Origin of the sequence: Epilithonimonas sp. JDS (assembly GCF_021261315.1) — a bacterium.
Taxonomy (GTDB): domain Bacteria; phylum Bacteroidota; class Bacteroidia; order Flavobacteriales; family Weeksellaceae; genus Epilithonimonas.
In genome coordinates this window covers 1-57671 of record NZ_JAJSAX010000010.1, presented here as the reverse complement: position 1 = coordinate 57671, position 57671 = coordinate 1, and the positions used below count along the sequence as shown (strand labels likewise).

Here is a 57671-nt window from a genome sequence, read left to right as displayed (position 1 = left end):
CCAGATCTCACTTGCATATAGATTTAACTTTATTTTAATAATTGGTGCCTCAGAATATTTTTTCACTAATTATAAAATTACACCTCGCTCCGAAAAGAGTAATTGATACAACCGCCGATCATAGGATTCTGCCTGTCACTTTTAAGGCAAGTTTATGTCTAAGATCCTACTATTCTCTTTACTGATAAAATAGAAAGGCTCTTATTTCTCCTGACCATATCAAGGTAACTTTTTTACTCATACCTGTTAGATCTTTATCCAAACAAGACAAAAATCATACTTATTATTTTAAATAAGTCTAAATAAAAATTGGATTAGCTTAATCTAATCTATACTTTTGCACCCTTATTTTAAATAACTGGTGTGTTTAAATACTTCTGTCTTTGTCTATTGAGTTTTGTGTGCATCAATGTAAAAGCACAATCCGAAAGTTTTCCTATTACAATTCAAGTTCTCAATGATTTGAAAGAACCATTGGTGAATGCAACAGTAAAACAGAACCAAGAACAAGCCGTACTTACCAATAAGGATGGGATTGCCGTTCTAAATCTTTCAATAGGAAGACACATCATACTCATATCGCGCGATGGTTACGATGAAAAAGAATTTCATCTGAACGTTGAAAGTCAGCAAACGCACACGATAGAGTTAAAAAAAGTGACAAAAATTGCAGAAGTTATTATTACTGCCAAGGAAGGTAAAGGCTTGACCAGCAAATCTGTCATCAACAGACAGGCAATGCAACATTTGCAACCTTCGAGTTTTGCAGATCTAATGGAATTACTTCCCGGTGGATTGTCCAAGGATCCCAACTTGAGTGTAACCAATGAGGTGACTTTACGAGAAAACAGAGGACCAATCACAGCCACCAGCAATACAGCATACAACACTACATCGCTTGGTGTCCAGTTTATGATAGATGACAATGTCTGGAATACCAATGCCAACTTGCAAACATCTGTTGACAATGCGCAAATGGGATATGCTGTCCGCAACAGAGCAACGTCATCCACTGGTGTCGATATGCGGACGATATCCACCAATGATATTGAAAAAGTAGAGGTTATAAGGGGAATCCCTTCTGCTGCTTACGGAGATTTGACTTCAGGGGTCATCAAAATCGAGAGAAAAATTGGGTATTCGCCTTTGGAAGCAAGATTTAAGGCAGATGGTTTCAGCAAACAATATTATGTCGGGAAAGGTTTTCTTATTAATAAAAACTGGAGTATCAATGCCAATATAGACTATTTGGATTTCAAGCAAAATCCAACTGATGAATTTGAAAACTATCAGCGGATTACGGCATCATTACGCTCCAAATTAAAAACAAATCTTTGGCAAAGACCGCTAGAATGGCGTTCGAATATCGATTTCTCCAACAACATCGATAAAAAGAAGTATGACCCTGATACAGGTTATGCCTTGACAGATTCTTATACAAACTCCAACCAGCGTGTCAGCTTTACCAATAACTTCATCTACAAACTTAATGCTAACGCGATTTTCGACAAACTGGTTTTGAATACGGCGATCCGACAAGGGTTCGAGCGCATAGAACAAGTTAAATTGGTACAGCTATCCGGACCGAGATCTCTTTCTTTGACGAGTACGGCCGGAGAAAATATTGGGATTTACCCTAGTACCCGTTACATCGCAGAATCATCTACGGACGGAAAACCTTTGGATCTTTCCATTTTTTCCCAGGCTACAGGCTCCCATAAAATTGGTCAACTTAATAATGACTATGAAATAGGGATTGATTGGAAGTATTCCAAGAACTTCGGGAAAGGGCAACAATGGGATTTGTCCACTCCTCCGTCAGCAGTTATTGGAGCAAGACCGAGGGCATTTGATGACATTCCTGCGTGGCAGAATCTGGCTGTCTTTGCAGGTAACCAAATGTCTTACAAGCTCAATCAGCACAAGTTTTCTTTGTATACAGGTCTTCGGGTTTCCAAACTTCTGGGAATCGATAATTCCTATGCTATCAGCAATAAGATATTCGCAGAGCCCAGAGCTAACTTCCAATACAACCTACCACATATTTTCATTAATGACAATCCCTTGAAAATAGATGTAACACTAGGCTACGGAATCCTGTACAAGCAACCGACTTTGTTAATGTTATATCCCAATCAGAAATTTTCGGATTATGCTCAGGTGAATTATTACCATAATGACGAAAACTATCGATACGTCAACTTTATGACTTATGTCCAGAACCGTGAAAATAAAAACTTAACTGCTGCAAAGAACATCAAGAAAGAGATGCGTTTGGATCTAAGTTACAAAGGTCACGACTTCTTCATCACCTATTACAAAGAAGACCTTAAAAACGGATTCCGAAGCACAGCACAAAACCCAGTTCATTCTTATAAGAAATACAACACAGCTTATATCGACCTGTCACAATGGGGAGAAAACGGACCTGATTTGAGTAATGTCCCATATGAAACCATCCGAGAATTTGGTGATTACAGTATCACAGAAAACGGAAGTGCCACGCTTAAAGATGGGATCGAATTTGGCTACGCTTCCCCGAGGATCAAAGGCATCAATACCAAATTTAATTTATCTGGAGCCTGGTTCAAAACACAATACAGAAATACGGTTCCTGTTTTGGAGCGCCCTGATATTTCATTAGCAGGAAGCTCTTACCCATATTACGGAATTTACAAAAATGCTACTGGATATGTGAATGAAAACCTCAACTATAATTTAATAGTTGATACTTACCTTCCAAATTTAGGATTAATAGTTTCCACTTCAATACAAGGTTCTCTGTACAATTATCAGAAATATGATCAAAGAATACCAGAACCAATTTCTTATATTGATCTGGACGGAATGACACATCCTTTTACAGACGCAGACAGGACTGACACTTATAAACAATGGCTTGTGAGAAATGTTTCTACCACTGATAATCTTGCGAGGAGATATACCTATACAATCCGGGCGAATTTCAAAGTAACAAAGATTATTTACAAAGGTCTTAAAACGTCAATGTTTGTAAACAGACTATTCAGTTACGAACATCCATACTATTTCCTGGGAACAAAAATCATCAGAAAGGATGGGAACGAACCGTACTTCGGAATGGAACTTAATTATAACTTTTAAAATTTAATATATTATGAAAAAAAGATTTTTAGCAATCGGTTTTATGGCCGTCCTAGCTTCTACTACATTAATAGTTTCTTGCTCTGGCGACGATGATGACTTTGGGACAGAAGTTTCTAACAAAAGTGTTCTTACTGTAACTTTGGCAGGCGACAATATTGCCACTTTCAAAACAATTGAACTTGAAATCCTTGAAACCAATTCCGGAGCCATCACAAAAAAAACATTGGAAAATGCAAGTGCCTATTCGTTTGAACTACCTTATGGGTCTTATAAAATCGTAGCTAATGGAACTGTTGTAACCAAAGACAACGAGGAAGTACAAGTAGGTGCAACTGCTCAAAAAGATGTTAATACGGGTGTGGTGAATTTATCTTTGCCTTTGATCATCAAACAATTCAACAAAGACTTTATTATAGAAGAAGTGTTCTTTGCAGGCGTCAAAACCAACGACGGTAAAAATTACAACAATTCCCGTTACTTCAAAATTACCAACAATACAAATGACGTGCTTTATGCAGACCGCTTGATGATTGCAACTTCAGAATTTTTCACAACTGTAGCTAGGACGGTAACACCGAACATTGTTGATCAGGCTTTCCCTATCAGTGCGGTAATGATTGTCCCGGGAACAGGCAAAGAGCATCCGGTGCAGCCAGGAAGTTTCATCGTTGTCGCAGATAATGCGATCGACCATACTGCTTCTAATGGATTCAATTTGACAAATGCCGATTTTGAGTTTCCTTCAACAAACCCAAGCCTTGGCCAAGTCGACAACCCAAGTGTTCCCAATATGAACATCGCTTACACCCAAATGACTTTCAATATGATTTTCCTCTACACAACCAGTCAGCAAGGATACGCGTTGGCAAGACTTCCGGAAGGACAGACTTCTGAGACATTCTTGGCACAAAACAAATACGATTATTCTTACACCAATTCAGCAGGAGGCGTTACGAATAGAAGTGTTTATAAAATCCCAAATACTTGGATTGTAGATGCACTTAACACAACCCGTGAGAATGACTTCCTTCAAATAGTTACCACACCTTCTATTGATGCAGGATGGACAACTGCATCTCCTGGATACAATGGAAAAACAGTAAGAAGAAAAATACTTGGAACGATGTCAAACGGTAAAAACCTTTACAAAGACACCAACAATTCTACTTTGGATTTTGTTCGCAATTCTGAACCAAGTCTAAAAAATGGTATCGTAAAATAACATTGGAAATAATCTTTTCTAATAATGAATAGATCAAAATTTTTCTTCATTTTTTTTCTTTCTTTAGGTTACACCTTAACTTTTGGACAAGACAGCCTACGGCTATTTCCAAAGATCAGCAATCAATATAATGAGGAAAGAATACAAATGAAAAACTATTACTATAATCCGGCAAATATGTCGGATTATAGTGATTTTTCGATCTCGGAATTTAATGTAAATTATCAGTCAGATAAACTAAAAACCTACCTTAGGCAAATGGGTTCTGGTGACAACGGGATGAGTGTAAAGACCAATTCATACAAGAAATTGAAATCCAATAACGTCGTATGGGGCAATGCCAGATATAGCAATATGACGAGAAAAGACCTTCGGTACAATGAGAATCTGGATTTTGAAAGAATTGCGCCTTACGTCACATTAGATTCTGTCGGCGGCGATATAAATTTAGAAAACTACCACTTCGCGGGAGGTTTTGCAAAAAAGATGAAACGTTATTCTTTTGGCCTTTCCGGAAGTTATGATGCTCAAATGGCGTACAGATCAAGGGATCCACGCCTCAGAAACACGACATCCGACCTGCTACTTTCTGCCGGGATCAATTATAAAGTGTACAGAAATTATCAAGTAGGAATATTTGGTGAATTTAATAAGTATACACAGAATAGTGCGTTGAGCTTTGTGAATGCCGTCAGCTATCCAATTGTTTATCAATCCATTGGATTTGGTTATACTAATTATTTTTTCAACAACAGTTTCAAAACCCAGTTTGAGGAATTTGGTTACAAGATTGGTGGACAGATTTCCAGCAAAAATGGGAAAGACTTTTACATCATCGGAACGCTTTCGAGCTCAAATAATGTAAAAAGTGTATACCCCAAAAATAGCAATCGATATTATGATACCAGTGATCTAGAAAGTAAAATATCTCAAATTGAAGCGGCTAAATTCATTAATTTAAATAATAATCGGATAGGTCTGATACTTAGTTATAATTCTACTATCCGCACGGGTGAAGAATATGGCTACACCAGCAATTCTGACAACACCGAAGTGATCTTCAAAAGAAAAGCCTACAAAAAAGAACATTACACAACGAGCATTAAAGGGCTTTATCAACTCAGTCAAGAAAAATACACTGTAACGGCAATACCATTTCTTTCTTATCAGGAAGTTACAGACCGTAGAATCTATCCTTTTTCTGGTCAAAAATACGACTCTTACACTTTGGGATTGGACTTGGACTTGAAACTAGAGATCAATAAAAATCAGGTTTTGACCTTCCAACCAAATTATGCTTTTCGCAATGTGAATAAGGCCATCAACGCCTTGGACACCAATGTAAGTTCTGGCAAACTGGAATGGATCTATGATGACTTCAGAATCCTGACAAGTGATATCACTACTGTTGGAGCAATGTTGAGATATGATCTCAAAATTCAGAAACTACCCTCTTTCTTTGTAAGTGGACAATGGACCACGACAAGGATCAAAGAAAAAAACAATAATTTTGTCGGCTTTAGTTTAGGTATAACATTTTAATGATGAAGAGATTTTTTCTTGCAATTTTCAGTGCTTTAGTTTTTATATTGTTCAGTTTTACTCCAAAAGTAGGACAAGATCTGATGGACAATCCGGATCCAAGCATCGAGGAGATCGTCAAAAGCTACAAGAAAGCGATCACAGAATGGCCAAAACCAACCATCCACTATGCCGTGACATGGACGGAATTCTCTTCCATCAAAAGAGATTCCTTATATTTCAAAGAGCAGGAACGTCCTGAGGTAATCCTCGGAAAAATGTTATTCTTTGACCCAAAACTTTCAAATTCCAATCAAATCTCCTGCAGCTCTTGCCACGACCCAGAAATGGGATGGACAGACAAAAGACGTGTCGCATTGGGAAATGATCATCTTATGGGAAACAGGAACACAATGTCTCTTTACAATATTGCCGATCGTAAAGCTTTTTTCTGGGACGGGCGAGCCCAATCCTTGGAAGAGCAAGCTTCTGGTCCACTTGGCGCTCATCACGAAATGGCAATGGATGTACAAAAATTACCAAAAAAAATCCAGAAAATCAAGGGCTACTCGATTCTTTTTGAAAACGCTTATGGTGATAAAAAAGTGACCTACGACAAGATCGTAAAAGCGCTTACCGAATTTCAAAAGACCATCAAAAGCCAGCCCAGCAGATTTGACCAATTCATTGATGGAAAATACAATGCGCTTACTGACCAGGAAATCTACGGAATGCACATCTTCCGCACGAAAGCAAGATGCATGAACTGTCACAATGGAAAAAACCTGACTGATGAATCTTTCCACAATATCGGATTGACATATTACAAGAGGGAATACGAAGATCTGGGACTTTATAATGTCACGAAGAAGCCCGAAGATGTTGGGAAATTCAGAACACCACAGCTACGAGACCTTAATCTGACCAGACCTTGGATGCATAATGGTCTGTTTGACCAGTTGGAAGGCATAATAAACATCTATAACAGCGGGATGCATATGATCGACCCAAAGCCTGAGCAAAAATTAAAAGATGCCTACTATCCTGTTACTGATTCTTTGATGCAACCATTAAAACTGACAAAAGATGAAAAATCTGCCTTGATCTCTTTTTTGGAATCTCTAAATGGTACCAAATACAAAATGAGAAGGCCAGAGTTTCCAGTAAAATAAATTATTTCTCCAATTTCATTTAGAAATCTAGAAAAAAAATCTACTCGGTAGAGGTTCGGATGTTAGGTTTTTTACAAGTCATTTCCCAAAGTCAGATTTGAGTAATCAATCTTTGATAAGAATAAAGATGAACTATTGAGATATCCAGACAGTAAACTTTCCATTGCTTGAATAGTTAAGAGAGAGCTCATCAGAATATTTAATTGCTCCCCGAAGTATAAACTCTAAAAAAGCATCCGCTTCCTCACGAATTTCAGGAATGACATACACAGTTTCCGCACTGAGTGCTCCATTAGAATTAGCGATCTGATCTTTCTTATTTTGTATTGCTTCTTCGTGGTTCATAATGTAGGTTATTTAGATCAAATATAGGTATTGTATTTCTCAGATACAAATCCATAAAAACTTTCAATAAGTAAAGTCGGTGCACAAATTAATATATTTCCATATAAAGTTTCATTAAACTTTCAAATCATTTCCAAACGAATATGTGAGCTGAATTAGGCAAAGTTTTTACAGCAATCGATCTAATCACGCCGTTAAAATTGTTTGCTCTAATACCGACCAAGATGTATCATCCCACATACTCAAATAACAATATTCGCCATTGGATATATTTTACAAAAGTCCGTACAATATATACGTTAATACATCTGTAGCAATATTATTAAATGGTGTTGAAGATTTAATGTCACTAAAGGAGTCTAAGAAGTTCCGTTCGAATACCGGACATAATATTTATCGTAGAATCTTTAAATTCTCCAGTGGTATAAAGAACCAGACTTTATTAAAAACAAGAATTAGAACAAATGCTGGAAGCAGATATTCTGAATACTCTTGTTTTTAATGGCAGAAGCTTTATTGATAACATTCGTTTCTAGCAATGATTTGACTAAATTTTAAGTTAGCAAACATCTAAAAGTCGATTAACCAGTCATACACCTAACCACTCTTACTTTGTACTAGAAAAAATAAGAAGTTAATAATCAAAGCTTCAGATTAGTTTTTCGAAATGTACCGGAAGCTCATAGATTCTTTTTCCCGTAGCATGAAAAATTGCGTTTGTTATTGCAGGGGGCATTCCGACACCGCCAATCTCTCCCACGCCTTTTACTCCAAGATCATTGACAAATTCATCATTTTCCTCAACAAACACAACTTGCAGATCATGTATATCAGCATGAACTGGAATATGATACTCACCTAGGTTGGCATTCATATACCTTCCTAAATTATGATCAAGAATAGTTTCTTCGTGAAGTGCTTTGCTAATTCCCCATATCATTCCTCCCAAAATCTGGCTTTCAGCAGTTTTCGGATTAATAATTTTTCCCGCTGCAACAGCTGTTACGGCACGTACTAATTCTATAGTACCAAGTTCTTCGTCGACTTCAACCTCAACAAAAACAGCACTGTGAACAGCTCTCGCTTTTTTCCCGTAGGTTAGTGGATTTGGCATTGCAGAATTGGTTGATTTAATTGCTTTTCCATCATTAGCGTGGAAGACATCACTAATATCCAATTTTTTAGATGCCTCATCTTTTAAAATGATAAAGCCATTTTGGAAGATGGCTTCATTAAACTTAGCATCTTTCAAAAACGAACCTTCGATATCCTTCGCTTTTTTGAATAACTTCTTCTTCAGAGCCTGACAGGCATTTTGGACAGCCGGTCCGACCGTTGCCGTCGTAAAAGATCCACCTTGGATAGGCGCAAAAGGCATTTTGCTGTCAGCATGAGAAAATTTAACATTTTCTATTGGAAGACCAAGTTCATCTGCTGCAATCTGCGTCATAATAGTCAAAGTTCCTGTTCCTATATCAGTTACGGCACTTTTTATCTCTACTTTACCATCTGCTGTCATAATCGCTTCTGCTCTTCCAAAAATTCGATTGGCATCCCAGATTCCAGTGGCCATTCCGTATCCGACTAATTTGTTGCCTCGTTTCATACTTCTTGGTTCCGGATTTCTCTCGCTCCAACCAAATTTTTCAGCACCTTGCAAATAGCAGTTTCTTAATTCTTTGCTTGAATATTCTTTCTCGCTGCTTATATCGATCTCAGAATAATTAATCAACCTCAATTCTAAAGGATCAATTTTTAACTTGTACGCAATTTCGTCCATAGTTACCTCGATGGCATGCATTCCAGTGCTTCCTCCAGGTGCCCGCATATCCAGTGGACTATAAACATCCAACGGCACAATCTCGTGCTCCAGCAAAGTGTTTTCTGCGGGATAAAGCATATTTGACCAGTTGACAACGATTTCTACATAATCTTCAAAACGTGAAGTTTCACCTGTAGCTTTGTGGTAAATGGCATTAACCTTTCCATTCTCATCGGCTCCGAATTTTGTATGTTGCAAGGTTGGTGGTCTGTGCCCGATCATATACATCTGTGCCCGATCCAATGTTACGCGAACATTTCGTTTTAATGCTAACGAAGCCATTACAGCCATAAAAAGCTGATGCTGCGGGCGAAGACCCGAGCCAAAACCGCCGCCTACAAAGGGAGAAATTACCTGAACGTTTTTCATTTTCAAGCCAAAAACATTGGCAACATACATTTGGGAATTGATTGTTCCCTGGGTTTTATCGTATATTTTTAATTTATCTTTTCCTTCATAGATCACGGTCGAAGCATACATTTCCATAGGATTATGATGTTCCGTTCCGTGGGAGAATTGACTGTCGATTTTAACGAAAGAATCTTGATATTCCTTTTCGAAATCACCTGTTGGTTTGGGTGGCGGAGGTTTCAGCATAGAAGCCAGACCTTTTTTCGGCTCACGAGATTGATCCAAATTCGACTTCAGATCTGTTTCGAACATTTCTTCCTCATACACTATATTAATTTTTGTCGCTGCATAACGAGCCATCTCAAAAGTCTCTGCAACGACCAAAGCGATCGGCTGACCATTGTATTTGATCTCATTATCTTTCATCGGTTTGAAAACAGTTCCAGGTGGCGCATCCATATCAGCATACTGGAAATCGAACCAAGCTGTGGAAGGTCTGTTGTCGTGCGTAAAAACCTCGATGATACCTTCCATTTTTTTAACTTCCGATGTATCAATCGATTTTATTTTACCTTTTGTAATCGTGCTATTGACCACATATCCATACAGTAAATCATCTACTTCATATTCTCCTGCATATTTTGCGCTTCCTGTTACTTTGAGATGACCTTCCAGACGACTTACAGGTTTTCCAATTGACGGTATATTTTCCATAAATTTACATTTAATACTAATTATAAAGAAGGTTTTGCCCCTGGACGTTGAGATTTTGGGTTAAGAGACATCAAACAATTTCTGACAATGGCTTTTTTTGCGAGATTAATTTTAAAACTATTGTGTTCGTATCCGACGGCACCATTCAGAATGAGATCTGCTGCTGCTGCAAAATTGTCAGCAATTGGTTCTTTTTTCTTCAAAAATTCTTCCGCTTCCTTTACACGCCAAGGTTTATGAGAAACTCCTCCCATCGCAATTCTGGCTTCTTTGATAAGGCCGTTTTCAAGATCCAAACCTGTTGCCACTGAAACCAATGCAAAAGAATAGGAACTTCTATCTCTTAATTTTAGATATGAATAATTTTCGGAGAATCCTTTTTTTGGAAGGTCAATTCCAGTAATGATTTCACCAACTTTCAAATTATTATCAATTTGTGGTGTGTCACCAGGAAGTCTGTGAAAATCTGAAAATTCAACGTTTCGATCTCCATCTGGGCCCGAGATATTGACCACTGCATCCAATGCTGCAAGTGCTACACACATATCCGAAGGAAAAACAGCAATGCAATTTTCGCTGTGACCCAAGATGGCATGAATACGATTGTAACCATTAATCGCAGAACAACCAGAACCTGGCTCACGCTTGTTGCAAGGTGTGTGAATATCATAAAAATAATAGCATCTCGTTCTTTGCAGAAGATTGCCTCCGTTGGTTGCCATATTCCTGATCTGCGCAGATGCTCCAGCCAAAATAGCTTTTGACAACAATGGATATCTTTCTTCAATCACTGGATGGTAAGCCGTATCTGCATTGCTTTTCAATGCGCCCAAACGAACGCTTCCGTTGGGAAGTTCTTCAAGCTTATCTATATTGGGAATTTTGTTGATGTCAACGACAGTTTCAGCTTCCGTTACGAAATATTTCATCAAATCAATAAGGTTGGTGCCTCCTGCAATAATCTTGTTGTCAGCATTTTCATTAATGATCGAAATAGCATTATTCACATCTATGGCTTTTTGATAGGAAAAATTATTCATAAGATATACCTTGTTTTACCGCCATCACAGCATTAATAATTCCTCTGTTCGCTCCACAACGGCAAAGATTTCCGCTCATCAGGTCCTGAACTTCTTCACGCGTTTCTGCTTTATTTTCATTAATTAAACCTATCGCACTGCAAATTTGCCCAGGCGTACAATAGCCGCATTGGAATGCATCATGATCAATGAAAGCCTGTTGGATCGGATGAAGTTCTCCATTGTTAGCAATGCCTTCAATCGTAGTGATCTCGGTATCTTCCTGCATCACGGCAAGCGTAAGACAGCTTAATTTTCTTTTCCCGTCTATCAGGACGGTGCATGCACCACATTGTCCGTGGTCACAACCTTTTTTGGTTCCGGTCAAATGTATCCTTTCACGGAGCGCATCCAGAAGTGAGACCCAAGGTAATATTTCCAAATGATGGTTATTACCATTCACTTTAAGTGTAACTGACTTTTTTCCATGATTTCCCATACGATGTAATTTGGTATAATGAACGTATTACAAAAAAAGAACCGTTATGCGAACATAATAGTTAATTGGAATCATTATCAATTAAATAAACATTTGGGTCAAGGTATTACCCCAAATCTATTTAAACTAAAAATTACTGTTTTGATAACACCATCAGGAAATTTATACGGATCACTGTTTCGCCGACCATTATTACCGATTTTTAAAACTTAGACCTGTAAATTGTAATATTTATGTAAATTTGAATAGAAAGAATAAATTTAGGCATATTTGTTCCATCGAAAATTTCTAAATTAGATTTGAAAGCAGTTAACGTCAATGTCCAATGAAAGAGATAAATGATATTGTAAAAGCTTACCGAGAAGCAAAAGGCAATGGTTTAAAGACTGCCTTAGCAACGGTCGTGAAGGTTGAAGGTTCCTCTTACCGTCAGCCCGGCGCAAGAATGTTGGTGACAGAAGATGGACAACTTACGGGCGCGATCAGCGGTGGATGTCTGGAAGGTGATGCCTTGAAAAAAGCAGTATTGGCTATTCATCAAAAAAATAACAAACTAATTACTTACGACACCAGCAATCCTGATGACGTAAAATTTGGAGTTCAGCTTGGTTGTAACGGGATTGTCCATATCTTATTTGAATATATTGATGAAAACGCAGCTCAAAATCCAATTTCTCTTTTGGAAAAGACAACGGAAGGCCGGAATGAATCTGTCATTACGACCATATTTTCATTGGAGAAAAAAAATACTCAGATTGGAACCATTGCATCGATCATAAATCAAGAAGTCACATTATTGGATCCTAATACCATTTCAGAAACTGAAGTATTGAACTTTTCTTCACAAGTTTTCGACGGGAAAAAAAATGTGATAAAGAAGGCTTCATCCAATGAAATCCTATTCCAATATATTCCCCCGCAAACCACATTGATCATCGCAGGTGCAGGAAATGACGTTAAACCTTTGGTAGAGACAGCTTCAATCCTTGGTTGGAAAATAATTCTTGCCGATGGAAGAGCTACCCACGCACAAAAAAAGCGGTTCCCAAAAGCGGACGAAGTTCTTCTTGCTACGCCCGAGGAGATCATTAACAAAATTGAAATCGACGAATCAAGCATTTTTGTTTTGATGACGCACAATTACAATTATGATCTGGCATTGCTAAAACTGATCATTTATAAGCCTTTAAAATATGTAGGTCTCTTAGGTCCGAAGACAAAACTTGACAGAATGATAGAAGATATGGCCAGTTCTGGTATGGTGATTGGTAATGAAGAGCTAAATAAACTTTTCGGACCAGTCGGTTTAGATATCGGAGCAGAGACTTCAGAAGAGATTGCCATTTCCATAGTAGCTGAAATACAAGCGGTTTTGAATCAACGAAAAGGTCTTTCTCTGAGAGATAAAAAAGAAAAAATTCATACTGATATTGTCAGTAATTAAATAAAAAAATAATGCTGACCGATCAATTTGGACGAACCCATAATTACCTGCGGATATCTTTGACCGACAATTGCAATCTGCGCTGCTTCTATTGTATGCCGGAGGAAAATTATGATTTCACACCAAATTCAAAACTGATGCAGGTAGATGAGATCGATACCATTGCGAAACTATTTGTGCAGCACGGCGTCAATAAGATCAGGCTCACTGGTGGAGAACCTTTCGTGAGAAAAGATGCTTCAAAGATCATCAGCAATCTTGGAAAATTACAGGTGCAATTGACCTGCACCACAAACGGAATTCGTATTGACGATATGCTTCCTGAAATTATTAAAGCCAATTTCCACAGCATCAATATCAGCCTTGACACTTTGAAGAAAGATAGATTTCTGAAGATCACACGTCGGGATTATTTTGACCGCGTTTTTAGAAATATCGATCTATTACTACAGAATAAAATCAAGACCAAGATCAATGTGGTCGCTATGAAAGGTGTCAATGATGATGAGATCTCGGATTTCATCGCGTTTACTAAAACCAATACTGTGGATATTCGGTTTATCGAATTTATGCCTTTCAGCGGGAACCAATGGAGCAGCAACCAAGTGATGACGCAGATGGAAATTCTGGATATCATTAATGAAAACTATGACTTCATTCCCTTGCCAATTGGTCCGAACGATACCGCAAAAAGCTACAGCATCAAAGGTCACAAAGGAAGTTTTTCCATTATCAGCACAATGAGCGAGCCGTTTTGTAGTGGCTGCAACAGAATAAGACTCACTGCTGACGGAAAATTGAAAAATTGCCTGTTCTCAAAACAGGAAACCGATTTGTTAACACCTTTGCGAAATGGTCAGGATATTTTACCTATCATAGAAAGTACAATCGGGTCTAAGGCAAAAACGCAAGGCGGACAATTGAATGAACAATTTGAAAAGATCAATGCTTCCATCATCGAGAACAGAAGTATGATCACAATCGGTGGATAAATGAAAAATACCGGAATTATATTATTGGCAGCAGGAAATTCGTCAAGAATGGGAACTGCAAAACAGCTTCTCTCCTACCAAGGAAAAATGTTGCTGGACAGAACCATCGATACAGCGCTGGAAGTTTTCAATCAAAATCACATCATCCTGGTGTTAGGTGCCTACCACAATGAGATAGCGTCGAAAATCGAGAATAAAAACATACAGATTTCCATTAACGATAATTGGCAATCTGGAATGGCTTCATCAATTAAGGTTGGACTCGAAGCCTTAATAAAGCTGTTTCCGGATCTGGAGCATTGTTTTATCTCGGTCTGTGATCAGCCTTTTTTGACCAGCGAAATTTTTACGGAGATGTTCCAGCTTAAAGAGAATTCAAACAAAAATATCATCGCAGCTCGGTATTCCGATACAGTAGGTGTTCCTGCCTTATTTTCTAAAAAACATTTTAATGTTTTGATGGAACTTTCAGGTGAGCAAGGTGCGAAGAAAATTATTCAGAGAAGTATGGAAGATGTAGAAACTTTCGAATTTGAAAAAGGCGCTATTGATATTGATACGAAAGTGGATTATGAAAATTTAAAATCAAAAGAATGATCAGTGTACAGAAAGCTCAGGATATCATCAATCAAAATATTCCGAAAAAAAAACATCAGATTCTCCCTTTAAAAGAAACGTTTGGTTACACTACTTCGGAAGATATCTATTCAAAATATAATATCCCAAATTTTTCACAATCTTCAATGGATGGCTATGCAATCCGTTTTGAAGATAAAGATTTAAAGCTGAAAATTGTAGGCGAAATGTCTGCTGGAACTACAGAACCGTTTCATTTAGAAAACTCAACAGCTTGCAGGATTTTCACTGGTGCGCCACTTCCGATTGGTGCAGACACAGTCGTAATGCAGGAGAAAATTAAAATAGAAAATAATGATTATCTGATTATTGAAGATTCTGACCTCGAAAATGGTTTAAATTTAAGAGATGCCGGAAGCGATGCAAAGAAAGATACTGTTGCAGTTAGGAAAGACAGCTATCTTTCAGCTGCAGCCATCGGTTATCTGGCTGGGATTGGATGTACGGAAGTTACAGTTTTTGCACAGCCCTCTGTTTCATTAATTTTAACGGGCAATGAGTTGGTGCAACCAGGAAACGATCTGGAATTCGGTCAGGTTTTCGAATCCAATTCCTATCAGTTGGAAAGTGTCCTGAAGCAATGCGGCATTAATTTGATAGAAAAATTTTGGGTAAAGGATGATCCCCTGGAACTTGAAAAAATCTTGAACTTGGCGATTTCAAAAACCGATATTGTGATCTTGGTTGGCGGCGTGAGCGTAGGCGACTACGATTACGTCATTGATGCTACAAAAAAATGTGGAATTGAACAGGAGTTTCATAAGATCAGACAAAAACCAGGAAAACCGTTTTATTTTGGAACCAAAGATGAAAAACTGGTCTTTGGATTACCGGGAAATCCATCGTCGGCACTGACTTGTTTTTATTTGTACATCGCACCTTTGCTTTCAAAAGTAATGAAGCGTCCGACAATAACTGAAAAAATCAACGCAACTGCGACATCTGCCTACAAGAAAAAAACAGGTCTTACACATTTTCTCAAAGCAACATACGCTGACGGAAAAGTCACGCCACTACGCGCGCAGGAATCGTACCGTCTGCAATCCTTTGCAGAAGCCAATTCTCTGATGATTTTGCCGGAAAATGCAGAAGGTTGTGATAAGGATGAAGTTGTTGAGATCATATTATTAAAGTAAAGACCGAGGAATGAATGTAGAAATATTTTATTTAATTTTATTTGTCATCGCAGCTTTGTATGCGGCAGTCGGACACGGCGGTGCAAGCGGCTATCTGGCTTTGATGGCCTTGTACGGCGTAGCTCCTAAAGAGATGAAACCGACCGCTCTCGTTTTGAATTTGTTCGTGTCATTGACCGCTTTTATACAGTATTACAGAGGCGGGCATTTTAAACTTCGAACCTTTATTCCGATTGCAATTGCGTCTATTCCACTTGCTTTTGTTGGCGGAATGATCCATATCGAAGACCATTTGTACAAACGGATCTTAGGTGTCCTTTTACTTTTCCCTGTCATCAGATTTTTCTTCTTCAAAAGTCCGGAAGACAGCGAACTCAAGGATCCTCAAATCTATCTATCATTAATATTCGGAGGAATTATCGGTTTACTTTCGGGGATGATAGGCATTGGGGGCGGAATTTTACTCTCGCCGGTTCTGATTCTATTAAAATGGACCAATCAAAAACAAACAGCAGCCATCAGTGCAGCCTTTATTTTTGTCAATTCTGTAGCAGGATTAGGCGGAATGTTCACCAAAGAGATTGCCTTTACAAATGATATGTGGATGTACATTGTTTGTGCTTTTGCTGGTGGATTATTAGGTTCTTACCTGGCATCCAAAAAACTAAATCAAAACGGATTGAAATATGTCCTCGCAGTCGTACTTTTGATGGCTTCTTACAAATTAATATCTAGCACAATCTAAAAAATGAAAATGAAAAATTTTATATTACTACTATCTTTTCTTTTCACTATTCTAAGCTTTGCCCAATCTAAAAGCTTTGAGATCATTGATCCTGACAATCAAAAAACAATAGTAACAGCTGCGGATCTATCAAAATATTCAAAACATACGATCGATAGCCTTCAGATTACCAATCATTTGAAAGAGTACCGTTCGACGATCAAGAATGTGAAAGGAGTTTTGCTTCGAGACGTTCTTTCCAAAATTTCATTTAAGGAGAAATCGCCAAAGGTTTTAAGCGAATATTACATTGTTTGCGTTGCGGAAGACGGTTATAAAGTGGTTTTTTCCTGGAACGAGATCTTCAATTCTCCCGTTGGTGACAGCGTTCTCATCATTCCCGAAATTGAAGGCAGATCAAAAGATGGTATCTCTACCTTGTCGCCAACAGATTTTGCGACAGGAAGACGTTATGTCAAAATGCTGAAAACGATTCAACTTAAAAAATAGATTAATGGCCAATATTAAGATCATAAGCTTTGGAAGATTGAAAGAAATTTTAGGTTCTGATTTTGAATTGGAAGCTGAAAACTCTGATGAATTGCTGAATCAGCTTAATGAGAAATTTCCTCAGCTGGAAGATTTAAAACTGAGGATTGCGGTCAATCAAAAGATTATTTCAGAAAATACGGATTTAAAAAATAACGACGTGGTAGCTTTGATGCCACCCTATTCAGGCGGATAATATGATGTTGAATTTGGAACGATACGACAGACAGATCAAACTCCAGGGTTTTGGGATTGAAGCTCAGGAAAAATTGACTATAGCAAAGGTTCTTGTGATCGGTGCTGGTGGTTTGGGATGTCCTCTTCTTCAATATCTGACTGCAGCAGGTGTTGGAAATATTGGTATTGTAGATGATGATCGAGTTTCGCTCAGCAATTTGCATAGACAGATCCTTTACGCAACGAGTGACATCGGGAAGCTCAAGACCGAAGCTGCATTTGAAAGGCTTAGTTCAATGAATCCTGAAATTCAAATCAATATAATTTCGGAGAGAATTAGTACAAATAATGCCATTCAGATTTTATCTGATTATGATTTCGTAATTGATTGCACGGATAATTTCCCGACACGTTATTTGCTAGATGATGTCTGCAGAATCTTGAAAAAACCTTTGATATTCGGGGCGATCTATCAGTATGAAGGTCAAGTCGCTGTTTTCAATGTTGAAGATAAGAAAGGATCTTCAACGCATTATAGAGATCTTTTTCCTCAACCGCCAAAACCCGGAGAAGTTCCGGATTGTAATGATGCTGGTGTTATTGGCGTTTTGCCCGGAATTATCGGAACGTTGCAGGCTACAGAAGCGATCAAGCTAATCACAGGAATCGGAGAAGCATTGATCAATAGATTAATGACCATCAATGTTCTGGATTATCAAACTGCCATTTTCGAAATACCTGCGGAGAATATGACGAACAAAAGTATTCCTTCTTCGATAACGGAATTTGAGAAGATGGATTATGAAGTTCACTGCGGAATAAAGCAAATTGGAATTAAAAATATTTCTCCTGCAGAATTTAATTTAATTTCAAAAGATCCAGAAACCACCATCATTGATGTACGTGAGATCAATGAATATCCCAAGCTTGGGATTCCCTATTTATCGATACCTTTATCTCAATTAAAAGAGAATTCAACACAAATTCAGCACAAGAATGTCATTGTAGTTTGCCAGTCAGGTAAGAGAAGTCTTGCAGGTGCGCAAGTTTTACAGGAAATTCTTGGTTCTGATTACAACATCAGCCATTTGGAAGGTGGCATCAATCAATTAAATCAAAAGATCAATGAGTAAGATCAAAAACATATTTCAGCATTCACCCATATCGCCGTTGTTTATCGCAGAAAGTATCACAAAACATTCTTCGAAGACGGAAATTGGTGCACATCAGATCTTCTTAGGACAGATCCGTGCTGATAAAATTGATGGTAAAACGGTAAAAGCAATTGAGTACACAGCTTATGAAGATTTAGTATTGAATCAAATGACAGCGATCCGAGAAGAGATCTTTGCGAAATATGACATCACTTGTATGCATATCCATCACAGTCTTGGTGTTGTGAATGCTGGGGAAATTTGTTTGTTTGTATTCACTTCTTCCAAGCATAGAAAAGAGGCTACTTTGGCCTGTAATGAAGTGGTGGAACGCATTAAGAACGAACTTCCGATTTGGGGCAAAGAGATCTTTGAGGACGAAACACATCAATGGAAAATAAACCAATAAGCAATGGTAGATATTACTTTTAAAACTTTCACACTTAGAAAAGCGATCGCTGCGGCGACAATCAAAACTTCAAATATCTCAACTGTAGAAGCCGTGAAGAATGGAACTGTCCCAAAAGGCAACATTTTGGAATTTGCAAGAGCTTCTGCTTTGTTGGCAATCAAAAAAACGAGCGATGTGATTCCCGATTGTCATCCGTTGCCGGTTGAATTTGCTTCCATCAATTACGAAATGAATGATTTGAACATCAATATCACTGTTGAAGTTCATACCATTTACAAGACCGGTGTCGAAGTAGAAGCGATGCATGGCGCATCTGTTGCGGCTTTGGTGATCTATGATATGTTGAAACCTATCGATAAAAATGTCGAGATCTCCAATATTAAATTGTTGGAAAAGCAGGGTGGAAAAAGCAATCAGAAAAATATGGAGACTGAAAATTTGAAAGCTGCAGTTGTGGTTTGCAGTGATTCTGTTTCGCAAGGAATTAAAGAAGATACTTCAGGTAAATTCTTGGTCGAGTCTCTTAACAATCAAGGAATCAATCATATTGACTACTCTATTGTTCCTGATGATATTCTGGACATTCGTCAACAAATTGAATTGCATAAAAGCAAAGGCTGTGATCTGCTGTTGTTTACAGGCGGAACAGGTTTGTCCAATCGTGATGTGACGCCGGAAGCTGTGCAGCCATTCATCACAAAGGAAATTCCGGGCATCATGGAAACTGCCAGAAATTATGGACAAGACCGCGTGAAAACATCGATGCTTTCCAGAGGAATTGCTGGTTTTTCTGATGATATGCTGATTTTAACTTTGCCTGGATCCGCATGCGCTGTGAAGGAATATGTACAAGCCTTATTCCCGCAGATTTTGCACGTTTTTTCAGTGAAGAACGGAGATAGTCATTAACTTTCTTTGCGTAGTTGAAGCACTATTTTTTCGATTTTTTCTGTCGCCATTTCAATCTCCGATCTGGTCGTAAACTTACCTAAACTAAATCTAATTGAAGAAAGTGCATCCAGATCACTCATTCCCATTGCCTTCAAAACGTGGGATGGTTTGGATGTTGTCGCATTGCAAGCCGAACCGCTTGATACACAGATATTTCCAAATGATAAAATCATCTGCTCGGAATTTACATCAGAAAAGCAAATATTTGACGTGTTGAAGATGCGTTTGTCTCTATCTCCGTTGATGGATGTGTTAGGAATTTTTAATAGCGAATTTTCGAGGTTATCTCTTAGTCCTTTAATTTTTCGTGAATCTGCGGCCATTTCTTCCATTGCTATTTCCGCTGCCTTTCCCATTCCGATGATTCCTGGAACATTCAAAGTGCCGCTTCGCAAATTAAATTGTTGACCTCCTCCGTGAATTTGAGGATCTATATATTTTTTAATTTCGGAAGAAATATATAATGCACCAACCCCTTTCGGACCATAAAATTTGTGCGCCGAAAAAGCCATCAGGTCAATCCCAAGATCTTTGACATTTACCGGAATTTTGCCCACAGCCTGCGTGGCATCACAGAAAACAAGACAATTTTTATCGTGAGCGATTTTGATAATTTTTTTGATTGGCTGGATGACGCCTGTTTCATTATTGACAAACATTACACAAACCAATAATGTTTTATCAGTGATCGCGTTTTTCAAATCATCCAGGTTGATCAATCCATCTCTTCCTACATCGAGATAAGTTACAGACAATCCTTGCTGTTCTATATTTTGACAAGTGTCTAAAACTGCCTTGTGTTCGGTTTTGAAAGTGATGATATGATTTTTACCATTCACTTTCTCAATTCCTTTAATAGCTTGATTGACGGCTTCCGTAGCGCCGGATGTATAGATGATTTCTTTTGGATTTGCCGAAATTAATTCTGCGATTTGTTCACCAGCTTCATCAATTGCCTCTTTCACAGTGAGTCCAAACAAATGAGAACTTCCCGAATTGGCAAACAGAGAATTAAAATAAGGAAGCATCGCATCGACAACTCGTTGGTCAACAGGCGTTGTAGCATTGTAATCCAAGTAAAGAAAATCAGTCATAGTATCGAAAATAGAACAATTACAAGTTAGATATTTTTTTTACAATATTACCAGATTGATGAGTTAAATGATACTGCAATAAATAAAAAAATTGAGTCATCTATATTTCTGATTGAGTGAGTTGGATTTTATAGTAGAGATATAATGAAATAATAAGAAAGATTATTGCAAGTGATCAAAATCTTGATAACATTATAAACATCCTTCAAAAATCGACTTTAAAACATAACTTTCGATTTCATAAACAGCAAATGGCGCCATTTAAACTAAAATAGCGCCATTTTTATGTAACTTTTTTTTCTACAACAAATTTTTTAAGGTTTCAAATCTTCAAACTGTTTATCAGCCGGGAAAACATGCTGTACTTTTTCCACTAGTAATTCTTTTGGCAGCGAGAAATCTGCAGTTTGTTTAATGTCTAACGAAGAGGCACCGACAGAAACCTTATAATTTCCTGCTTCCGCAACCCAAGCGGATTTTGAGGTAATGTAAGAAGCCAAAAATTTCGGATTTAAAGTCAAGGTGATGGTTTGAGATTCTCCCGGTTTCAAATCTTTGGTTTTGGCGTAGGCTTTCAACTCAGATTTTGGTTTATCGATGGATTGGTTGGGTGCAGAAAGGTATAATTCCACTACCTCTTTTCCTGCTACTTTTCCAGTATTCTTTACTTCAACCGTTACTTCTAATTTATTATTGAAAGTTTTAGAGTTCAGTTTTAAATTGCTGTAAGCAAAATCCGTGTACGACTTACCGAAACCAAATTCATAAGACGGTTTCACATTGAATGTATTGAAATAACGGTACCCAACATAAACGCCTTCTTCATACGTCACTTCTTTTGGATTATCCGCAGGAATTCCCGGGAAATTCTTTGCTGATGCGTGGTCGGAATAATTGACTGGGAAAGTCATTGTCAGCTTTCCTGAAGGATTTACTTTTCCGGAAACGACGTCAGCTACGGAATGTCCGCCTTCCTGACCTGGTTGCCAAGCCAATAGAATTGCATCCACTTTATCTTTCCACGAAGCCGTTTCGATAACACCACCGATGTTTAAAATCACCACCACTTTTTTTCCTTTTGCGTGGAATGCTTTGGAGATTTTGTCCAGCATTTCGATTTCTTCCGTTGCCAGATTGAAATCTTCGTTCACCACTCTATCGCCGCCTTCTCCTGAGTTTCTTCCTAAAGTTACGAAAGCGATTTCAGAAGTTTCAGCTTTTTTAGCCAGGAAAGCGTCGTCCATTTTCATTTCAGCCAGTCTTCCCGGAAGTGCTAAAATGCCTCTTGCTTTTCGGCTTTCTTTTTCGGCAGTTGATTCTTTTTCTGCAAATGGTTTATATAAATCAACCAATTCTTTATCTAATTTGTAGCCTGCAGAATTTAAACCCTCCAACAAAGAAACCGTGTGTTTATTGTTCACACTTCCGCTGCCTGTTCCGCCTGTAATCCAGGCATAAGAAGTCACTCCGAATAACGAAACTTCTTTCTGTTTATCGGCAAATGGCAATGCATTTTTTTCATTTTTAAGCAAAACCATTCCTTCGGTTGCCGCGTTTCTCGTTACCTCTGCGTGTTCAACTAAGTTAGGTTTGTCGCTGTATTTGTAATGTGCGAAGGTTGGTGTTTTGAAAATATATTCCAAGATTCTTTTCGCATTCAGGTTTGCCACTTCCTGAGATAATTTACCGGTATTTAAAGCTTCCAACAACACTTTTTTCTGCGCCGGAATTCCTGGCATTAACAGGTCATTTCCTGCATTCATTTGTTTGACAACATCAGAAAGTCCGCCGTCTTTAATCGATTCAAATCCCGGGAAACCTCCGAACCAGTCGGTCATTACAATTCCTTTAAAACCCCATTCATTTCTTAAAACCTGAGTCAGTAAATCTTTAGAATCTGACGTGTAAACGCCGTTCAGTTTATTATAAGATGACATTACCGTCCAGGGCTGAGATTCTTTAACGGTAATTTCAAAATTTCTCAAATACAATTCTCTCATTGCTCTTTCGGAAACGTGAGCGTTGATGGTCAAACGGTTGGTTTCCTCGTTATTCGCAGCAAAATGTTTGATGGAAGTTCCAACATCTTGCGACTGAATTCCGTTCACAATCGCAGCTGCAGTTTTTCCTGAAATTAATGGGTCTTCAGAATAATATTCGAAATTTCTTCCGTTCAATGGATTTCTCTGAATGTTGAGAGCCGGAGCCAAAAGTACATCTACTCCATACTCCTTCACTTCATTTCCCATTGCTTTTCCAACTTTTTCCAGCAAATCTTTATTCCAGGTCGAAGCCAGAGCGGTACCAACTGGAAATGCCGTTGCATAATACGTTTTTGAGTCGTTATCTCTCGTTGGCTGAATTCTCAAACCAGCTGGTCCATCCGCAACAATCGTCGCCGGAATTCCAAATCTGTTAAAAGAATCTGTTCCACCTGCTGCTCCTGGAACCAAACCTTGTTTTGAATCTCCGACAGGACCTGTCAGCACTTCGATTCCGGGCATTCCGGTTCCGATTAATAGATTGACCTTTTCTTCGTTGGTCATTTGCTTGATGATGGCATCAATTCTCTTGTCAACAGAAAGACGTGTGTCTTCCCAAACATCTAACTTCCCGTTGTCGTTGGAATCTTTAAATGTTTTTCCGTCAACCGTTACCGTTTTATTTTTAGTCTGAGCATTCGAAAACGGCGATGCAGCCAATAAAGCCAGGAATAATCCTGAATATTTTGCTTTCTGAGAAAGTCCTATCAGCGTTGATATATTCTTCTGCATAATTATATATTTTTTTACTTTTTGTTATTGAATAATTTTAGTTTTGAGTAGAAATCTTCGAACATCAGTCGAGTGTCGAGTTGGGTGTAGACTCTGATGTTTCTTCGTTTCGGATTGTCTTCGTAAAGTCCGCTGTCATTGATTTTAGGAGCATTTTTAATGACATAAGAACTTGATGACGGGTCGGCTTCAAATGATGATTGTAAAGCTGTCAGCAAAACCAACGGTGAATCTCCCATTATGTAAGTTTCACCGATTTTCAGATTGAATTTCTGAACCATTTCCATTAAATCCTCGATTTTCTTGGTTAGATAAGCTCCTGTTTTTCCTTCTGGTTTTACTTTCGTTACGAGTTCTGCGTAAGACATCAAAGTTTGTCGATAGGTATTCCTCGGAATCTGCCAAATGTTTAAATTCGATTCATTGAAAACAATCTGCGCTGCTTTGATATCGATTCCAAGATTGTATTCTAAAGGCGTGTAACCAGGAGGTGGCGTTGCCAAATCGGGATATTCCGGACCTCCAATCCAAACGACAACAATTTTGTCAGCGATTTTTGGTTCGATTAAATAAGCGCTCGCCACTTCCGTCAAACCTGCGCCGCAAACGATGAACAAAGGATTTTTTTCATCTGCTTTCATCGCTTCTGCAACAATGGCTTTTGCACCTTCGGAAATATTGGGTGTTTTCAAATCTTTCAATGGGTCATTTGAACCCTGGAAAACGAAAAATTTGTTTTTAAGATTCATTGCTTCCAAAGTTTCATTGACTTTCTTGACTGCGTTTTCAGCAGTAACATTAGATTTATCAAACGGGTCTCCTGGTTTCAAATGGGAACCGATAATTCCTTTAATTTCTGTCGAAGGCGAAAGAATCTGATGAACGAGCTGAAACAATCCGTCCGGATCGCCGCCAAAATCATTGTCGACGATGACACGATAGCGGGGTTTTACGTATTTATCCATTTCTGAAATCACGGGAGACGACTGCGCGGACACAGCAATTGCCGCGAAAAAAGAAACGATATTAAAAAATGATTTCATTGTTTTAGGTTGAACCACAAAAGGCACAAAAGTTTTTTTTGACCGTAAAGTTTGAACACTAAACTTTTTAAAGAGCATTAAAGCTTTTGAAAATCTTTGATTTTCAGCTAATGTGTTCTTTTATTTTCAAAGTTTTTAAACTTAAATCTGATGTGACTAATGTGTCAAAAGAATTTTGTGCCTTTTGTGGTTTATATTTTGAGTTTAAATATTTTATAAAAACTTGTGGAATTTCAGCCAGTCTAAATACACATCAGACCATTTGTCAACAGGCAGATTCTGTTTTCCCATTCCGAAGCCGTGACCGCCTTTTTCGTAGATGTGAAGTTCGGTGGGCTGTCCTGCTTCAAGCCATTTATTGTACAACAGAACTGATTTCGGAGCGAGTTTTAATTGGTCATCACTTGCTGCACAAATAAACATTGGAAGAGATGCTTTTGGAATTTCCGTATCTAAAATCTCCTGACTTGGTCCGCCATAAATCGAAGCTGCGAAATTCGGTAAGGTTGAAGCATCTTTGCTGTGAAGAACGCTTTCCAAAATCACACTTGCCCCGGCAGAAAATCCAATAACTCCTAATTTTTCAGGATTAATGTTCAATTCTTTTGCGTGGGTTCTGATGTAGGAAATTGCGGTTTTGATGTCCTCGCCTGCCATCACTTTGATAGGAGCTGTATTTGCATCAAATGCTTTTCGGTCTTTGATGTTTTCCATCATTTCTTTGGCCGGGTCGTTGGATTTTGTTTCCAATAATCTGTATTTTAAAACGACTGCCGTGATTCCGTTTTCTGCTAATTTTTTGGCGACGTCAATTCCTTCCCGGTTGATGGATAAACTTTGGAAACCCCCACCCGGAGCAACAACGATTACCGTTCCGTTCGCTTTTGTTTTATCGGCTTCGAACAATAACATTGAAGGTTGCGCTACATTGAAAACGACTTCGGTTTTGAACAATTCATTGAATTGCTGTGCTTCTTTCTGCGTCCAGTTTTCTGTTCCTGGCGCTTTTCCTTTGTATAATGGAATTGATTTTTGAGCGTTGATGGTTGTTAAACCTGCAATAAATAAACTTGCTATGATTAATTTTTTCATTTTGATTGATTTTAATTTTTAATCCCGAAGTTTCGGGACTAAGGTTTTTTTGATTATTAAACTGTTTTTAAGTTCGCAAAGGCGTTCTACTCATCTAAGACAAACAATTAGATAACAGTTAGTTTGTCATTCCGTAGGAATCTAAGCTCAGTATTTTAAATATCATTGTTGAGATTCCTACGGAATGACAAAAATGCCGTTGACTTATCTCAATAATTTTAACAGCGAATCTCACGCAGCCCGACTTGAGTGGAGCTCTTTTTGTTATTGCGATTGCTGAAAAGTTCAACTTGTTGACTCAGTTTCTTCGCAATGACAAAAAAGCGGGAACGGAAGGCGGAAAAGCTGCCCAAAATATTCTAGTAAAAAGAAATGAGACCGAACATAATGCCCGGTCTCAAGACATCAATTAACCTATTTATGATGAACTATTGCTTATGATATTTTTGAGTTCTGGCATCTTTAATCACGCCAGACCAGTTCATTCCGTACCCGAAATCGTAGTTGTGACCTTCGGAATCTTTGTGCGTTTCCATATCGTAAGGAACGTCTTCTTTCTGCTTTTCAACCGTCGCCATATTTGCGGGCATCTGAAGCGGAAGCAATCCTGAAGGTTCGTATTTTCCGGTCACGATGTCCACAACTGCCTGATTTGATACGTTGAAATTCATCAGAATTGCATCTGCGTGTTTTTCGAATTCATTAAAAATCATCGGCTTGGAAGCGGTGATAGAAACGATGACAGGTTTTCCGTTCATTGCTTTGTAAGCGTTTTCTATCGCTAACAAATCTGTGAAATTGGTCGCTGTAGACGTTTTGTTTTTGAAGGTTCTGTCGTGTACATTGGGTGCAACAACAGGGTCTCCCGCTGCGATACTTTTTTCACGGGCTTCGGTTGCCGTGTACGTTTGGTATTGAAGAGAAATCGGGACATAACCGTTTCCGCCCTCTTTGGCATCAACATCGCTGTAACCACCCTCTTCACTGTGCGGACTTTTCACAAAAACCAATGCAAAATCAGCTTTCGCAGGGTCATCGGTCACATTAAAATGCTGCTTCAATTTTTCAATATCCACAGGATATTCCAAAGATGGTCCGGTGTAAATTCCCCACCAGTTGAACGTTGCCGGAGAATATCGCTTCGGAATGTAAGCCGTTTTTCTTTCTTTGATGGGAAGAATATTGGCTTTGTTTTTCAGCATCACGATTGATTTTACCTGAGCTTCGTAACCCGCTTTCATAAATTCAGGATTTCCAACGATTTTTTTGGTTTCTTCTGTGTTTACATAAGGATTTTCGAACAATCCGGTTCTGAAGAAATTTCTCAACAGACGAACCGCAGACTGCTCAAATTTTGCACGGTATGTCTTTTCGCCGTGTTCTTTTACACCCATTTGATAGGCTTCCAAAACAGGTGCTTTGTCATTGTTTCCTCCAAATTGGTCAACGCCAGCTTCCAAAACTTTGTAATGACGTTCTGCGATGGATAGTTTCTCTGCGCCCCAAGGTTTTCCGGCAAATCCTCCTGGAGATTTTGGTTCGTCTGCCGTGATAAGCCAATCGGTGCAAACTACGCCGTCGTATTTGTATTTTCCACGCAGTAAATCGGTGATTAGATATTTGCTGTAACCGTTTCCAACGTTTTCGCCGTTTTTCGTATCCTGATTGAAACTAATTGTATAATAAGGCATTACCGCAGAAGCTTCTTTTGTTCCACCGTTAAGTTTAAAAGCACCTTCCGTAAAAGGTTTTACGTGGTTCTGAAAATTATTTCCCGGATAAACTGCGTACTTTCCCATCGCCCAGTGACCGTCGCGACCGCCTTCCTCAGGTCCGCCGCCCGGCCAATGTTTGACCATTGCATTCACACTTTTGCTTCCCCAACCGTTTTTGCTTCCGATAGTAGTTTGAAATCCGTCGATGTAACCTCTTCCCAAATCTGCGGTCAACTCAGGACTTTCCGAAAAAACATAAGCGATTCTGTACCAACGTGGTTCTGTTCCCAAATCGATTTGAGGCGATAAAGCCGTTGAAATTCCTAACGCTCTATATTCCTGCGCGGCGATGTTTCCGAATTTCTTCACCAATTCCGGGTCGAAAGTTGCGCCCATTGCCAAACCGTCAGGCCAAAGGGAGATTTGTCCGCCAGCTCCTTCATTGAATTCTGCCGTTACCGTTGCCGAATGTCTCGGGTCCGTACTGTTGTTGGCAGGAATTCCCAATCCTAAACCTTCGATGTAAGCCTGAATATTATTGCTCCATTTTGCTGCAATTTCCGGAGATTCTACTGTCGTTACCAAGACGTGACGAAGATTATCGTCCTTTAAAAATTTCTTCTGCTGGTCTGTTAAATCGAAAGCTTTGGCGCCACTTTCTATGTAGAACATTCCGTTATATTTTCCTGCTCTGAAACCTTCTGCAGGTGCCGGAACCGATTGATGACCGCTGTACAACATCAATCCTGCAATCTGTTCCACCGACATTTTTGAAGCTAAATCTTTGGCTCTTTCGTCAACCGGAAGTCTCCAGTCTTCATATTTGTCAAGCTTTCCGTTTTTGTTTAAATCTTTGAATTTATTTCCGCCAACTGTCAGGATTTTAACGCCAGAATCTGCAGAATACCCCAAAACCGGACCTTTGGAATTGGTCACGGTCTGAATGTTTTGTGCAAACGCTGTTAGTCCTAAAAATAATGCGGCAACATTTAAAACTGTTTTTTTCATTATTAAAATTTTAGAAATTAAAGCTTACAGAAAACTGACCTGTCAATGGCATAATGTAAGTTCCCGTCAACAGTTTTCCATAGTATGGATTGGCATCGGTAATCAGTTCGGCACCGTTGATGGTTCCGCTTGCTCCTCTTTGGTTTAGGAAGTTGATAACGGTTGCGCCAAGGTTGATGTTTTTGTTCACCGTATAACTTACCCCACCGAAAGTTTCCCATCTTGGAGCGAAGTAAAGTGCATTCGTAAGATTCGCATATTGTCTTGAGAAATATCTGAAACTTGCCCAGAATCTCCATTTGTCAATCGTATAGCTTGGGTCGATTTCCATTAATACCTTAGCCACTCCCAAAACATTGTTGTCGTTGTAATCGTAAGCTGTTCCGAAAGCATTGAAATTGAATTTCTTGTAAACAGGATTCTGCAAAGTCAATAGGTAATGAAGATTAAATCCTTTGAAAGGTTTTACCACAAAATCGGTTGTCCATCCAATGGTCTGAATATCATAGTAAACCGTAACGTTTTGAGCCTGAGTCGTATTCGCTGGATTGACCAAGTTATATCTGTTCAGGTTGTTGTTCTTTTTAAGATAAGTCGCCTGAGAAATCAACTGAATATAATCTGTGTTCCAGAAAATTCCCAACGCTCCCAATGGACTTTTTATTTTATTGGTATTCGGTTCAAAAGCCTGAGAATAACTTTCCAGTCTTCTGTTTTCCTCGGTATATAAAGCGTTTGCGATAACACCAAAGTTTTTGCTGATGTTGTAAGTAGCATTCAAACTACCACCAATCTGGAAAAAGCTTTGATTGATTTGGTTGAATTGTGAAGGGTCTGTGAAATTGAAACCAACAGTTCTTGGTGTCAAAGAATATTCTCCATTAATACTGTGATTTTTCAAATGCAAACCATAGCTTAAATTAAAATCATCAGAAACTTTCCACTCATCTGTTCCATAAACTGAAACTTTGTTTTCTGACCCACTGTGGAATTCGCCACCTGCATTATAATTGTAGAAACCATCCGCATCAGTCGTTGGACCAATCAATCTTTGAGGTTGCGGTTCAACAGTTTGGAAGAAGAACGACCTGTTCGAAGTAAATTTATCAATGTTATAATATTGTTCTAAAACGCCAAACGTCACATTGTGATTTCCTATTTGTTTGTTCAGTGAAAAACGTCCTGCAATATTGGTAATCGGTGTTGAAGGGGTGTGCATTGCCAGCTGCGTTCCCACTGCTCCGGTGTAAGCCTGACCTGTTGAAGCAATCGTGTAGCCCGAAGCCGCATCAGCATTGAAAATACTTAAAGGAATGATGTTGGAAGATTTCGCGGTAGCAAAGTGTGCTCTCGTTGAGAATTTGAAATTCCAGCCGTTGTTCAGCAAATAATTACCGAAAATATCGATGTTGTGAGATGTATTTCTGCTGTCATTTCCGTCCATATTGGCCCAATAGGTTTGTCCGGAAAAGATGTCTTTCATTTTGATTTGTCCGTCTCTTACCACGTAAGAATCTCTACCAATTCTGAAATTGTCGAGCTCGGTTACTTTACCTTCCGGTCCGTATTGGAAAACGGCGTAATTGGTAATGCTGTAAGAATCTGCGTATTTGTATTGAATCGAGATTTTTCCTTTATCATCATTAAAATATTTGGTAACACCTGCTCTGAAAATCTTTGTTTCATCTACATTTCTTGTAAAACCCAATTTATAAGTGCTCGGGTCGAAGTTGGCAAAAGCGCCAATGGTGTACGTCCAGCCATTTTTAGAAATTGGTCCGGAAACATTCACGTCACCCTGTAGCCAACCGAAAGTACTCGTTGTGAACTTTCCTTTTAATTTAAAATCTTTAGTTCCGGTTTGAGAATAAGAGTTTACTGCAAAACCAAGGTCGCCCATTGTGTTTGCTAGTTGGTCCATTTTCAATAATCCGGTTTTTTCCAAGCCTACACTCTGTCTCCAGGTTTTGTTGGGAAGTTCAGGCCAGAAGAAATAAACGGCAGGCAAATCGTTTTCAAGAATGGTAATTCCACCGACTGTTGATGGCAAACCGATATTCACGTCTCTTGGACTCGTGTTGTTGGCTGCGTTCAACATTACGTTTCTGTTGTTGTCTTCTTTGGAAGACGCAGTCACAGTTTTTACGCCTTCTTCATTTTTTGCAGCAGCATTGATAGCGCTTTTCACTGCAAGACTGTCAGTCTTTTCCTGTCCAAAAACTGTGGCGAAGGAAAGCATCAGTCCGAGAGCTGAAATTTTAGTTAAAGATTTTCTCATTTCCAGTTATATATATTTTAATTTTCTTCAGCTTTTAATATCCATTCAATCATCATATTCGATTATTGATACAGATAATCCTGTTGTAATTATCGCCAATAATATTGTTGTCTAATTGAATATAACCTTCAACATTTGTTTGAAACGGCAATTTATTCCATTGCTTCATATTGAAACATTACAATAGTACATTCTTTATTTTAATTGAACAAATAAATATTAATAAAACTTAACATTGAATACATTAAATTGATTTTCAATTCATTAAAATTGAATATTTAAACAAAATTTCATTGATTCAAATAGAATCAATGAAAATATTATGTTAAGTCATCACCAAAAAATGACTCTATTTCTAAAAATCTGCTGTTCAACAATTTTTTTTAGAAAATGAAAAGGAATCAATGAAATTAGTTTTACAGAGTAAGAAAGCAAGCGATCTATTCTTATTTAATTTGGCAAAAGTGAATAATGCTTGAGATATTATCATCAACCTTTAGCTGTAAAAAACAGATAACTACGTTTGATGAATAATATGATTAAAATCCCTCTGTAGTAATGTCACTAACAGATAAATTCATTTGAAATCAACACAAATCTAAGTTGATGACCACAAGTCCTATGATTTGAATCATATACGGTTTGAACAAAATTTATGAAGTTTGTAATTATATAGATTACAGATTTGTAAGTTGTCAATCTCTGTAGCCAAAGTAATTATATTAGTATTTTTTCAGTAATACTTTTTAGTACAAAGAATAAAAACGACACGTGGCAGTACATCAATAATAAATCACCTTTAGTCATCGCTACTGTGAATTAAGACTACAATGAACTAAACTATGACTAAGTAAATATGCTGATATCAGAAGAACTCCTTAAAAGTTACGGCGCAACAGTAAAACACTACAAACAAGGCGACGTTATTTTCAGTGAAAACGATACTCCAAAATATTATTACCAGATTATTAAGGGAAATATTAAATTAAACCATTACAATGAAGAGGGCTATGAGCTAATTTTTGCGATACTGGATGAGGGGATTAGTGTTTGTGAAATGCTGCTTTTTATTGATCAAAAGTATCCTGTGAATGCAGTTGTATTTGATCAGGTCAGCGTGCTACGCTTATCTAAAATTAATTTCCTCCAAATGCTTGATGATCATCCTGATATTTCGAAAGATATTAACAAATTTATGGCAGAACGTCTGTATCAAAAATACGTGATGCTGGAAAACAATTCGTCAAAATATGCGAATGTAAGAATCAAAGGTGTATTAGACTATCACAAAAGTTTCAGCCCAGACCAAAGTGCATTTTCTTTTGCTGTACCGTTAACACGTAAGCAAATTGCAGCGATGACAGGCTTACGGACAGAAACTGTGATTAGAAACATTAAAAAGTTCGAAAAGGAAGGTATTTTGAAAATCATCAATGGTAAGATTCATTTCTAACCATTTTTAGTCAGCATATTTATTGATGTTTTTTGACACAGATCACAGTAAAATTATGATTAATGGTTGTATCTGCAAGATCCAATTTAGTAATATATCTTATGATTTATAATTTTCAGGATTTTTTGCTGCTCTAACTTCTTAACATTTCTTATAACCGTCTCAACGCGCAGTCCAGTTAAATCCGCAATATCCTTTCGGCTGAGCAAGACTTTAAATGAGAACGGAGTTTTATCGGTATGTTTTCTTTTGAGGAAATTTAAAAGCATAACTATCTTCTCTGGGCCACTCCGTTTGAATTGAATATCAGCACTAATAAATTTTTGGTAAAGGGAATCGGAAATATTATTAAGCAGGTACAATTTTAACTCTTCATTATTCTGAATCAAATCGGCAAAATCAACAACGGGAATTCTTATGATTAAACAGTCAGTTACAGCAATGGCAGTTACTGGATAGGGTTCAGTGATAAATAATGAAAATCCTGCAAGTCCTGTCTCTCCCTGACTAAATTCCTGAATTAAATCTTTTGAATCACCATCTTTACTAATTAGCTTGGCTTTTCCGTCAGAAATGTAGAAAAAATATAAAGGTTTGTCCCCTACAGAAAAAATGATATCACCAGCGCAATATTTTATTGTTTCCGAACCAGTTGTTTTTTTAATAGCTCTTGAATCATCTTTCCAATATTTTTGCTGTAATTTTATCGTAATTTGAACTACTCTCAATAATAAAGTAATAAACTTAATTACTAAAAACAGTAACTTCTACTAAAACACTAATTTCAGACCATTTAACATTATCACACTGGCAGATTTTTTAATTTGCGAGATCACAAATCAATTTGCTTGCAATGCAGTCATTGTAATATTGATTCGATGTCATAAAATTCAAAACCCAATTTGACGTGGGTTTAGAACTTACATAGTCTAAAACTGAAAATTGAATTGTTTTAGCATTAAAGTCAGGTTTTTTTTATAATAATTTATTTTAGCATTCTTGACTCAGTATGATGGCTTGATAGTAATATTTTATAAACACTTATAAAATAACGTAATTACTGACAATCTTTATGATTCGCATCATAATCGGTGTAACATATTACGTCTAGCTTTACGCAATTCTTTTAGTTTTAAATCAATAGATGATTTTTAAAGAATATCGGATATTATTATCATTTCAATTTGTACACTTCTTTTTTTATGCAAAATATTTTATGCTTCAGCCATTTACATTGGGATTTCGTTTACCAGCGCCCACAACATTTATTAACCAGATTTTCTAAAGATAATAATGTTTATTATTTCGAAGAGCCCCGCATTGGGATATCCGATTTCTATGAAATGAACTTACAGGACAGCGTTTTTATAGTTAAAATATTTCTTAGAGATCAAAATGAAGACCGGAAGGCCAGATTAGAAAGGCTGGTTAACAAAGTCATTGCAGACCAAAATATTTCCAATTATCTATGCTGGTATTATACACCTATGGCTTTGGAATATACTTCACATCTGGAACCTGGCGTCACGATCTATGATTCAATGGACGAGCTTTCTGCTTTCCGATTCGCGCCACCACAGCTTTTGGTACTGGAAGAAGAACTTTTCAAAAAAGCAGATGTCGTTTTTACAGGCGGCCACACGCTTTACCAGGCAAAAAAAGACAGACATCACAATATACATCCGTTCCCAAGCAGTATCGACAAATACCATTTTAGAGCGGCAAGATACAATACAGTTGATGCGGAAGATCAAAAACACATTCCAAATCCAAGGTTCGGATTTTTTGGTGTAATCGACGAACGGTTTGACATTGAGTTGTTAAAAGAAGTTTCGTCAAGAAGACCTGATTGGCATTTTGTCATTATTGGTCCTGTCGTAAAGATTGATGAAGACGACTTGCCAAGAGCAGAAAACATTCATTATCTGGGGCCAAAAAAATATTCAGAACTGCCTAATTACATCAGTCACTGGGATATTTCACTCGTGCTTTTTGCACTTAACGAATCCACAGAATTCATCAGTCCCACAAAGACACCTGAATACCTTGCTGCGGGACTTCCCGTCATTTCTACTCCGATCAAGGATGTTATAAAGCCTTACGGAGAAAACAATCTGGTGTATATCGCAGACAGTGCGGACACCTTCATCTCCTATGCAGAGGAAGAGCTTAGTAAAGATTCAAAAAAAGAATGGCTTGCAAAAGTGGATCGCTTTTTAGCAAATGAATCGTGGGACAACACTTTTGAAAAGATGAATTTACTAATCAACGAAGTTAATAAAACCAGCAAAATCTATGTATGATTTTTTAATTATCGGCTGTGGGTTTGCCGGATCGGTTTTAGCAGAGAGACTGGCTAATGAGGGAAAAAAGATCCTGATTGTTGACAAACGTAATCACATCGCCGGAAACGCCTATGATTTTTATAATAAAGAAGGCATACTAATTCATAAGTACGGCCCGCATATTTTCCATACCAATTCAGAAGATGTGTTCAACTACCTGAGTCAATTTACAGAGTGGCGGCCTTATGAACACCGCGTCCTTGGAAGCGTAGATGGGCAACTGGTTCCTATTCCAATTAATCTCACAACCATCAATAAACTTTATGGGAAAAACTTAACTTCTGATCAGGTTGTGGACTTCCTTGCTTCCAAAGCCGAATTGAGAAAACCTGTTCTCACCTCGGAAGATGTCGTTCTGAATGTTGTTGGAAAAGAGCTTTATGAAAAATTTTTCCGTGGTTACACCAAGAAGCAATGGGATCTGGATCCATCGGAACTGGATGCTTCAGTAACCGCTAGAGTCCCAACACGGACTAACAGCGACGACAGGTATTTCACTGATTCTTTGCAGGCCATGCCAAAAAATGGCTACACTGATATGTTTCAGCAAATGCTTTCTCATAAGAATATTAATGTAATGCTGAATACAAACTACAAAGATATAGTTGATATAATTCCGCACAAAAAACTGATTTACACAGGACCGGTTGACGGTTATTTTGATTATCAGTTTGGTAAATTGCCTTACAGATCGATCGACTTCAAATTTGAAACTTTGGATCAAGATAAATATCAGGAATGCGGAACCATCAATTATCCCACTTCAAACCTTTATACAAGAATCACAGAATTCAAACATCTGACAGGACAAAAACATCATAAGACTGCGATTGTTTACGAGTATCCTACTGCGGAAGGAGATCCATACTATCCTATTCCAAGAAAGGAAAACCAAGACGTTTACAATCAATACAAAAAATTGGCTGATGAAACGCCAAATGTATTTTTCACGGGTCGATTGGGAACTTATAAATATTACAATATGGATCAGGTTGTGGCACAGTCTTTAGCACTTTTCCGGAAGATTATCAAAGAGGAAAATGCAGTACAGCAATAATTACCTAAATTTAAAAAACCCTTTCAAATCTTTCCTGATGGCCGGTTTTGAATGTGCAGATCAGCAAAACGCATTTGGCGAGCGTGTAGATCTGATAAAATTAACAGGACACGACCGTTTTATTAACGAAGATTATCAGAGATTAAAATCAATCGGAATCACTACCGTACGGGAAGGAATCCGCTGGAGTTTTGTGGAAAAATCACCATACAATTACGATTGGACACAGGTCGAGGAGATTATTATCAATGCCGCAAATCATAACATACAAATCATCTGGGATATTTGTCACTTTGGTTTTCCGGATGATCTTTCTCCCTTGCATCCAATGTTTGCCCGAAGATTTTCACACCTTTGCAAAGCTTTCGTTTTAAAATACCGAAGCCTTGTGCCTGAGGGCGAGCTGATCATCACGCCGATCAATGAAGTCAGTTTTCTTTCCTGGCTTGGTGGCGACGCAAAAGGCACAAGCCCATACTGTGTCAACCAAGGTTGGGAAGTGAAATATATGCTGATGCGAGCATACATCGAGGGAATTGAGATGATGAAGGAAGTAGATCCTTCAATTAAAATAATGACAACGGAACCTTTGGTCAGTATTATCCCGCAAGATACATCTGATCCAGATTCAGTTTTGGAAGCGAACAGTAAGCATCGCGAACAGTTTCAGGTTCTGGAAATTCTTACAGGAAGATTATGTCCTGAACTGAGAGGAAAGCCTGAATATTTAGATATTATCGGTGTTAATTTTTATTATAATAACCAATGGACATTCCCTGGGCATCAATTTATTCCATGGAATGAATCCCCACCGCATCCCTCTTGGAAAAGCCTTCACTCGTTGATTGAAGAAGTTTATACGGGTTATGAAAAACCAATTGTTATTTCAGAGACAAGTCATCCAGGAAGAGATCGCCCAAAATGGCTAAGCATGATTCAAAATGAATGTTTTTCAATATTGCAAAGCGGACTGCCATTGCTGGGGTGTTGCATCTACCCGATTATCGACAGGCCAGATTGGGATGTTACAGACATTTGGCATCACAGCGGACTATGGGACATCACAGATTCCAAATCTTTGGAGCGTGAAATACACGCGGAAAGTTTAGAAATATTAAATAGGTTTAAGCTTAAAACTTCTGAATTGAAGTTTTTATTTTGATCTTAACCATTTGACCGGAATAGATCTCGCTTTACAGTTGTTAGATATAGGATGAAGTTCGTTAGTAGATATGAAAGTATTATAGTGCTTATAATTCCCTGAACTTACGCTGATTCCATTGTCTTTTAAAAACTTTGCCATCCTCAAATCTATAGAAAGAAGGTTCTTTCACCTTTTCGTTTGGTCTGATCAATGTAAAGCATTCTCCATCTGGCAGTTCAATAATCTCGTGTATCGTATGGGCTGACACTAAATGCGTAGTACCTTCTTCTCTATGATGTACAGTAGCGGTGTAAGATCCATCTTCATTAATCTCGTAAATTCTTTCGATATAACTTCCTTTTAGAATGTGTGTGGTAAAACTAAACGGATGATCATGGATGTGTTCATGTTGATCCTTTTCACTAAAATGGTGAATGACTGCATCAAATGGCAGACCTCGGAGATGATGCTTTGTAAAAACAGCATTCATTTTTTCACGCTTGATCTTAATATTAATCATTTTTATTTGGTTTGAATTGAGAAGATTAGTTAAGGGTTTTGACTTTCAGTGAAGGTGCAAAAAAATAGGTAGAACTACATAATGTATGACATCATTTTGGTCTAATAAAAATAACAAAAAAAAACAACATTTTATGAAATCAAATGATTAAATATCAAATAATCACTGAGATAAATGGTATCAGAATTGCAAATAATTTTTTAATTGTTTTAAGAAAAATCTTCCATTATTTCGATGATTTTTTCTACACTTCTATCTCGTTTCAATATCGCATCAATCAAAATTCAATAAATGACCGACGATCATATTCATTCAGGAAATCATTATTTTTCCCAATACCCGATATTACCAACAGTAACGTCCAGTATTGTTATTCCTGTAAAAGATGAAGAAGGCTATATTTTGAGAACATTGCAGCCCTTTTGTGAACAAGTAGACAGAGATGGCGAGTCTTTAGACCTATTACAATTCGAAATTTTAGTCTTAGCTAACAACTGCACAGATTCGTCGGTCAAGCTGATTAAGGATTTCCAGCTGGAAAATCCTTTTGTGAATTTATATTTACAGGAAATAACATTGACACAAGAAAAGGCTAATATTGGTTATGTCAGGAGAAAATTAATGGATTGTGCATACTCAAGATTAATTAGGAACGGCGGAGGAATCATTATGACAACTGACGCTGACACAACGGTTTCGAGGGATTGGATCACACAGACAAAACTTGAAATTGAGAACGGCGCAGAGGCTGTAGGAGGAAGAATATTACTTTATCCTGACGAACTGGATAATCTGGATGAATTTACTCGTCAGCATCATTTGAATGATGAAAAATATCAGCTTCTAATTTCCGCCCTGGAAGGCATAATCGTCAATCCGGAACATGATCCGGCTCCCCGGCATCATCAGCATTTTAATGGCAGTTTTGCAATTACCAGTGAATCTTATGAGAGATCCGGAGGTGTTCCTGACGTCACGCACTTGGAGGATTGTGCTTTTTATGACAGATTGGAAAAGATCGATACAAAGTTCAGGCACAGTCACAAAGTAATTGTTCAAACTTCCGCTCGGTGCATCGGCCGTGCGGAAATTGGTCTTTCATATCAGCTTAATGAATGGAAAAATCTAGGTCTGAGAATGGAAGACTTTTTGGTAGAGCCAAGCACGTCCATTATACGCAGGCTTACTTTAAAACGATTTTTAATGGATCTCTGGAACTCTAAAAATCTGATGAGTAAGTCAGATTTTTTTGAAAAGACAAGAGAAATGGTACCAGAGATATTTTTTGATGATGAGATTTTCGATTGGTACAACAGTTCATCTTACTTTGGAGAGTGGTATGGAAAATTGAATCAAAAGAAACTAACTTTTTTACAAAAATCCGCTGCAGTACCTATAGATACTGCGATCCGGGATTTAGAGTCAAGGCTTATGGATTATTCTCATCACGCTTTTTCCCAAACATCAATTCTGTAATTTTCCGCCCTTGCGCTGAAAACATTGCTCATCCTATCCTGCATTATTTTTTCAAAACTGCTGTGTACTTCATCTCCAGTTTGAGGATAATCATGCACCTCAGGTAGCCAATGGACCAGAACAATATTGCCATTAAAGTTCAATTTTTCATATAATTTGGTTATTACCATCTGCCAGTCAGCAGGTGAAAGATAATAAGCAACCTCGGATACCATAATCAAATCATATCTGTCATCTGGCAGTTCATCTTTAAAATTTAGTTTTTTAAAGGATATATTATTCAAATTTGCACAGCGTCTGGAGGCAAGATCCAAAGCTTTCTGGGAAATATCAGTAGCCAGTAAAAAGTTGCTTTTTTGGGCTAAAAGTTGCGTTAAAACACCAATGGAGCAGCCTATTTCCAGAGTCTTATTATAGTGTTGCTTTGGCAAAACTGAGATTGTCGCTGCATATTTGCCCGCCTCATACTCGCTCGTTTCAAAATTCCAGGGGTCTTCATTAGCTTCATAGATGTCTTTGAAGTACTGAGAATCTAAAGATTGTTTTTTTTCCATTATTTTGAGATAAAAAAGGTTTCGTATGGCATATTAAATTGCCTGAGCATCTCTGGCGAAAGCATAAATCCTTCCGGATCATCATTGATCATGCGCGTTATCTGCGAGCGATGCTGTGAAATTGCCTTTTGTTTTTGGGAAAGCACACTACTGATATCCAGTCGGAACGGCATCGATTCTTCCTGATTGGGCTCATCTCCAGGTTTTCCCAATTCTTCTAACCAAATTGGATATTCATATATCTTCGCATTTGCAGTTTCAGCAGAATTGACCAGCTGGAAGGCGGCTTGATGGTCGGGATGAGGATCCCGTCGCCAAGGCACAAAAATACTGTGAGGCTTTATTATATTCATCATTTTAGATATGCTGCTAACCGTATTTTCAAATCTTACGTCGCCAATTGACGGAACATTTCTATCCGGATATCTGCAAAAAATAATATTTTCTTTTGGTACATCAAGAACTGAACAAGCGTCAATTAATTCCTGTTCACGTAGATCCCTCAATTTTTCAGCAGGATATTGCTTGCTGTTTGGATGAGACATCGTTCCATCACTAAGCAGCATAATATAAACGGTCTGCCCATATTTGTGTAGTAGTGAAATCACGCCGCCGCATCCTAAACTTTCATCGTCTGCGTGTGGTGCGACAATCAATGTCGTCCCGAATCCAGCAGCACAGTGCTCAGGTGCCAAAGGAACTTTACTATAATTAGTGTTGTAATTCATCATTATTTTTTAATTTGATTCCAAATGTCAGTTGCGGGTGTATCAGAATTAAGTATAAAACTGCCAATTTCTGTCAGAACAGCATCAGGAGCTGGCTGTCGGAGATACGTACTTAGATCACGGATTATGCGTTCGAAATGATATGGTCTGTTAAGTCCACGCGCCCCAACAGATTTTTGACAAAGAATCATTACATCTGTGCAGATTTGCTCTATGGCCGTACGCATCATATTGCTGAGAAAAATAAAATCTTCGCCATTTCTTTTTGTGGGTTCCCTCAAATAGTCATCCATTTTTACAGCCGCGCCATTTAGCCACTGGTTTCCAGATTCTATTGCTATTGCCATCTGACCTAATCTCATTTTTTGAAAAGGATCCTGAATTCTGTCCAATGCAACTAAATAGGCTTTAGTTTCATCCAATAGCTGTTCCGCGCCTCCAAGCTGAACGGCTGCAAATCGTACGGAACCACCACTGAAACCTGGCTGTTGATAGTACTCTCCCGGTGAACCTAGTAAATTTATTTTTGGAATATTGGTTTTCGTGAATGTTGTTTTGAAGCTTCTGCTCGACTGCATACCCATTGGATTCCACCAGCTAGAATCTATCTTAGCGGTTTCATTTTCAAAAGGAACTACACACATCTGCCACGAGCCATCTTTCCTGGCAGCAGTTACGATAGGCCGGGTCACATATCCAGCTCCGGTCGTAAATGTTTTTGAGCCATTTAAAAAGTAGACACCTCTTTTCGATTTAGAAAAATAAGTTCCATCCGTAGCCTGTGTGTTCCAGACACCAAAGAGGTGACCCTCAAATGCCTCTGATGAAAAAAGCTTTTTCTGCTTTACATTACCGAACTGATTAATCAAAATCTGCGCATTGATATGGCCTTCCAATATCCGTCCCATCACCAGATTTCCTTTGCCAATATTTTTCAGAATATTAAGCAGTGCCAAATTTGTCCCGGGAGTCAAGCCTAGATTCAATCCTCCAAATTCTTCAGGAATACTTGCGGTTAAAAGTCTTGAGGATTTTAGTTTTACTAAAGTTTTTTCAGGAAAGGAAGTTACAGAATCTGTTTTGGCAGCTTCTGCTATAGATGCTTTACCTAATATCTGAGAAGATAGGACTAAATCCGATAATTTTGACACGTCTAATTTTTTTGATTTTTCAAAACAGCAATGTAACAGCCGTTACGTAACAACAGTAACCCAATATAATGCCGTTATATACATCCACCTGAATTCTGATGTTTTTTTCAAAATTGTCGACCGGTCATTACAAAGAGAAATAGTCAGAAGAAAAGAATTACTTATGCAGTTTTCGAACTACATCGTCATTGGAACTTCCATCAATAAAATTTCACTACCTTCTGAAGTTGATTTAACGTTCAAATCGGAAATATCCCAAACGCCAAAACCATCTCTTGTTTCCACTTTTTGTCCTTCGATTTCCGCGCTTCCTTTTAAGATAAATGCATATACACCATTTCCCTTTTTCTTGATTTGGTAATTGGTTTCAACATTATTTTCGAAGTTTCCTAAGTGAAACCAAGCATCTTGATGAATCCAAACTCCTTCGTCATCCGAATTAGGAGAAAGAATCTGCTGGAATTGATTCTGACTTTTTGTTTTATCTAAAGTAATCTGGTCATATCGCGGTTTCACGTTTCTTTTGTTTGGATACACCCAGATTTGCAGAAACTTCACCAAACTGTCATTATTTTTATTGAATTCGCTATGCATAAGTCCGGTTCCGGCACTCATCACCTGAATGTCTCCACTCTTGATAATCGCCGAATTTCCCATACTGTCTTTGTGCTCCAAATCACCTTCCAACGGTATGCTGATAATCTCCATATTATCGTGGGGGTGCGTTCCGAAGCCTCGTCCCGCCTCCACTTTATCATCATTCAACACTCTTAATACACCGAAATGCATTCTTTCCGGATTGTGATAATTCGCAAAACTGAAGGTATGATTGCTCACCAACCAACCGTGGTCTGCCTTCCCTCTGGAATCTGCTTTGTGAATCACAGAATTGTCTTTGATTTTTGAATCTGTATTCGGTAAATGATTGTATCCGATTGGTTCCAAAGGTTCGATTTCGTCAATCTCATTTTTCATTGTATTTCCCAATGATGCGGTTGCTACGAACATTCCTGTTCCGAGTAATCCTTTCTTTAAAAAATCTTTTCTGTCCATATCTGTTTTATTATTTATTCGTTATTGATAGGACAAATTTATGGTGATGGAAATTGCTGTGCATTTAACTAGTTTAATAAATACATTTAAAGCAAAAAAATAGTAAGCTAAATTCCCCTTCTCTGAAGGGGTGGATTTTTGTGAAACAAAAAGGCGGGTAGTTTACACACTATATATAAACCACCCCGTCAAAAATTCTTTGAATTTTCGCCACCCCTCCAGTGGAGGGAATATTTTTGTGTAATTATTACTTGTCTTTCGTCGCCAAACGCTTCCTAATCGTACTTACAAATTCTTTAGAAACGCCCAGATAAGAAGCGATATAATATTGCGCAACCCGCTGCGGAATCGTAGGATATACTTTGATAAATTCCAGATATCGGTCTGATGCGCTTTTGGAAATGGTATTCACCAATCGGTTTTGAAGGGTAAAGAGATTTCTCTGAACCAACATTCTGAAGACCCTTTCGAATTTCGGAATTTCCTGCAACAATTTTTCTTTGGTGGTCGGATTCAGCATAAAAATCTCCGAATCTTCAATTGTTTCAATATATAAATTGGAAGGTTTCTGGTCCTGAAACGAGGCGATATCGCTTATCCACCAATCTTCTATGGCAAACAAAATCGTCACTTCAAAGCCATTATCATCAAGGTAATAAGCCCTCAAACAACCTTTGTGAATGAAGCCTTCAAACTGGCAGATTTCACCTTCCCGCAACAAAATTGTTTTCTTCGGAATGGTTTCACAGACCAATAAATCGGTGAATATTTTCTCCTCTTCACTGCTCAGACTGATAAAACGGGTAACGTTCTTGATGATATTTTCAAACATAAATTAAGTTTACGGCTGCAAATTAGGAAAAAGACTGTAAACTTCATTCTTCAACAGTCCACTTCCACCGCCGTAATGGTCGATTACCTTTACTTCTTTCTCTAAGTTTGTGCAAAATATTTTAATATCATTTTCAAACTCCTCATCCAAACCGGAACTCAACAGCACAATATCTACCTGATTGTCTTTAATAAAATCGTAGCAGACCGTTTCATCGTTCTCGATTTCTGCTTTCCAGCCTTCATTATTTTCGATAATTCTTTTTAAGGTCTCAAGAATTTCCTGATTCTTTCCGATGACCAAAAAGTTTAATGTATTCATAAGTGTTTATGTTTAATTAATTTTAAATATGAATAAATAACGATGTCCGCTCTTTCTTTTCAAGATTCCTGGTTTTGTGGCCTTTTCCCGAAATATCTTCAACCAAAAGGATTTCGCCAGTTTGAAATTGTCTGATTTCACCAAGAGAAGTTTCAATCTCCACACCGCCATTCAAAAGTACAATATATTGCTTTTGCGGAGCGTGATGAAAATCGTAGTCGTAATCAGCAGAAACTTTTCTGAATTGAAGTTTTTTAACATAAATATCTTCGGATAAATATCCAATTTCTCCCTGATTGATTAACGGAATTTCGATGTCTTCGAAATGAGATTCTCCATTTTCGTCACTGAATATTTTAGTAATTTCTATATTATTTCATTTTAAATCTGACGTCTGATATCTAATGTGTAAAATCTTTAATCTATTTAAAAACGATAGAATTTGCCAGTTCCATTTCCTCCTGATTGATGGAATGTCCGAAATTTGCATAGACTTTCTCCGTCACATCGGCATTCATCTCTTTCAGAATATTCGCTGTTGCGTAAACTCTTTCTACCGGAACGTGGAAATCCGGATTGCTTGTTCCCAGTAAAATCGGGGTTTGTGCAAAATCGCCCTTGTAATTTTCACGGTTGATTTTTTCTCCAATAACACCACCGATTATGGCTACTGCTCCACCAAATTTCTGTGCATTTCTTGCTAAAAATTCCAATGTCAAACAAGCACCCTGGGAAAATCCGAAAAAGTAAATATTTTCAGCCTTAATTCCTGCATCCAAAACCGTTTCCACAGTTTTACCAACGGTTTCGAGGGCTGATGACAACCAAGGTTGGTTTTGCTCAACCGGTGCAATGAAGGACAATGGATACCAGCTTCCATTCGTTGCCTGTGGAGCCAATAAAGCATAATCTTCCACATTCAAATGTTGGGATAAGCTCAGAATATCCTGTGCGCTTCCGCCTCTTCCGTGAATCATTATCAAAACTTTTTCAGCTTCATTCAATGATTTTCCGCTTGTTTTTATATCTAAAGTATGATTCATTTTATTTAAATTTTTCTGTTGGATAATTAATTTTTGGAAGAACATCTATTAAGTGGCCTCTGTTTTCTTCAAACTGTTCCGGCAGCATCAAATCTTCACCAATAGATGCCAATTCTTCATCAATATCAAAACCAGGCCCTGAAGTCGCAATTTCAAACAAAACTCCGCCAGGTTCTTTGAAATAAATGGAAGTGAAGTATTTTCTATCCTTAACTTCAGTATGCTGCAAACCAAATTTGTTCAGTCTTTCAATCATTTCCAATTGTGATTTCATATCGGGAGTCGCAAAAGCAACGTGATGCACCGTTCCTCTTCCAGCCAAACCTTTCAGAGAATTGGGCGTACAAAGCAAATCGACATATTTCCCGGGTTTATCTTCCGTTCCAAATCTGAATCTGTCAGAGCTTTCAGCAATTAACTGGTGGTCCATTTGTGTGGTCAAAAGTGCGGCAGTTCTTTCGTAAGCATCTACCCAAATCTCAACGTGATGGAAACCTTTGATGGCAAAATCTTGTGGAATCAATCCGTTACCATACCCTTTTCTGTCATCTTTTTCATTGAAAACCAACTCCAAACCTAGCCCGTCAAAATCTTCCAGATAAATAAAAACTTCACCCGAAAACCTTTGCTGTGCCTGTTTGTAAGGAATATTGAATTTATCCAGCCTTTCCAGCCAATAATCCAGAGCATCCATTGAAATGGAAAAAGCCGTTGTATTCAGCATTCCTTTGCCGTGTCTTCCATTCGCCAGACCTTTTCCGTACGGAAAAGTCGTCATAATCGTTCCCGGCGTTCCAAACTCGTCCCCGAAATAAAAATGATATACTTCAGAATTATCGAAGTTGACGGTTTTCTTAATTAATCGAAGTCCTAAAACTCCGGTGTAAAAGTCTATATTTTCCTGTGCGTCGCCTGTGATGGCGGTGACGTGGTGAAGTCCTGTGATGAGTGCCATAATTGTTTTGATTTAAAGTTTAAAGTTGATGATTACTAATTTTTTAATTATATAAATTAAAAAGAGTGAACTATGATAATTTAGGTAACGCTTCTTCTACTTGAGAACGCATTGCTTCGTATTGTTTCGGAAGTTTTAAATTTTGTCCCAATTCACTCAAAGGTTCGTCTACAGTAAAACCTGGATTGTCTGTTGCGATTTCGAATAAAACACCACCCGGTTCACGGAAGTATAAAGAGTAGAAATAGTCTCTGTCGATTTTCGGTGTGATGCTTAATCCCGCAGACATTACTTTTTCACGATATTCCATCAAGATGTCATCATTTGATACTCTGAAAGCGATATGGTGATTGGTTCCGGCGGCATTTCTACCGAAAGGAATTTTATCATTTTCAATAATATCGATAAGGTTTGCAGTTTCTATTGCACCTGTCGCAAAACGGAATCTTTCGCCTTCTTGTTTTTGAAGGTCATATCCAAGAATATCAGTCAGGACCTTGATGGTTGGGTCAGCTTTTTTCAGGCTTAAAGTAACGTTGTGAAAACCTTTCAAACCGTTCTCATCCTTGATGTCATCGGTCGTCCAGATTTTTCTGTCATCCGGAGTTGATGATTCGATGAACTGTAATTGAAGTCCGTCCGGGTCTTTGAATGAAATCAGTTTTTCACCAAATATTTCACCTTCTTCAGCATTGACATTGAATTGCTGTAATCTGTTTTTCCAGAATCCTAAACTTCCTCTTGGAACAGAATATCCGATGTGTGTTGCCAAACCTGTTCCGTTGGTTCCCTGCCCAATTCCTTCCCAAGGAAAAAATGTCAAAATTGTTCCCGGAGTTCCGGTTTTGTTCCCGAAATAAAAGTGATAAGTTCCCGGGTCATCGAAGTTCACCGTTTTCTTTACTAATCTTAAACCTAAAACCTGAGTATAAAAATCTAAGTTTCTTTTTGCATTATTTGCGATTGCTGTAATGTGGTGCAATCCTAAAATTCTATTTTCCATTTTGTTTGTTCTTTAATTTTGTTAGGACAAATTTAGGACGATGGAAAATGCTGTACATTTAACTAGTTTAATAAATCTCATTTTGTGACATTCTCACAGAAAGAATTTTTAAAGATTTAACCTGTAAATTCAACGACCAATTTTGCCCGTTCACCGAAAAATTCATCACTTTTTTAAGATTCATTCTGAACTTTACATCAGAAAAAGAGCAATACCGCTCCTACTTAAATCTTAAAATTATGAAAACAAACATCGGACTTACAGAGCAAAACACAGAAGCTGTTGCAGAACAATTGGCAAAACTTTTAGCTGACGAAACGGTACTTTACATCAAAACAAGAAATGCCCACTGGAACGTGACCGGCGATAATTTCCACGCCAATCATATTTTCTTTGAAGAGCAGTACAAACAGCTGGACGAGTTGATTGACAGCGTTGCAGAACGTCTAAGAAAAATCGGACATTACGCACCTGCAACTATGAAAGCTTATTTAGAATTAACGCATCTTACAGAGTACAGCGACAGAACCAATGATGGATTAGGCTATATGAAAGATTTACTAAAAGACCACGAAAGTATTATCGATTTTTTAAGAGGAAATGTGACGCCTTTTGCTGAAAAATACAAAGATTACGGCTCCAGCGACTTCATCACAAGCCTGATAGAAACGCACGAAGAAATGGCTTGGATGATACGCTCTTACTTCAGAAATTAAAGAAAATAAGAAAAGGAATAATTATATTTGTGTCAACCATAATAAACTATCCCTATGAAAGCTTTAATTGTTGATGACAACGATATCGCAAGAACCACTTTGGCGCATTTGGCAAAACAAGTTCCGAATCTGACGATTGTCAATGAATATTCCAACGCTATTGAAGCTTACAACCATTTGCAGAACAATCAAGTAGATTTGATATTTTTGGATATCGAAATGCCGGAAATGACCGGAATCGAACTTACTAAAAACCTTTCAGGGAAAGACATTATCATCATTTTCACCTCATCCAACAAAGATTACGCACTCGAAGCTTTCGAATTGAATATCGCAGATTACATCCTGAAACCCGTGATGCCAGCGAGATTTTTACAGGCCGTCAGCAAAGCGCAATCGATTCTGGAAAGCAGAAAAGAAGATGTGGAAGTCACCAAAGATGAGTTCCTTTTTGTAAGAGATTCCAATATCACAAGGCGTTTGAAGCTCGACGATATTTTTTATGCGGAGGCAATGGGCGATTATGTGAAATTTTACACAAGAGAAAAAATGTTCGCCATCCACGGCAAGATGAAAACAGCGGAAGAACGTCTTCCGAAAGACCATTTCATCAGAGTTCATCGGTCTTACATCGTTTCTGTTGGCAAAATAGACACCCTTCAGGACGGTGGAATTATGATAAACGGAAAATTCATTCCCGTCGCAGATGCTTACAGAAAGGCTCTCAACACGAGAATGAATGTTTTCTAATTATTTGTGAGTGATTTGGGCAGCTATTTCCGCCTTCCGCTCCCAATCTTTTTTGCAGACGATTTCAGTCTAAATAGAACTAAAGAACAAGCAAAAAAGGATTTCCGCTCAAGTCGGGCTGCGAGAGATTCAACGTTCCAATCAGAGCGTAAAAATTCCCCTCCTCTGGAGGGGTGGCGAAAAATCATAGAATTTTTGACGGAGTGGTTTTACAATTCCAAGTCGTTTTCAACAATTCAAAATAAGTACAGACACTTATGAAAAACATATCCTCAGTAATGGGAAACAGACGGTTCAGTTATTTCATCATCCTCACATTTATTGCGGGTTCTCTCCTGTTGATAGCGGTTCAAATCAATTCGGCTAAAAATACCAAAGAGCTCATCCAAAATAACAACCGACTTCTCAACGAGTTGCGTTCCAGCAATCATCTGCGTGAAATCGACCGTGATATTCTCGGTGTTGAAAGCAGAATCAGAGCTTCCATTGCCACCAACGACACCACTCATCTCGAAGGAATCGACCAAAAAATCAGTCAGATAGAAAACTTTCTCGATTCACTTTCCAAAGATAACTCAGACGATGTGGAAGAAAAGTGGATACATAGATTGAGCGTTCTTGCGATGGAAAAGAAAAAGACGAAAGACAAATTACTGCTCCGTTATCACACCCTTGGAAATATGGACGACAACACTTCCATCGCCAACCCGAGAGCCAGAAAAATCTCTAATGAAATCACTTCCATCACTGCAAAAATCTACGAAAGCCGAAAACTTCATATGGTTGACCTCAGCAAAGAGACTGAAGCGATGGGACAAAAAGCGAGATTATATGATATTTCCTTATTGATTCTTTTAATTTTAAGCGGTTCCATTGTCGGTTATCACATTCTTCGCCAGTTCAAACGTCAGCGATTGTTGATTCAGGAATTGGATGTTGCAGAGAAAAAAGCGTCGGTTGCTGCACAAACCAAAGAAAATTTCCTCGCCAATATGAGTCACGAAATCAGAACGCCTCTGAGCGGAATTTTGGGCTTTACGAACCTTTTGCAGAAAAGACCTTTGGATGAAACTTCGAAAGAATTTGTCTCGTCCATTCAGCGTTCGGGGGAAAATCTAATGGCGATTATCAATGATATTTTAGATTTATCGAAAATCGAAGCCGGAATGATGCGCATTACCAAAGGCATATTCAGCATCAATGGATTGGTGAATTCAGTCGAAACATTTTTTGTAGAAAGAGCCAAAGAAAAAGGATTAACGATTTCCAGTAAAATAGATTCGTCCATTCCTGATACTTTGAATGGTGACGCAACAAGACTGACTCAGATTCTGGTCAACCTCATCGGAAATGCCATCAAATTTACACATCAGGGAAACATTAACATCGAAATTTACAATAAACAACAGAACGAAAATGAAGTTGTTGTTGGCTTTAAAGTTTCTGACACCGGAATCGGAATTGATAAAGAAAAACTCATTGAAGTTTTTGAAAGATTCAATCAAGGCGAAGATTCGACGACCCGAAATTACGGCGGAACCGGACTTGGATTATCGATTGTGAAAAGTCTGATTCAGTTGCAGAACGGCGATATCGAAGTGATAAGCGAACAGGGAAAAGGCACGACTTTTCATTTTTACATTCCTTATACAATTGCGAAAGAACAGCTGAATGTAGTTCCGAAAGTTGATACCGATTATTTTAAAGATAAAACAAACGCGCCTTTGCGAGTGTTAATCGTGGATGACAACGCTATCAACCAAAGTCTGATGAAACATCTTCTGTCACAATGGAATATCGATTTTGAAACCGCAAACAACGGTCTGGAAGCTGTAGAATTTCTCAGAAACAACGACTGTGACTTGGTTTTAATGGATATTCAGATGCCACAAATGGACGGTTACGTTGCCACACAAACCATCCGTGACGAACTTAAACTGAACACGCCTATCATCGCAATGACCGCACACGCTTTGGCCGGCGAACGCGAAAGATGTATGAGCCGTGGAATGAACGAATACATTTCTAAACCGATAAAAGAGGAAGAGTTATTCAAATTAATCTCGAGTTTCGGATTGAAAGAAAACGGAAAAACCGAAGTAAAAACTACAGAAACCGTTTCTCATTATGAGTTCATCGACCTTAGTTATTTGAAGTCTATCAGCAATGGCGACAAAGATTTTGAAAGAACCGTGACGCAGCAGTTTTTAGATAATGTCCCGACTCATTTACAGGAACTGAAACTGGCTTATGAAAATAAAGATTTTAAATTGCTGAAATTGAGAGCCCACGATTTAAAATCGAGTGTGGCGATAATGGGTTTGCTAACTTTATTAGAGGAAAAATTAGACATTTTAGAATTAACAACCAAAGAAAATCCGGCATCAAAAACAGCTTTGGAAGAAGTAAAAGATATTTTGCTGAAATCTTTCTTCGAAACTAAATTGTTTATGAAATCGCTTTAAAGGCTCATCAATTGCGTCGGGCTTTAGCCCGATGATTAAAATGTAAATAAACTCGGCTTTAGCCAATTTAGATTAAGTTTCGGCTAAAGCCTACCCTATTATTTTTCAGTAATGAACAGGCTAAAGCCCATCCCTATTGATTTTTTAACACCTAACATATTATGGAAACACAAGGCGCATCGGTGGTCATCACGCACCACGTTCTCGACGGTAAACAATCCGAATATGAAAAATGGCTTGATGAAATTCTGCCCGTTTCCAAAAGTGCCAAAGGTTTCATCGACTGGCAAATCGTTCGACCGATTGCAAATCTGACGTTTGTTTACACCGTTATTATCCGCTTTGATACAATTGAAAATCTCCGAAACTGGATGGAATCTGATACCAGAAGAAAATTGATAGACAAAGCCCATCCGTTATTCACAAAAGAAGACAATTACGAAATCAAATCCGGTCTCGATTTTCTTTTTTATGGTGAAAAAACAGACAACAAAGTTCCGGTTCGTTGGAAACAATATCTGGCGACGTGGTCTGCCATTTATCCTTTATCCTTGTTGATGCAATTGCTGTTATTGCCCTCCTTACGATTAATGAATATTCCTGCCAATCGGTATTTTGATACGTTGGTGAGTACAGGCTGTCTGGTTTTCCTGGTGATTTATGTGGTGATGCCGAATTATACGAAGTTGATTAGGAAGTGGCTTTATAAATAATTTGAATTAATGTAAATCTTTCAAAACCAAAAATCACTGTAAAATGCAGTGATTTTTTTGTTTATAATAAAGATAATTTTCACGTTTTGTCATTCCGTAGGAATCTCAATGCAGAATTTAAAATAATAATTTAGATTCCTACGGAATGACAAACTTGATTCATATTAAAGTTTATTATTTCTTTCCATTCATTAATAAATTTCAACACCCATTCAACGACACTTTCCGCCTGTTCATCGAACATCAATTGATTTTGAAATTTGTTGAATGTAGCTTTACATCATCAAATTAACAGATACAAACAATTTAAAATTCTAAACATTATGGAAATTATTCAAACACCAGAAAATGCATTGTCCCACTCTACAGTTACAGCGATTATCAATGCCCCAATCGAAAAAGTTAACATCGCAGATTGGCTACTCAACCTTCCCGATGCAGAATATCAAAGATGCTCCACGCAGCACATCGGAGCCGCCATTTCTACCACGTATGATGGCGAACCTGTTTCTTTAAACGTCGAAACAATCGGAGATGCTTTGATGGTTCAGCATTATGTTGCCGTTGAACACCGTCCGGATTACTGCAGAATGTTATCCATCTCAGATTCCATCACCAAAGGCGGCCGTACCAAAGTTCAGGTTTTATGGGAACTGAAAGCCACAAAAATCGATGATAACACGACATTGTACACCAACGAAATCCACGCCACTGCCACTCCTGAAATGTTCGAATATCTGAAAGAACACAACGTGAATCTAGCTGATGCCGCAGCTTCCAGACAAGCCGCTTCCGACGCCCATAACCACGAGGAAACGCCCAACTTTGCAAAAAGTATCGAAAACAAAGCGTTGACCGGAAAATACAACCAACCTTTCTAATTCAAAAAAAATAATGGGCGTATCTCGGTACGCTCATTTCATTTTAAAGTTATGGAAACACTCTTTGAAAAACTTGTAGGAACCTGGACTTTGGTAGAGCTCATCGAAGTTCCTGTATACGGTGGAGAAATTACCCATCCGATGGGTGAAAATCCGAAAGGGCTGATTATGTATAATCCCGACGGTTATATGTCGGCACAAATTATGGATACGAACCGGAAAAACTTTCATCAGGAACATTGGACCAATGCCACGCCGGAAGAATATACACAGGAAGGCTCAACCTATCTTGCGTATTCGGGACCATTCAAAACGGATGATGAAAAACAGTTGGTGAGTCACACGATGTACATCTCACTTTTTCCCAACTGGACGGGGCAAACGCAGAATAGAATCGTTATCTTTAAAGATGGTTTTCTGCATCTTGAAAGTGAGAAACCATTCACCAGCAATTCACGATTGGTGACCCATCAATTGACCTGGAGGAGAGTTTGAAAGAATCTGATATTAAAATTTAAAAAAATGAAAGCAATCGTTATTACAAAACCTGGAGGTCCTGAAGTATTGGAATTACAGGAATACCCTACTCCCGAAATATCCGGAGACGAGGTCTTAATCGAAGTGAAAGCAGCGGGGCTCAACCGTTCCGATGTTTTTCAGCGTGAAGGAAATTATCCTGCACCAGAAGGAGCTTCCGCCGAAATTCCAGGATTGGAAGTTGCCGGAACCATTGTAAAATGCGGACCTGATGTCGTAGATTTTACCGTTGGCGACAAAGTCTGTGCATTGTTGGCAGGTGGCGGTTACGCAGAATATGTTAGCGTGAGAGAAGGTCAATGTTTACCCATTCCTGCAGATTTAAGTTTTGCTGAGGCGGCAAGCTTACCGGAAACAGTCTTTACCGTTTGGTCTAATGTCTTTCAGAGAGGAAATCTTCAACCTGGAGAAACCCTTTTGCTTCACGGCGGAAACAGCGGAATTGGAATCACGGGAATTCAGATTGCGCACGCATTGGGTTCAACCGTCATTGTCACAGTCGGTTCTGACGAAAAAGGCAAAAAATGCCTTGAACTCGGCGCAGATTCTTACATTAATTATAAGACCCAGAATTTTGAAACCGAACTTCAAGATGAAGGTGTCGACGTCATTCTTGATATGATTGGCGGTGATTATCTGGCCAAAAACATCAACATTTTAAAACCTGAAGGGAGATTGGTTCACATCAATGCGGTAAGTGGCAGTCGTGTAGACCTTGATATTTGGAAAGTGATGACCAAACGCCTGACCGTTACAGGAAGTACTTTGAGAAGCCGTGAATATGAGTTCAAAAAACAATTGGCTAAAGAAATTCAGAAAAATGTCTGGCCTTTAATTAAATCTAAACAGTTCAAACCTGTCATTTTCAAAACATTTCCTTTCTCAGAAGCTGCGGAAGCTCACCGATTGCTTGAAGACGGTTCACATACAGGAAAGATTATTCTTGTAAGATAGCAAAAATTTAAAACTGATAACCAATGAAAAGAGATGCTATCTTCTATTCGTCCCTGATTATGGCTTTCAGTGCAGGTTTTGTCGATACAAGCACTTTTACGGTTGCAGATGGATTATTCTCTGCCCATATCACAGGGAATTTTGTGGTTTTTGCGTACAAATTATCGAACCACCCGCAATTGCGTGATTTTAGCAATCTTGCCAGCTTTCCCGTTTTCATAATGGCAGTCATCTTGACCAGAAAAATGGATAGCCTTTATAAAAATGAAAAAGGAATATTTGCATCTATCGGTATATTTTTGATTGTTGCAGGTTGTATTGCTTTTTTATTAAAACAAAATCATATTGCAACAGGATTTATGTATCATTCTATGCTGATGCTGATTGTCTTTTCGATGGGAATCCAGAATACGGTAACCCGTTTATACGCCAATTCTGCTTTTGGCCCGACGACGGTAATGACAGGCAATGTGACCAAAGCCATCCTTGATTTTTTCTCTTACATCTCTACACAACATACTCTTGAAAAATTAATCGAACTAAAGAAATCATTGCTACTTCTAACAGGTTTTTTGATTGGATGTGTCTTTGGCGCTTTGATTTCTGCTCGTTTCGGATTGGTTTCAATGTTGATTCCTGGTATTGTGATTTCGGCTTACTATACGATACCTACAAGAAAAAAATCTTTATCCTTTCAATAAATTCTTTTATCAATTAAATAATCATCCTTCCCAAGTTAAATTGAGAAGGATTTTTTATTAATTAAAATGGACGTCGTTAGGAATCTCAATCGATAAAATTCGAATTGAAAGTCTATTATCTCTCCTCTATTTTCTTTATTCCAAAGATACCAACTACTCCTTTCAAATTCCCACCGACTCATTTTGCCCATTCACCGAAAAGCACTTCAAAATCTTGTGATTCCGAGGTAGCTTTACAGTAGAAATAAAGACAAACTATCATTCATCACAAAAACTTATCATTATGAATACTGCATCATTAAGTTTCAGATACGAACTCGAGAAAAAAGAACCAAGAACCAACGACGGCGGAACTACAAGAGGCGCCTCTGTAAAAGATTTCCCAGCATCTATTGGGATTGCAGGCGTTTCTATGAGACTGCAACCGGGAAGTATGAGAGAATTGCACTGGCACGCCAACGCGGCAGAATGGGCTTACGTGATTTCGGGAACGGTTCGTACCACGATTATTCATCCGGACGGACATAGCTATACAGACAATTTTGAGCCGGGCGATGTTTGGTATTTTCCAAAAGGTTACGGTCACTCGATTCAGGCAACAGGAACCGAGGAATGTCATTTCATTTTGATTTTTGATAACGGTAATTTTTCTGAAGACCATACGTTCAGCGTGACGGATTTTGTTTCTTCTGTACCACCTGAAATTGTCGCTCAGAATTTAAATTTAACTTTAGAAGAAGTTGCGGCTTTACCTCAAAAAGAAGCCTACTTCGCAACGGGAATTGTTCCTGACGAGATGTCTTTCGTTGCTGAAGCTCGTCCGAATGAATCTGATATCGAATTAACGAGTTTTCACCGTTATCCTTTGCATTCCCAACAGCCGAGAATTGTTCCAGGCGGAGGTTTGCAAAGATTGGTAACGAGTAAAGAATTCCCTATCAGCAGTACAATGTCGGGTTCTATTTTGGAATTGCAGCCGGGCGCTTTAAGAGAAATGCACTGGCATCCGAATGCGGACGAATGGCAATATTTTATTTCAGGACAAGCAGAGATGTCAGTTTTCCTTGCAGAATCTACTTGTGTTACAGAGCAGTTCAGTGCCGGAGATGTGGGTTATGTTCCAATGGGAGCCGGACATTACATCAAAAATATAGGCGACACGGTTTGTAGGATTCTGATTGGTTTCAACAGCGGAAAATATGAATCGATTGATTTGAGCGAATGGCTGTCGGGAAATCCAAAAGACGTTGTCATTACTAATTTTGGTTTGAAAGAAGGCGAAATCGAAAAATTCCCGGCTGAGAAAGTTTTCATTCAGCCCAAGAAATAAGATTATAACTCAATCTCTCTAAAAAATGCATAATTCTGTCATTAAAACAAACTATTCCGTTTCTTCTGAATCGATTAAGATGCAAGAGAGATTGGCGATATTTTTAGCTTTGATTGCAGGATATATTGATGCAACAGGATTGATTCAGTGGAAAACGTATGTCTCTTTTATGAGTGGAAATACCACTTCATTGGGAGCGGCGCTTTCAACAGGAAAGTATGGAATCGTTATTACATCAATTACAGTCATAAGTTGTTTTCTAGTAGGAATTTACGCCGGAACCTGTCTTTCATTATGGAAGAGAATTAAGAACCAAATATTAACTTTTCATCTTGTTTCCGGAATTCTCATTTTCTATTCAATTATTGCTTATTTTTATGATATCAATAATTTGTTATCCATTGCAATCGTCGGATTTTCAATGGGAATGATGAACACGATTGTAACTTCTGTAGGAAACCAAAAGGTAAATACAGATTTTGTGACAGGAACTTTGAACAGCCTGGCAAGGAACACCGCAATGCTGACGATGACCAATGATAAAGTTGAAAAAGAAGCGTATCAATCCAATGCCATCCATCTTTTGCTTTTGTGGATAGGATTTTTATCCGGTGCGTTTATCGCTCCTTTCCTACTCGATTATTTTGGAAAATGGACTTTGATGATTCCTGCATTATTACTGATGATTTGCGGAATACTGATTTCAAGAATTAACACTAAAAACTAATATTATGTTACAGAAAAACGATGTTGCTCCAGATTTTACATTGTACGCAACGCCAGACCAGAAAATTACACTCTCAGAATTCAGAGGAAAAAATGTCATCCTTGCTTTTTATCCCGCCGACTGGAGTCCGGTTTGCAGCGACCAGATGGCTTTGTACAATGAAACTCTGAAGTTTTTTAAGAAATACGATGCAGAGATTTTCGGAATTTCTGTGGACAGCAAATGGTGTCATCTCGCATTTGCACAATCCAGAAATTTACACTTCCCTTTACTCGCAGACTTTGAAGCGAAAGGAGAAATTGCTAAAAAATATGGTGTTTATGATGAAGAAGAAGGTGAATGTAAACGCGCTTTGTTTGTCATCAACAAAGACGGCATCATCGAATGGAGTTATCTGTCGCCAACGGCCATCAATCCTGGCGCAGACGGAATATTAGATGCTTTAGAAACCCTTAACACAAAATAAATTATGTCACTAAAACCAGCTGTCAGCCAAGCTGACCACGCACAAGGCAACTTAGAAGCTGACCTCGTTATCGTAGAGTACGGCGATTATCAATGTCCATACTGTGGCGCCGCTTATCCGGTTCTGAAAGAGTTGATGAAAGAATTTGGAAGTCAAATCAAATTTGTTTTCAGAAACTTTCCACTTTCGGAAATGCATCAATACGCCAGACCGGCGGCCATCGCAGCGGAAGCAGCCAATCTTCAGGGGAAATTCTGGGAAATGCACGATGCGATTTACGAAAATCAGAGAGATTTGAATGAGAACTTATTGATAAAATTGGCGGAACAATTAAAACTGAACATTCCTCAATTTGAAAAGGATTTGGAAAGTACAGCATTGGCAGATAAGGTTGATTCAGATTTTGAAAGCGGAATTATGAGCGGCGTGAACGGAACACCTTCTTTCTTTGTGAATGGAAAGAAATTCGATGGTGGCGCGGAAGATTTGTTTGAGCTTTTGAGGGAGAATACGGAGAGCTAAAATCACGAGAACTTTTGACACTTGAGAAATTTTAAGTTTCTATAATAATGTGAAGAAGAACACCTAAGCTTTCTTTAAAAAGGAATCTCGTGTTTTACACTGAATCTGCAGCCCGACTTGAGTGGAGCTCTTTTTCGTCATTGCGATTGCTGAATCGTTCAAATGATTGCCTTACTTTGTTCGCAATGACAAAAAAAGCGGGAACGGAAGGCGGAAATAGCTGCCCAAAATAAAAATCTAACAATCATTTTTCAAAAAATGTACGATATTAAACTAGATTAACGAGAAACGAATTGAAGCATAC

The 57671-nt window shown here is 38.2% G+C and carries 54 protein-coding genes; 32 read left to right on the top strand and 22 right to left on the bottom strand.

Annotated features, from left to right (window positions below; genetic code table 11):
• The first annotated feature begins 363 nt into the window (after nt 1-363).
• The 4 genes from LUD75_RS18330 (at nt 364) to LUD75_RS18315 (ending at nt 7041) form a co-directional block, all read left to right on the top strand.
• Nucleotides 364-3123 (top strand): TonB-dependent receptor plug domain-containing protein, encoded by a 2760-nt coding sequence (locus LUD75_RS18330; protein ID WP_232707254.1) that lies wholly within the window; start codon nt 364-366, stop codon nt 3121-3123.
• Between the two features lie 13 nt (nt 3124-3136).
• A complete protein-coding gene (locus tag LUD75_RS18325) occupies nt 3137-4348 on the top strand; it encodes a DUF4876 domain-containing protein (RefSeq protein WP_232707253.1) in 1212 nt (403 codons plus the stop codon).
• 147 nt (nt 4349-4495) lie between these two features.
• The gene (locus LUD75_RS18320) at nt 4496-5890 is read left to right on the top strand and encodes a DUF6850 family outer membrane beta-barrel protein (protein WP_232707252.1); all 1395 of its coding nucleotides are present in this window, start codon (nt 4496-4498) and stop codon (nt 5888-5890) included.
• 2 nt (nt 5891-5892) lie between these two features.
• Nucleotides 5893-7041, top strand: coding sequence for a cytochrome c peroxidase (locus LUD75_RS18315; RefSeq protein WP_232707304.1), 1149 nt, complete (start codon nt 5893-5895; stop codon nt 7039-7041).
• A 132-nt stretch (nt 7042-7173) separates the two neighbouring features.
• Here the strand turns inward: LUD75_RS18315 and LUD75_RS18310 are convergent, their stop codons facing one another.
• The 4 genes from LUD75_RS18310 to LUD75_RS18295 form a co-directional block, all read right to left on the bottom strand.
• Nucleotides 7174-7386, bottom strand: coding sequence for a hypothetical protein (locus LUD75_RS18310; protein ID WP_232707251.1), 213 nt, complete (start codon nt 7384-7386; stop codon nt 7174-7176).
• Nucleotides 7387-8035: 649 nt separating this feature from the next.
• Nucleotides 8036-10273: a xanthine dehydrogenase family protein molybdopterin-binding subunit gene (locus LUD75_RS18305; protein ID WP_232707250.1), complete on the bottom strand. Its 2238-nt coding sequence runs from the start codon at nt 10271-10273 to the stop codon at nt 8036-8038.
• Nucleotides 10274-10293: 20 nt separating this feature from the next.
• The gene (locus tag LUD75_RS18300; protein WP_232707249.1) at nt 10294-11313 is read right to left on the bottom strand and encodes a xanthine dehydrogenase family protein subunit M; all 1020 of its coding nucleotides are present in this window, start codon (nt 11311-11313) and stop codon (nt 10294-10296) included.
• A complete protein-coding gene (locus tag LUD75_RS18295; protein ID WP_232707248.1) occupies nt 11306-11791 on the bottom strand; it encodes a (2Fe-2S)-binding protein in 486 nt (161 codons plus the stop codon). Before LUD75_RS18295 ends, LUD75_RS18300 begins: the two co-directional genes overlap by 8 nt.
• Nucleotides 11792-12116: 325 nt before the next feature.
• Here LUD75_RS18295 and LUD75_RS18290 point away from each other — a divergent pair, with 325 nt between their 5' ends.
• Genes LUD75_RS18290 through moaCB form a run of 10 tightly spaced genes read left to right on the top strand, consistent with a single transcriptional unit; the run spans nt 12117 to nt 19924 of the window.
• Nucleotides 12117-13235: an XdhC/CoxI family protein gene (locus tag LUD75_RS18290; protein WP_232707247.1), complete on the top strand. Its 1119-nt coding sequence runs from the start codon at nt 12117-12119 to the stop codon at nt 13233-13235.
• 11 nt (nt 13236-13246) lie between these two features.
• Nucleotides 13247-14227, top strand: coding sequence for a GTP 3',8-cyclase MoaA (moaA, locus tag LUD75_RS18285; protein WP_232707246.1), 981 nt, complete (start codon nt 13247-13249; stop codon nt 14225-14227).
• Nucleotides 14228-14824 carry a nucleotidyltransferase family protein gene (locus tag LUD75_RS18280; RefSeq protein WP_232707245.1) on the top strand — a complete coding sequence of 199 codons (597 nt, stop codon included), beginning with the start codon at nt 14228-14230 and terminating at the stop codon, nt 14822-14824.
• A complete protein-coding gene (gene glp / locus LUD75_RS18275; protein WP_232707244.1) occupies nt 14821-15999 on the top strand; it encodes a gephyrin-like molybdotransferase Glp in 1179 nt (392 codons plus the stop codon). The genes LUD75_RS18280 and glp overlap by 4 nt, the downstream gene beginning before the upstream one ends.
• Nucleotides 16000-16009: 10 nt before the next feature.
• Nucleotides 16010-16744, top strand: coding sequence for a sulfite exporter TauE/SafE family protein (locus LUD75_RS18270; RefSeq protein WP_232707243.1), 735 nt, complete (start codon nt 16010-16012; stop codon nt 16742-16744).
• A 9-nt stretch (nt 16745-16753) separates the two neighbouring features.
• A complete protein-coding gene (locus LUD75_RS18265) occupies nt 16754-17233 on the top strand; it encodes a molybdopterin-binding protein (protein ID WP_232707242.1) in 480 nt (159 codons plus the stop codon).
• Nucleotides 17234-17237: 4 nt separating this feature from the next.
• Nucleotides 17238-17468 (top strand): MoaD/ThiS family protein, encoded by a 231-nt coding sequence (locus tag LUD75_RS18260; RefSeq protein ID WP_232707241.1) that lies wholly within the window; start codon nt 17238-17240, stop codon nt 17466-17468.
• A gap of 1 nt (nt 17469) precedes the next feature.
• Nucleotides 17470-18582 (top strand): molybdopterin-synthase adenylyltransferase MoeB, encoded by a 1113-nt coding sequence (gene moeB, locus LUD75_RS18255; RefSeq protein ID WP_232707240.1) that lies wholly within the window; start codon nt 17470-17472, stop codon nt 18580-18582.
• Nucleotides 18575-19012, top strand: coding sequence for a molybdenum cofactor biosynthesis protein MoaE (locus LUD75_RS18250; protein WP_232707239.1), 438 nt, complete (start codon nt 18575-18577; stop codon nt 19010-19012). Before moeB ends, LUD75_RS18250 begins: the two co-directional genes overlap by 8 nt.
• Before the next feature lie 3 nt (nt 19013-19015).
• Nucleotides 19016-19924 carry a bifunctional molybdenum cofactor biosynthesis protein MoaC/MoaB gene (gene moaCB / locus LUD75_RS18245; protein WP_232707238.1) on the top strand — a complete coding sequence of 303 codons (909 nt, stop codon included), beginning with the start codon at nt 19016-19018 and terminating at the stop codon, nt 19922-19924.
• Here the strand turns inward: moaCB and LUD75_RS18240 are convergent.
• From LUD75_RS18240 to LUD75_RS18225, 4 genes are all read right to left on the bottom strand, one after another.
• Nucleotides 19921-21060, bottom strand: coding sequence for a cysteine desulfurase family protein (locus LUD75_RS18240; protein WP_232707237.1), 1140 nt, complete (start codon nt 21058-21060; stop codon nt 19921-19923). The two genes, moaCB and LUD75_RS18240, sit on opposite strands and share 4 nt — an antisense overlap.
• A gap of 314 nt (nt 21061-21374) precedes the next feature.
• Entirely contained in the window at nt 21375-23834 is a 2460-nt protein-coding gene (locus LUD75_RS18235; protein WP_232707236.1) for a glycoside hydrolase family 3 N-terminal domain-containing protein, read from the bottom strand.
• 14 nt (nt 23835-23848) lie between these two features.
• Nucleotides 23849-24877, bottom strand: a complete 1029-nt coding sequence (locus LUD75_RS18230; protein WP_232707235.1) for a nucleoside hydrolase — start codon at nt 24875-24877, stop codon at nt 23849-23851.
• Between the two features lie 213 nt (nt 24878-25090).
• A complete protein-coding gene (locus LUD75_RS18225) occupies nt 25091-25969 on the bottom strand; it encodes an alpha/beta hydrolase (RefSeq protein WP_232707234.1) in 879 nt (292 codons plus the stop codon).
• Nucleotides 25970-26214: 245 nt separating this feature from the next.
• On the opposite strand from LUD75_RS18225, the gene LUD75_RS18220 reads away from it, so the two are divergent.
• Nucleotides 26215-26382 (top strand): hypothetical protein, encoded by a 168-nt coding sequence (locus tag LUD75_RS18220; RefSeq protein ID WP_232707233.1) that lies wholly within the window; start codon nt 26215-26217, stop codon nt 26380-26382.
• A gap of 15 nt (nt 26383-26397) precedes the next feature.
• Here LUD75_RS18220 and LUD75_RS18215 read toward each other — a convergent pair whose 3' ends face one another.
• Both LUD75_RS18215 and LUD75_RS18210 read right to left on the bottom strand, forming a co-directional pair.
• Nucleotides 26398-28692, bottom strand: a complete 2295-nt coding sequence (locus LUD75_RS18215; RefSeq protein WP_232707232.1) for a glycoside hydrolase family 3 N-terminal domain-containing protein — start codon at nt 28690-28692, stop codon at nt 26398-26400.
• Between the two features lie 10 nt (nt 28693-28702).
• On the bottom strand, nt 28703-30970 hold the full coding sequence (locus LUD75_RS18210) for a TonB-dependent receptor (RefSeq protein ID WP_232707231.1): 2268 nt from the start codon (nt 30968-30970) through the stop codon (nt 28703-28705).
• A gap of 856 nt (nt 30971-31826) precedes the next feature.
• Between LUD75_RS18210 and LUD75_RS18205 the strand changes: the two genes are divergently transcribed.
• Nucleotides 31827-32423: a Crp/Fnr family transcriptional regulator gene (locus LUD75_RS18205; RefSeq protein WP_232707230.1), complete on the top strand. Its 597-nt coding sequence runs from the start codon at nt 31827-31829 to the stop codon at nt 32421-32423.
• An 86-nt stretch (nt 32424-32509) separates the two neighbouring features.
• On the opposite strand, the gene LUD75_RS18200 is transcribed toward LUD75_RS18205, so the two are convergent.
• Nucleotides 32510-33151 carry a Crp/Fnr family transcriptional regulator gene (locus LUD75_RS18200; RefSeq protein WP_232707229.1) on the bottom strand — a complete coding sequence of 214 codons (642 nt, stop codon included), beginning with the start codon at nt 33149-33151 and terminating at the stop codon, nt 32510-32512.
• 615 nt (nt 33152-33766) lie between these two features.
• Between LUD75_RS18200 and LUD75_RS18195 the strand changes: the two genes are divergently transcribed.
• Genes LUD75_RS18195 through LUD75_RS18185 form a run of 3 tightly spaced genes read left to right on the top strand, consistent with a single transcriptional unit; the run spans nt 33767 to nt 36987 of the window.
• A complete protein-coding gene (locus LUD75_RS18195; protein ID WP_232707228.1) occupies nt 33767-34726 on the top strand; it encodes a glycosyltransferase in 960 nt (319 codons plus the stop codon).
• The gene (gene glf, locus LUD75_RS18190) at nt 34719-35825 is read left to right on the top strand and encodes a UDP-galactopyranose mutase (RefSeq protein WP_232707227.1); all 1107 of its coding nucleotides are present in this window, start codon (nt 34719-34721) and stop codon (nt 35823-35825) included. The genes LUD75_RS18195 and glf overlap by 8 nt, the downstream gene beginning before the upstream one ends.
• Nucleotides 35809-36987: a hypothetical protein gene (locus LUD75_RS18185; protein WP_232707226.1), complete on the top strand. Its 1179-nt coding sequence runs from the start codon at nt 35809-35811 to the stop codon at nt 36985-36987. Before glf ends, LUD75_RS18185 begins: the two co-directional genes overlap by 17 nt.
• Nucleotides 36988-37075: 88 nt before the next feature.
• Here LUD75_RS18185 and LUD75_RS18180 read toward each other — a convergent pair whose 3' ends face one another.
• A complete protein-coding gene (locus tag LUD75_RS18180) occupies nt 37076-37489 on the bottom strand; it encodes a hypothetical protein (RefSeq protein WP_232707225.1) in 414 nt (137 codons plus the stop codon).
• Between the two features lie 291 nt (nt 37490-37780).
• On the opposite strand from LUD75_RS18180, the gene LUD75_RS18175 reads away from it, so the two are divergent.
• On the top strand, nt 37781-38965 hold the full coding sequence (locus LUD75_RS18175; protein ID WP_232707224.1) for a glycosyltransferase family A protein: 1185 nt from the start codon (nt 37781-37783) through the stop codon (nt 38963-38965).
• Here LUD75_RS18175 and LUD75_RS18170 read toward each other — a convergent pair.
• The 10 genes from LUD75_RS18170 to LUD75_RS18125 form a co-directional block, all read right to left on the bottom strand.
• Nucleotides 38935-39519 carry an SAM-dependent methyltransferase gene (locus tag LUD75_RS18170; RefSeq protein WP_232707223.1) on the bottom strand — a complete coding sequence of 195 codons (585 nt, stop codon included), beginning with the start codon at nt 39517-39519 and terminating at the stop codon, nt 38935-38937. The genes LUD75_RS18175 and LUD75_RS18170 overlap by 31 nt on opposite strands.
• Nucleotides 39519-40250: a PIG-L deacetylase family protein gene (locus LUD75_RS18165; RefSeq protein ID WP_232707222.1), complete on the bottom strand. Its 732-nt coding sequence runs from the start codon at nt 40248-40250 to the stop codon at nt 39519-39521. The genes LUD75_RS18170 and LUD75_RS18165 overlap by 1 nt, the downstream gene beginning before the upstream one ends.
• The gene (locus tag LUD75_RS18160; protein WP_232707221.1) at nt 40250-41398 is read right to left on the bottom strand and encodes an acyl-CoA dehydrogenase family protein; all 1149 of its coding nucleotides are present in this window, start codon (nt 41396-41398) and stop codon (nt 40250-40252) included. The genes LUD75_RS18165 and LUD75_RS18160 overlap by 1 nt, the downstream gene beginning before the upstream one ends.
• 177 nt (nt 41399-41575) lie before the next feature.
• The gene (locus LUD75_RS18155) at nt 41576-42451 is read right to left on the bottom strand and encodes a pirin family protein (RefSeq protein ID WP_232707220.1); all 876 of its coding nucleotides are present in this window, start codon (nt 42449-42451) and stop codon (nt 41576-41578) included.
• 247 nt (nt 42452-42698) lie between these two features.
• Entirely contained in the window at nt 42699-43283 is a 585-nt protein-coding gene (locus LUD75_RS18150) for a Crp/Fnr family transcriptional regulator (protein ID WP_232707219.1), read from the bottom strand.
• 9 nt (nt 43284-43292) lie between these two features.
• Nucleotides 43293-43604: a hypothetical protein gene (locus LUD75_RS18145; protein ID WP_232707218.1), complete on the bottom strand. Its 312-nt coding sequence runs from the start codon at nt 43602-43604 to the stop codon at nt 43293-43295.
• 22 nt (nt 43605-43626) lie between these two features.
• On the bottom strand, nt 43627-43779 hold the full coding sequence (locus LUD75_RS18140; RefSeq protein WP_232707217.1) for a hypothetical protein: 153 nt from the start codon (nt 43777-43779) through the stop codon (nt 43627-43629).
• Between the two features lie 247 nt (nt 43780-44026).
• On the bottom strand, nt 44027-44647 hold the full coding sequence (locus LUD75_RS18135; protein WP_232707216.1) for a dienelactone hydrolase family protein: 621 nt from the start codon (nt 44645-44647) through the stop codon (nt 44027-44029).
• Nucleotide 44648: 1 nt separating this feature from the next.
• Nucleotides 44649-45602, bottom strand: coding sequence for a ring-cleaving dioxygenase (locus tag LUD75_RS18130; RefSeq protein ID WP_232707215.1), 954 nt, complete (start codon nt 45600-45602; stop codon nt 44649-44651).
• 70 nt (nt 45603-45672) lie between these two features.
• Complete coding sequence (locus LUD75_RS18125) at nt 45673-46605, bottom strand: ring-cleaving dioxygenase (RefSeq protein WP_232707214.1); 933 nt, start codon at nt 46603-46605, stop codon at nt 45673-45675.
• Between the two features lie 239 nt (nt 46606-46844).
• Here LUD75_RS18125 and LUD75_RS18120 point away from each other — a divergent pair, with 239 nt between their 5' ends.
• The 12 genes from LUD75_RS18120 (at nt 46845) to LUD75_RS18065 (ending at nt 57367) form a co-directional block, all read left to right on the top strand.
• Nucleotides 46845-47321 (top strand): DNA starvation/stationary phase protection protein, encoded by a 477-nt coding sequence (locus LUD75_RS18120; protein ID WP_232707213.1) that lies wholly within the window; start codon nt 46845-46847, stop codon nt 47319-47321.
• Nucleotides 47322-47375: 54 nt separating this feature from the next.
• Nucleotides 47376-48071 (top strand): LytTR family DNA-binding domain-containing protein, encoded by a 696-nt coding sequence (locus LUD75_RS18115; RefSeq protein WP_209912448.1) that lies wholly within the window; start codon nt 47376-47378, stop codon nt 48069-48071.
• A 257-nt stretch (nt 48072-48328) separates the two neighbouring features.
• Entirely contained in the window at nt 48329-50536 is a 2208-nt protein-coding gene (locus tag LUD75_RS18110) for a hybrid sensor histidine kinase/response regulator (RefSeq protein WP_232707212.1), read from the top strand.
• Between the two features lie 161 nt (nt 50537-50697).
• The gene (locus LUD75_RS18105) at nt 50698-51249 is read left to right on the top strand and encodes an antibiotic biosynthesis monooxygenase (RefSeq protein WP_232707211.1); all 552 of its coding nucleotides are present in this window, start codon (nt 50698-50700) and stop codon (nt 51247-51249) included.
• Nucleotides 51250-51572: 323 nt separating this feature from the next.
• On the top strand, nt 51573-52130 hold the full coding sequence (locus LUD75_RS18100) for a hypothetical protein (RefSeq protein WP_034974811.1): 558 nt from the start codon (nt 51573-51575) through the stop codon (nt 52128-52130).
• 51 nt (nt 52131-52181) lie between these two features.
• Nucleotides 52182-52625 carry a lipocalin-like domain-containing protein gene (locus tag LUD75_RS18095; RefSeq protein WP_232707210.1) on the top strand — a complete coding sequence of 148 codons (444 nt, stop codon included), beginning with the start codon at nt 52182-52184 and terminating at the stop codon, nt 52623-52625.
• Nucleotides 52626-52652: 27 nt separating this feature from the next.
• Nucleotides 52653-53621, top strand: coding sequence for an NAD(P)H-quinone oxidoreductase (locus LUD75_RS18090; protein WP_232707209.1), 969 nt, complete (start codon nt 52653-52655; stop codon nt 53619-53621).
• 23 nt (nt 53622-53644) lie between these two features.
• Nucleotides 53645-54322: a YoaK family protein gene (locus tag LUD75_RS18085; protein ID WP_232707208.1), complete on the top strand. Its 678-nt coding sequence runs from the start codon at nt 53645-53647 to the stop codon at nt 54320-54322.
• 283 nt (nt 54323-54605) lie between these two features.
• Nucleotides 54606-55652: a cupin domain-containing protein gene (locus LUD75_RS18080; RefSeq protein ID WP_232707207.1), complete on the top strand. Its 1047-nt coding sequence runs from the start codon at nt 54606-54608 to the stop codon at nt 55650-55652.
• Nucleotides 55653-55677: 25 nt separating this feature from the next.
• A complete protein-coding gene (locus tag LUD75_RS18075) occupies nt 55678-56379 on the top strand; it encodes a YoaK family protein (RefSeq protein ID WP_232707206.1) in 702 nt (233 codons plus the stop codon).
• A gap of 4 nt (nt 56380-56383) precedes the next feature.
• Nucleotides 56384-56845, top strand: coding sequence for a redoxin domain-containing protein (locus tag LUD75_RS18070; protein ID WP_232707205.1), 462 nt, complete (start codon nt 56384-56386; stop codon nt 56843-56845).
• A 3-nt stretch (nt 56846-56848) separates the two neighbouring features.
• Nucleotides 56849-57367: a DsbA family protein gene (locus tag LUD75_RS18065; RefSeq protein WP_232707204.1), complete on the top strand. Its 519-nt coding sequence runs from the start codon at nt 56849-56851 to the stop codon at nt 57365-57367.
• The last annotated feature ends 304 nt before the right edge of the window (nt 57368-57671 follow it).

Coding starts and splice junctions, on each gene's coding strand:
- LUD75_RS18215 (WP_232707232.1), bottom strand. CDS start 28,692: ATGAAAAAAACAGTTTTAAATGTTGCCGCATTATTTTTAGGACTAACA.
- LUD75_RS18130 (WP_232707215.1), bottom strand. CDS start 45,602: ATGGCACTCATCACAGGACTTCACCACGTCACCGCCATCACAGGCGAC.
- LUD75_RS18250 (WP_232707239.1), top strand. CDS start 18,575: ATGAGTAAGATCAAAAACATATTTCAGCATTCACCCATATCGCCGTTG.
- LUD75_RS18260 (WP_232707241.1), top strand. CDS start 17,238: ATGGCCAATATTAAGATCATAAGCTTTGGAAGATTGAAAGAAATTTTA.
- LUD75_RS18240 (WP_232707237.1), bottom strand. CDS start 21,060: ATGACTGATTTTCTTTACTTGGATTACAATGCTACAACGCCTGTTGAC.
- glf (WP_232707227.1), top strand. CDS start 34,719: ATGTATGATTTTTTAATTATCGGCTGTGGGTTTGCCGGATCGGTTTTA.
- LUD75_RS18235 (WP_232707236.1), bottom strand. CDS start 23,834: ATGCAGAAGAATATATCAACGCTGATAGGACTTTCTCAGAAAGCAAAA.
- LUD75_RS18205 (WP_232707230.1), top strand. CDS start 31,827: ATGCTGATATCAGAAGAACTCCTTAAAAGTTACGGCGCAACAGTAAAA.
- LUD75_RS18225 (WP_232707234.1), bottom strand. CDS start 25,969: ATGAAAAAATTAATCATAGCAAGTTTATTTATTGCAGGTTTAACAACC.
- moaCB (WP_232707238.1), top strand. CDS start 19,016: ATGGTAGATATTACTTTTAAAACTTTCACACTTAGAAAAGCGATCGCT.
- LUD75_RS18085 (WP_232707208.1), top strand. CDS start 53,645: ATGAAAAGAGATGCTATCTTCTATTCGTCCCTGATTATGGCTTTCAGT.
- LUD75_RS18300 (WP_232707249.1), bottom strand. CDS start 11,313: ATGAATAATTTTTCCTATCAAAAAGCCATAGATGTGAATAATGCTATT.
- LUD75_RS18175 (WP_232707224.1), top strand. CDS start 37,781: ATGACCGACGATCATATTCATTCAGGAAATCATTATTTTTCCCAATAC.
- LUD75_RS18305 (WP_232707250.1), bottom strand. CDS start 10,273: ATGGAAAATATACCGTCAATTGGAAAACCTGTAAGTCGTCTGGAAGGT.
- LUD75_RS18065 (WP_232707204.1), top strand. CDS start 56,849: ATGTCACTAAAACCAGCTGTCAGCCAAGCTGACCACGCACAAGGCAAC.
- LUD75_RS18120 (WP_232707213.1), top strand. CDS start 46,845: ATGAAAACAAACATCGGACTTACAGAGCAAAACACAGAAGCTGTTGCA.
- LUD75_RS18315 (WP_232707304.1), top strand. CDS start 5,893: ATGAAGAGATTTTTTCTTGCAATTTTCAGTGCTTTAGTTTTTATATTG.
- LUD75_RS18095 (WP_232707210.1), top strand. CDS start 52,182: ATGGAAACACTCTTTGAAAAACTTGTAGGAACCTGGACTTTGGTAGAG.
- LUD75_RS18320 (WP_232707252.1), top strand. CDS start 4,496: ATGAAAAACTATTACTATAATCCGGCAAATATGTCGGATTATAGTGAT.
- LUD75_RS18180 (WP_232707225.1), bottom strand. CDS start 37,489: ATGATTAATATTAAGATCAAGCGTGAAAAAATGAATGCTGTTTTTACA.
- LUD75_RS18295 (WP_232707248.1), bottom strand. CDS start 11,791: ATGGGAAATCATGGAAAAAAGTCAGTTACACTTAAAGTGAATGGTAAT.
- LUD75_RS18230 (WP_232707235.1), bottom strand. CDS start 24,877: ATGAAATCATTTTTTAATATCGTTTCTTTTTTCGCGGCAATTGCTGTG.
- LUD75_RS18080 (WP_232707207.1), top strand. CDS start 54,606: ATGAATACTGCATCATTAAGTTTCAGATACGAACTCGAGAAAAAAGAA.
- LUD75_RS18310 (WP_232707251.1), bottom strand. CDS start 7,386: ATGAACCACGAAGAAGCAATACAAAATAAGAAAGATCAGATCGCTAAT.
- LUD75_RS18195 (WP_232707228.1), top strand. CDS start 33,767: ATGAACTTACAGGACAGCGTTTTTATAGTTAAAATATTTCTTAGAGAT.
- LUD75_RS18090 (WP_232707209.1), top strand. CDS start 52,653: ATGAAAGCAATCGTTATTACAAAACCTGGAGGTCCTGAAGTATTGGAA.
- LUD75_RS18125 (WP_232707214.1), bottom strand. CDS start 46,605: ATGGAAAATAGAATTTTAGGATTGCACCACATTACAGCAATCGCAAAT.
- moaA (WP_232707246.1), top strand. CDS start 13,247: ATGCTGACCGATCAATTTGGACGAACCCATAATTACCTGCGGATATCT.
- LUD75_RS18075 (WP_232707206.1), top strand. CDS start 55,678: ATGCATAATTCTGTCATTAAAACAAACTATTCCGTTTCTTCTGAATCG.
- LUD75_RS18270 (WP_232707243.1), top strand. CDS start 16,010: ATGAATGTAGAAATATTTTATTTAATTTTATTTGTCATCGCAGCTTTG.
- LUD75_RS18290 (WP_232707247.1), top strand. CDS start 12,117: ATGAAAGAGATAAATGATATTGTAAAAGCTTACCGAGAAGCAAAAGGC.
- LUD75_RS18265 (WP_232707242.1), top strand. CDS start 16,754: ATGAAAAATTTTATATTACTACTATCTTTTCTTTTCACTATTCTAAGC.
- LUD75_RS18100 (WP_034974811.1), top strand. CDS start 51,573: ATGGAAATTATTCAAACACCAGAAAATGCATTGTCCCACTCTACAGTT.
- LUD75_RS18115 (WP_209912448.1), top strand. CDS start 47,376: ATGAAAGCTTTAATTGTTGATGACAACGATATCGCAAGAACCACTTTG.
- LUD75_RS18105 (WP_232707211.1), top strand. CDS start 50,698: ATGGAAACACAAGGCGCATCGGTGGTCATCACGCACCACGTTCTCGAC.
- LUD75_RS18170 (WP_232707223.1), bottom strand. CDS start 39,519: ATGGAAAAAAAACAATCTTTAGATTCTCAGTACTTCAAAGACATCTAT.
- LUD75_RS18110 (WP_232707212.1), top strand. CDS start 48,329: ATGAAAAACATATCCTCAGTAATGGGAAACAGACGGTTCAGTTATTTC.
- LUD75_RS18165 (WP_232707222.1), bottom strand. CDS start 40,250: ATGATGAATTACAACACTAATTATAGTAAAGTTCCTTTGGCACCTGAG.
- LUD75_RS18280 (WP_232707245.1), top strand. CDS start 14,228: ATGAAAAATACCGGAATTATATTATTGGCAGCAGGAAATTCGTCAAGA.
- LUD75_RS18325 (WP_232707253.1), top strand. CDS start 3,137: ATGAAAAAAAGATTTTTAGCAATCGGTTTTATGGCCGTCCTAGCTTCT.
- LUD75_RS18155 (WP_232707220.1), bottom strand. CDS start 42,451: ATGGACAGAAAAGATTTTTTAAAGAAAGGATTACTCGGAACAGGAATG.
- LUD75_RS18185 (WP_232707226.1), top strand. CDS start 35,809: ATGCAGTACAGCAATAATTACCTAAATTTAAAAAACCCTTTCAAATCT.
- moeB (WP_232707240.1), top strand. CDS start 17,470: ATGATGTTGAATTTGGAACGATACGACAGACAGATCAAACTCCAGGGT.
- LUD75_RS18145 (WP_232707218.1), bottom strand. CDS start 43,604: ATGAATACATTAAACTTTTTGGTCATCGGAAAGAATCAGGAAATTCTT.
- LUD75_RS18070 (WP_232707205.1), top strand. CDS start 56,384: ATGTTACAGAAAAACGATGTTGCTCCAGATTTTACATTGTACGCAACG.
- LUD75_RS18210 (WP_232707231.1), bottom strand. CDS start 30,970: ATGAGAAAATCTTTAACTAAAATTTCAGCTCTCGGACTGATGCTTTCC.
- glp (WP_232707244.1), top strand. CDS start 14,821: ATGATCAGTGTACAGAAAGCTCAGGATATCATCAATCAAAATATTCCG.
- LUD75_RS18135 (WP_232707216.1), bottom strand. CDS start 44,647: ATGAATCATACTTTAGATATAAAAACAAGCGGAAAATCATTGAATGAA.
- LUD75_RS18150 (WP_232707219.1), bottom strand. CDS start 43,283: ATGTTTGAAAATATCATCAAGAACGTTACCCGTTTTATCAGTCTGAGC.